46 protein-coding genes and 1 pseudogene (2 of these 47 running past the window's edge) are annotated in these 57,671 nt (G+C 43.7%); 19 read left to right on the top strand and 28 right to left on the bottom strand.

Annotated elements, in window-relative coordinates; genetic code table 11:
* The 3 genes and pseudogenes from ACHUFN_RS15305 to ACHUFN_RS15295 all read right to left on the bottom strand — a co-directional run.
* Window positions 1–654: the 5' portion of a TetR/AcrR family transcriptional regulator gene (locus ACHUFN_RS15305; protein WP_394223301.1), read on the bottom strand. Its footprint begins 3 nt before the window's first position; 654 of the gene's 657 nt are visible here — the first part of the coding sequence; its start codon is at window positions 652–654; its stop codon lies beyond the left edge, outside the window.
* A gap of 9 nt (window positions 655–663) precedes the next feature.
* Window positions 664–1,955 (bottom strand): annotated as a pseudogene (locus tag ACHUFN_RS15300) (M20 family metallopeptidase).
* Between the two features lie 413 nt (window positions 1,956–2,368).
* The gene (locus ACHUFN_RS15295) at window positions 2,369–3,607 is read right to left on the bottom strand and encodes an aspartyl protease family protein (RefSeq protein ID WP_394223300.1); all 1,239 of its coding nucleotides are present in this window, start codon (window positions 3,605–3,607) and stop codon (window positions 2,369–2,371) included.
* 144 nt (window positions 3,608–3,751) lie between these two features.
* Here ACHUFN_RS15295 and ACHUFN_RS15290 point away from each other — a divergent pair, with 144 nt between their 5' ends.
* The 5 genes from ACHUFN_RS15290 (at window position 3,752) to ACHUFN_RS15270 (ending at window position 10,132) form a co-directional block, all read left to right on the top strand.
* Entirely contained in the window at window positions 3,752–4,465 is a 714-nt protein-coding gene (locus ACHUFN_RS15290; RefSeq protein ID WP_394223299.1) for an ABC transporter ATP-binding protein, read from the top strand.
* Window positions 4,458–6,938 carry an ABC transporter permease gene (locus tag ACHUFN_RS15285; RefSeq protein ID WP_394223298.1) on the top strand — a complete coding sequence of 827 codons (2,481 nt, stop codon included), beginning with the start codon at window positions 4,458–4,460 and terminating at the stop codon, window positions 6,936–6,938. The genes ACHUFN_RS15290 and ACHUFN_RS15285 overlap by 8 nt, the downstream gene beginning before the upstream one ends.
* 68 nt (window positions 6,939–7,006) lie before the next feature.
* On the top strand, window positions 7,007–8,131 hold the full coding sequence (locus ACHUFN_RS15280) for a type 1 glutamine amidotransferase domain-containing protein (RefSeq protein ID WP_394223297.1): 1,125 nt from the start codon (window positions 7,007–7,009) through the stop codon (window positions 8,129–8,131).
* Between the two features lie 10 nt (window positions 8,132–8,141).
* A complete protein-coding gene (locus ACHUFN_RS15275) occupies window positions 8,142–8,849 on the top strand; it encodes a response regulator transcription factor (RefSeq protein WP_394223296.1) in 708 nt (235 codons plus the stop codon).
* Window positions 8,846–10,132 carry a sensor histidine kinase gene (locus tag ACHUFN_RS15270; protein WP_394223295.1) on the top strand — a complete coding sequence of 429 codons (1,287 nt, stop codon included), beginning with the start codon at window positions 8,846–8,848 and terminating at the stop codon, window positions 10,130–10,132. The genes ACHUFN_RS15275 and ACHUFN_RS15270 overlap by 4 nt, the downstream gene beginning before the upstream one ends.
* On the opposite strand, the gene ACHUFN_RS15265 is transcribed toward ACHUFN_RS15270, so the two are convergent.
* Window positions 10,110–10,835: a hypothetical protein gene (locus ACHUFN_RS15265; protein WP_394223294.1), complete on the bottom strand. Its 726-nt coding sequence runs from the start codon at window positions 10,833–10,835 to the stop codon at window positions 10,110–10,112. The genes ACHUFN_RS15270 and ACHUFN_RS15265 overlap by 23 nt on opposite strands.
* A 213-nt stretch (window positions 10,836–11,048) precedes the next feature.
* Here ACHUFN_RS15265 and ACHUFN_RS15260 point away from each other — a divergent pair, with 213 nt between their 5' ends.
* From ACHUFN_RS15260 to ACHUFN_RS15250, 3 genes are all read left to right on the top strand, one after another.
* Complete coding sequence (locus ACHUFN_RS15260; RefSeq protein ID WP_394223293.1) at window positions 11,049–11,261, top strand: oxidoreductase-like domain-containing protein; 213 nt, start codon at window positions 11,049–11,051, stop codon at window positions 11,259–11,261.
* A 348-nt stretch (window positions 11,262–11,609) separates the two neighbouring features.
* Window positions 11,610–13,106 carry a sucrose phosphorylase gene (gtfA, locus tag ACHUFN_RS15255; RefSeq protein WP_394223291.1) on the top strand — a complete coding sequence of 499 codons (1,497 nt, stop codon included), beginning with the start codon at window positions 11,610–11,612 and terminating at the stop codon, window positions 13,104–13,106.
* Window positions 13,107–13,292: 186 nt separating this feature from the next.
* On the top strand, window positions 13,293–14,288 hold the full coding sequence (locus ACHUFN_RS15250) for a YhdH/YhfP family quinone oxidoreductase (RefSeq protein ID WP_394223290.1): 996 nt from the start codon (window positions 13,293–13,295) through the stop codon (window positions 14,286–14,288).
* Window positions 14,289–14,375: 87 nt separating this feature from the next.
* Here ACHUFN_RS15250 and ACHUFN_RS15245 read toward each other — a convergent pair whose 3' ends face one another.
* The 3 genes from ACHUFN_RS15245 to ACHUFN_RS15235 form a co-directional block, all read right to left on the bottom strand.
* A complete protein-coding gene (locus tag ACHUFN_RS15245; RefSeq protein WP_394223327.1) occupies window positions 14,376–15,389 on the bottom strand; it encodes a zinc-binding alcohol dehydrogenase family protein in 1,014 nt (337 codons plus the stop codon).
* Window positions 15,390–15,562: 173 nt separating this feature from the next.
* Complete coding sequence (locus tag ACHUFN_RS15240) at window positions 15,563–17,077, bottom strand: S10 family peptidase (protein ID WP_394223326.1); 1,515 nt, start codon at window positions 17,075–17,077, stop codon at window positions 15,563–15,565.
* 315 nt (window positions 17,078–17,392) lie between these two features.
* Window positions 17,393–17,977, bottom strand: a complete 585-nt coding sequence (locus tag ACHUFN_RS15235) for an acyl carrier protein phosphodiesterase (RefSeq protein ID WP_394223288.1) — start codon at window positions 17,975–17,977, stop codon at window positions 17,393–17,395.
* A gap of 166 nt (window positions 17,978–18,143) precedes the next feature.
* On the opposite strand from ACHUFN_RS15235, the gene miaE reads away from it, so the two are divergent.
* On the top strand, window positions 18,144–18,926 hold the full coding sequence (gene miaE / locus ACHUFN_RS15230; RefSeq protein WP_394223287.1) for a tRNA isopentenyl-2-thiomethyl-A-37 hydroxylase MiaE: 783 nt from the start codon (window positions 18,144–18,146) through the stop codon (window positions 18,924–18,926).
* Between the two features lie 211 nt (window positions 18,927–19,137).
* Window positions 19,138–19,737 (top strand): Yip1 family protein, encoded by a 600-nt coding sequence (locus ACHUFN_RS15225; RefSeq protein ID WP_394223286.1) that lies wholly within the window; start codon window positions 19,138–19,140, stop codon window positions 19,735–19,737.
* Window positions 19,738–19,853: 116 nt separating this feature from the next.
* On the opposite strand, the gene purF is transcribed toward ACHUFN_RS15225, so the two are convergent.
* The 11 genes from purF to ACHUFN_RS15170 form a co-directional block, all read right to left on the bottom strand.
* Complete coding sequence (purF, locus tag ACHUFN_RS15220; protein ID WP_394223285.1) at window positions 19,854–21,377, bottom strand: amidophosphoribosyltransferase; 1,524 nt, start codon at window positions 21,375–21,377, stop codon at window positions 19,854–19,856.
* Between the two features lie 14 nt (window positions 21,378–21,391).
* Entirely contained in the window at window positions 21,392–21,880 is a 489-nt protein-coding gene (locus ACHUFN_RS15215; protein WP_394223284.1) for a CvpA family protein, read from the bottom strand.
* Window positions 21,881–22,040: 160 nt separating this feature from the next.
* A complete protein-coding gene (locus ACHUFN_RS15210) occupies window positions 22,041–22,655 on the bottom strand; it encodes an SPOR domain-containing protein (protein WP_394223283.1) in 615 nt (204 codons plus the stop codon).
* A 46-nt stretch (window positions 22,656–22,701) separates the two neighbouring features.
* Complete coding sequence (folC, locus tag ACHUFN_RS15205) at window positions 22,702–24,033, bottom strand: bifunctional tetrahydrofolate synthase/dihydrofolate synthase (protein ID WP_394223282.1); 1,332 nt, start codon at window positions 24,031–24,033, stop codon at window positions 22,702–22,704.
* A complete protein-coding gene (accD, locus tag ACHUFN_RS15200; RefSeq protein WP_394223281.1) occupies window positions 24,033–24,878 on the bottom strand; it encodes an acetyl-CoA carboxylase, carboxyltransferase subunit beta in 846 nt (281 codons plus the stop codon). Before accD ends, folC begins: the two co-directional genes overlap by 1 nt.
* A 295-nt stretch (window positions 24,879–25,173) precedes the next feature.
* Window positions 25,174–25,974, bottom strand: a complete 801-nt coding sequence (locus tag ACHUFN_RS15195; RefSeq protein ID WP_394223280.1) for a substrate-binding periplasmic protein — start codon at window positions 25,972–25,974, stop codon at window positions 25,174–25,176.
* Window positions 25,975–26,160: 186 nt separating this feature from the next.
* Window positions 26,161–26,949 (bottom strand): tRNA pseudouridine(38-40) synthase TruA, encoded by a 789-nt coding sequence (truA, locus tag ACHUFN_RS15190; RefSeq protein ID WP_394223279.1) that lies wholly within the window; start codon window positions 26,947–26,949, stop codon window positions 26,161–26,163.
* 179 nt (window positions 26,950–27,128) lie between these two features.
* Entirely contained in the window at window positions 27,129–32,105 is a 4,977-nt protein-coding gene (locus ACHUFN_RS15185) for a FimV/HubP family polar landmark protein (protein ID WP_394223278.1), read from the bottom strand.
* Between the two features lie 427 nt (window positions 32,106–32,532).
* Window positions 32,533–33,549: an aspartate-semialdehyde dehydrogenase gene (locus tag ACHUFN_RS15180; RefSeq protein WP_394223277.1), complete on the bottom strand. Its 1,017-nt coding sequence runs from the start codon at window positions 33,547–33,549 to the stop codon at window positions 32,533–32,535.
* Between the two features lie 29 nt (window positions 33,550–33,578).
* Window positions 33,579–34,787, bottom strand: coding sequence for a 4-phosphoerythronate dehydrogenase (locus ACHUFN_RS15175; protein WP_394223276.1), 1,209 nt, complete (start codon window positions 34,785–34,787; stop codon window positions 33,579–33,581).
* Between the two features lie 189 nt (window positions 34,788–34,976).
* A complete protein-coding gene (locus tag ACHUFN_RS15170; RefSeq protein WP_394223275.1) occupies window positions 34,977–35,732 on the bottom strand; it encodes a class II aldolase/adducin family protein in 756 nt (251 codons plus the stop codon).
* Window positions 35,733–35,879: 147 nt separating this feature from the next.
* On the opposite strand from ACHUFN_RS15170, the gene ACHUFN_RS15165 reads away from it, so the two are divergent.
* The 4 genes from ACHUFN_RS15165 to ACHUFN_RS15150 all read left to right on the top strand — a co-directional run bounded on the left by ACHUFN_RS15165 (window position 35,880) and on the right by ACHUFN_RS15150 (window position 38,361).
* Entirely contained in the window at window positions 35,880–36,569 is a 690-nt protein-coding gene (locus ACHUFN_RS15165) for a Crp/Fnr family transcriptional regulator (RefSeq protein ID WP_394223274.1), read from the top strand.
* A gap of 81 nt (window positions 36,570–36,650) precedes the next feature.
* Window positions 36,651–37,559: an alpha/beta fold hydrolase gene (locus ACHUFN_RS15160; protein ID WP_394223273.1), complete on the top strand. Its 909-nt coding sequence runs from the start codon at window positions 36,651–36,653 to the stop codon at window positions 37,557–37,559.
* A 311-nt stretch (window positions 37,560–37,870) separates the two neighbouring features.
* Window positions 37,871–38,155, top strand: a complete 285-nt coding sequence (locus ACHUFN_RS15155) for a type II toxin-antitoxin system TacA family antitoxin (RefSeq protein WP_394223272.1) — start codon at window positions 37,871–37,873, stop codon at window positions 38,153–38,155.
* Window positions 38,152–38,361: a type II toxin-antitoxin system RelE/ParE family toxin gene (locus tag ACHUFN_RS15150; RefSeq protein WP_394223271.1), complete on the top strand. Its 210-nt coding sequence runs from the start codon at window positions 38,152–38,154 to the stop codon at window positions 38,359–38,361. The genes ACHUFN_RS15155 and ACHUFN_RS15150 overlap by 4 nt, the downstream gene beginning before the upstream one ends.
* Before the next feature lie 1,896 nt (window positions 38,362–40,257).
* Here ACHUFN_RS15150 and ACHUFN_RS15145 read toward each other — a convergent pair.
* From ACHUFN_RS15145 to fabB, 5 genes are all read right to left on the bottom strand, one after another.
* Complete coding sequence (locus ACHUFN_RS15145) at window positions 40,258–41,268, bottom strand: type II toxin-antitoxin system HipA family toxin (protein WP_394223270.1); 1,011 nt, start codon at window positions 41,266–41,268, stop codon at window positions 40,258–40,260.
* A complete protein-coding gene (locus ACHUFN_RS15140; RefSeq protein WP_394223269.1) occupies window positions 41,261–41,581 on the bottom strand; it encodes a HipA N-terminal domain-containing protein in 321 nt (106 codons plus the stop codon). Before ACHUFN_RS15140 ends, ACHUFN_RS15145 begins: the two co-directional genes overlap by 8 nt.
* The gene (locus ACHUFN_RS15135) at window positions 41,569–41,874 is read right to left on the bottom strand and encodes a hypothetical protein (RefSeq protein WP_394223268.1); all 306 of its coding nucleotides are present in this window, start codon (window positions 41,872–41,874) and stop codon (window positions 41,569–41,571) included. The genes ACHUFN_RS15140 and ACHUFN_RS15135 overlap by 13 nt, the downstream gene beginning before the upstream one ends.
* 350 nt (window positions 41,875–42,224) lie before the next feature.
* A complete protein-coding gene (locus tag ACHUFN_RS15130) occupies window positions 42,225–43,508 on the bottom strand; it encodes a DUF1835 domain-containing protein (RefSeq protein WP_394223267.1) in 1,284 nt (427 codons plus the stop codon).
* A 381-nt stretch (window positions 43,509–43,889) separates the two neighbouring features.
* Window positions 43,890–45,104, bottom strand: a complete 1,215-nt coding sequence (gene fabB, locus ACHUFN_RS15125) for a beta-ketoacyl-ACP synthase I (protein WP_394223266.1) — start codon at window positions 45,102–45,104, stop codon at window positions 43,890–43,892.
* Between the two features lie 428 nt (window positions 45,105–45,532).
* Between fabB and ACHUFN_RS15120 the strand changes: the two genes are divergently transcribed.
* Both ACHUFN_RS15120 and mnmC1 read left to right on the top strand, forming a co-directional pair.
* Window positions 45,533–46,762 carry a Kelch repeat-containing protein gene (locus ACHUFN_RS15120; RefSeq protein WP_394223325.1) on the top strand — a complete coding sequence of 410 codons (1,230 nt, stop codon included), beginning with the start codon at window positions 45,533–45,535 and terminating at the stop codon, window positions 46,760–46,762.
* A 3-nt stretch (window positions 46,763–46,765) separates the two neighbouring features.
* On the top strand, window positions 46,766–48,922 hold the full coding sequence (mnmC1, locus tag ACHUFN_RS15115; RefSeq protein WP_394223265.1) for an FAD-dependent 5-carboxymethylaminomethyl-2-thiouridine(34) oxidoreductase MnmC1: 2,157 nt from the start codon (window positions 46,766–46,768) through the stop codon (window positions 48,920–48,922).
* Window positions 48,923–48,969: 47 nt separating this feature from the next.
* On the opposite strand, the gene ACHUFN_RS15110 is transcribed toward mnmC1, so the two are convergent.
* From ACHUFN_RS15110 to ACHUFN_RS15100, 3 genes are read right to left on the bottom strand one after another with little or no spacing between them, the layout of a single operon-like run.
* Window positions 48,970–49,725 carry a FlgO family outer membrane protein gene (locus ACHUFN_RS15110; protein ID WP_394223264.1) on the bottom strand — a complete coding sequence of 252 codons (756 nt, stop codon included), beginning with the start codon at window positions 49,723–49,725 and terminating at the stop codon, window positions 48,970–48,972.
* 10 nt (window positions 49,726–49,735) lie between these two features.
* Window positions 49,736–50,500, bottom strand: a complete 765-nt coding sequence (locus ACHUFN_RS15105; RefSeq protein WP_394223263.1) for a FlgO family outer membrane protein — start codon at window positions 50,498–50,500, stop codon at window positions 49,736–49,738.
* Window positions 50,501–50,504: 4 nt separating this feature from the next.
* Window positions 50,505–51,170: a FlgO family outer membrane protein gene (locus tag ACHUFN_RS15100; protein WP_394223262.1), complete on the bottom strand. Its 666-nt coding sequence runs from the start codon at window positions 51,168–51,170 to the stop codon at window positions 50,505–50,507.
* Between the two features lie 575 nt (window positions 51,171–51,745).
* On the opposite strand from ACHUFN_RS15100, the gene ACHUFN_RS15095 reads away from it, so the two are divergent.
* The 3 genes from ACHUFN_RS15095 (at window position 51,746) to ACHUFN_RS15085 (ending at window position 53,575) form a co-directional block, all read left to right on the top strand.
* The gene (locus tag ACHUFN_RS15095; protein ID WP_394223261.1) at window positions 51,746–52,861 is read left to right on the top strand and encodes an EAL domain-containing protein; all 1,116 of its coding nucleotides are present in this window, start codon (window positions 51,746–51,748) and stop codon (window positions 52,859–52,861) included.
* 176 nt (window positions 52,862–53,037) lie between these two features.
* Window positions 53,038–53,286 carry a transposase gene (locus ACHUFN_RS15090; protein WP_394223323.1) on the top strand — a complete coding sequence of 83 codons (249 nt, stop codon included), beginning with the start codon at window positions 53,038–53,040 and terminating at the stop codon, window positions 53,284–53,286.
* 58 nt (window positions 53,287–53,344) lie between these two features.
* Entirely contained in the window at window positions 53,345–53,575 is a 231-nt protein-coding gene (locus ACHUFN_RS15085) for an IS3 family transposase (RefSeq protein ID WP_394223260.1), read from the top strand.
* A 282-nt stretch (window positions 53,576–53,857) separates the two neighbouring features.
* Here the strand turns inward: ACHUFN_RS15085 and ACHUFN_RS15080 are convergent, their stop codons facing one another.
* Window positions 53,858–57,001, bottom strand: a complete 3,144-nt coding sequence (locus tag ACHUFN_RS15080; protein WP_394223259.1) for an efflux RND transporter permease subunit — start codon at window positions 56,999–57,001, stop codon at window positions 53,858–53,860.
* A gap of 11 nt (window positions 57,002–57,012) precedes the next feature.
* A protein-coding gene (locus tag ACHUFN_RS15075; RefSeq protein ID WP_463424084.1) for an efflux RND transporter periplasmic adaptor subunit crosses the window boundary here: on the bottom strand, window positions 57,013–57,671 show its 3' portion. 484 nt of this gene lie beyond the right edge of the window; only the last 659 of its 1,143 coding nucleotides appear in the window; its start codon lies off the right edge, out of view — the gene reads right to left on this strand; it ends in the stop codon at window positions 57,013–57,015.

Below are 57,671 nucleotides of genomic sequence, written 5' to 3'. Positions count from 1 at the left end.
CGCACTGCCTAGATAGCACAGCAGTACATGCTCGAGTTCTTGAACAAACGCTTCTCCCTCTAGCTCGGTGGCAATAGCGGGCGTAAGGTTTTTATAAACCACCTTATCAAGCAAGGCATTGATCATAATAAACACCGCCATTTCAGCTTGTGCTTGCGTTTTAGCGTTACTCGCATTTTGCGCTGGTAGACACGTTGTCGCTGAAGACATTTGAGTAGCCAAAAGGTGCGCCATACGCTGATAAATTCTACGACGATCGTTATTTTTATCAGACGTTAATAAATCACTATGCAGGCGAGAATTAAGATGCAACGTTCGAAATACGCCCTTTCTTTCGTTAAAGAAGGTATACGTTCTCGAGCACAGCTTACTAACTATGTTTTTGAGATCGCTTGTATCCTCTTGCTCTATAGCAAAAAGCCAGGCTTCTAAGTCACGGCCAAAGTCTTGATACAACAGCGGCAATAACGACTCTTTACTCTTAAACCGGCGATAAAACGTGCCCACTGACACATTAGCGTGGGCAGTGAGCTCTTTAATACTGATATGTTCAAAGAACTTATCTCTTAAATAAAACTGTAGTGCAGCAATCAGTTTATCTTGAGTCTGTTGGCTGCGTTGTTGCTTAGGTTTTATTAGTGATGGTGAATCCATTGCGAAGTGTTACTTATTCATTGCCATGTAGTCTAGCGCCAGCTGCGTTAACGTAGCGGTTCCCACAGTGAACGAAGACTCCTCAACGAAAAAGTAAGGTGAATGATTACTAGGTACCGTGCTTAAGTCTTGATCGTGCGGCGTTCCGCCTAAGAATAAAAACAGCCCCGGTACTTCCATGGCGTAAAATGAAAAATCCTCTGCGCCAGTAATCTTCGGCATCTCAACTACATTGTGTTCCCCTGCTGCCTTTTTAACGCTTGGTAACATGGTAGAGGTCAAGTCTGGGTTGTTTACCGTCACTGGATAGCCTTCAAAAATCTCGACGTCTGCTTTTGCTCCAGATGCTGCGGCAATATGTGTTGCCGTAGTGGTTAGCTTGTCAAAGATTTGTGCGCGGTTGTCCATATCAAAGTTGCGGATAGTGCCCACCATTTCTACTTTCTCTGGAATGATGTTATTGCGCACACCACCTGCAATTTTTCCAAACGACACTATTGCAGGCTCTTTAGTGATATCGATATGACGAGAAACTATGTGATTAACCCCTGTGACAATTTGCGCCGCTGCGGCGATGGGGTCTACTCCTGACCAAGGTCGAGAGCCGTGGGATTGCTTACCATGAACCGCTATCTCAAAACGGTCTGAACTTGCATAAACGGGCCACTTCTATACCCAATTTTACCTGTGTGCAAGCCTGAGGTGATGTGCAGTCCAAATGCAACCTCGGGCTGGTATTTTTCAAAAATACCTTCTTTCAACATCAGCTCTGCCCCACCCTCTTCACCAATAGGCGCGCCTTCTTCTGCTGGCTGAAAGACAAACATAACGTTACCGCTTAGTTCCTGCTGCAAGTTCGCAAGAACCTCTGCCGTTCCCATTAGCATTGCAACATGGGTATCGTGGCCGCAGGCATGCATAACGCCTACATCTACGCCGCGATAGTTCGTGGTTTTAGTCGACTTAAACGGAACATCGGTTTTTTCTGTCACTGGCAGCGCATCCATATCGGCCCGTAACATAACCGTAGGGCCGGGCTTGGCACCTTTTAAGAAGCCCACTACGCCAGTGTAGGCTATATCGGTTTCAACACTCATCCCTAGCGAGCGCAAGTGCTCAGCAACCTTTGCAGCAGTTCGCGTTTCGCGATTACCCAGCTCTGGATGTTGATGAAAATCTCGACGCCACTCGATAACCTTTGGCTCGACATTTTTAAGATGTACATCTAGCGAATTGGCCAACGCCGTTGGAGCCACTAATGCACTTAAGCTTGCAGCAAGAGTAAATATTGAAGCTTTCATAAAGGTTTCCTTAATGGTTAGTGAAGACCAACGACATTTTTGGTTTCCGCAAAAATCTTTTTAGAATCTTAGCCTACACCAGACTTGAACACGGTGTTAATAATTTAAAAACGTAATAAATATTTAGCTAAAAACCATCTAGTGGTTTACCGCTGTGTGATAGTTATAGTACAGCGAGCAATGAAATTTTGTAAATCCAGATTCACATTTTCGGCGCATGTTTACTATCACTTATCGCATTTGTACGCTTTACGGCACTTTCAGTGTAGGCGCATTGGCTTTGCTTTCTCGAAGCGGATCAACGCTATCATGGGGAAAGCTGCGTGATTAGGAATAATTTGAGAAGACATAACTAAAAAGCCCCAAGCATAAGGGGCTTTTTCTTATTAAATGCGCAATGGCAGGCTAACGGACTACTTGACTACTGAATAACCCGGTATCTCTTCGCTTTTAATTTTGTAACACGCGTCATCTCGGGAAATACAAATAAGGTGCTCGCCTTCAATTGACGCAATATCGTTGTATTCGCTTAACGAAATAGAGGTTGTGGGCGCACCATCAATTAAGGTCACAATATCGCCAGCCTTTATGTCAGTATTACTGGTAGGCAAATGGGGAAACACATAGCGCACCACAAACTCTCCGCTTCGCACTTTTCGCAATTCTAACCCCAGTAGGTTGTAATCGGTCACGAATGGGGCTTGTGGCTCTAGATAAAATGCGTCGTTTTGGTAATCAATCACCGTCTTAAACTGGTTCATAAGCGCATTACCTAATACCCACCAGTCATCTTCGTCATCGCCTGGAATTAGGTTAACTTTTACATTTTTTAAATCAATGTCACCTAGCGATAGCTGAGGAAGCGTAACTCGGTCGTGCTCTACCTTGCCGCTTAAACCAAAATCAGCCGCACGCACGCGATGAGAGCTGATATCTATATCGTTTGATTCGACATAGGCCGTACTTAACTTTACGTAGTGACGACTACCAGTGTCGATTACAAATGGCTCATTAACGGTTACTGAGTCATTAAATGTAAGCTCACCGTCTACAGAAATTTTGTTTAAAAATGAACTCATTTCAAGGCGAGTTGCATTGTCTGATGGCTTGTAAGGTTGCTGCGACAGGTAAATGGCGTTGTTATTCGCGTCAAACTCCCAAGTGAAGTGACGCATCATGTCGTGCCCAATAACACCGTCATAAATAGCTTCATCTTCGCGCAAATAATAGTGTGTTTTAGAAACGGGGATCACAGCAGCTTTCATATCATCAAAATACACGCCCCCTAAATCAATGCGCGCAATATCCGTTTGGTAAGCTTGACTGCTACCTTCTCCGCCCCAACCTCGAAGCGCTAAATCGAAGCCGCGGGGTAAATTTAGCTGCTGTACTTTAGGCGTGTCCATCAGTATGAGAAAGCGCGCGCCGGTATCAAGCAAAAATAAAAGTTTTTCACCATTCACGGTGGCGTAAATATAGGGCTTTTCGCCTTCATATTCTGCGTCGAGGGCAAAGCGTGAGTGTTCGGTAAAGACAGGCTCAACATTGTCGTTTATTTGCATCATGCGCAGTGAATTCAATACATTGCAGCCGTTCAAACTGGCGCACGCTGCCATCAAGCACATTAGCTTTAGCTTCACATTCTTAAACATAAAATATCTCTTTGTTCGTTGGTTGTGAATGCACGTTAGCAGCGAGCCTGTGAAGAAAATGTGAAACATCAGCCCCATTGGTTTCACATTCATTTCACTCCCCTACTTTTATCCTGCAAAGAAAATGCAAGAGGAGTAGAGGGTATGTCGTCGAGCAATAGTTACCATGGTGTAAAGTCAAGTATAGAGGTGCAAAACGTCGCGCAGTCATTTTCAAACGGTGAACGAGACATTGTTTTGTTTGATGACTTAAGTTTTAGCATTCATCAAGGAGAATCTTACGCAATCACAGGGCCTTCTGGGTCGGGAAAATCTAGCTTGTTAATGTTAGCTTCAGGGCTTGAATTACCGTCCAACGGCAGCGTCTTTTTCCGTAATGCAACAGGCGCCCACACCATTGACCATGTCCGCAAGGAAATTGGCTTCATTTTTCAGCAGTTTCATTTGCTGCCAGAATTAGATGCACTTAACAATGTAGCGCTGCCGCTTAAGCTACGTGGTCGTAAAGATGCGATTTCTAAGGCAATTCAGTGGCTCGACAAGGTAGGACTTGGCAATAGACTGCATCACAAACCATCTCAATTAAGTGGCGGTGAGCAGCAACGCGTTGCCATTGCTCGCGCTTTGGTGTTCTCGCCTGCGTTTATTTTTGCTGATGAACCAACCGGAAACTTAGACGCACAAAGTGCAAATGAAATAGCGAACTTGCTGTTCGCTTGCTGCGAAGAAAACGGTGCCGGCTTAGTGCTGGTCACACACTCTGAAGCGCTCGCACGTAAAGCTCGCCATCAACTGCAGTTTTCGAATGGGCAGTGCTCATTAAGCAGTATCGAAGAAAGAGGTAAATACTATGCGTAGCTCGCTCTTCCACCTAGTTTGGCGCCTATATATACAAGATATTAAGTCTTCACATTTTAAGATTCTGCAGTTTACGCAGGCTTTGTTGATTACGTTTCTTATCACGCTCACCCTTGTTGGTGAATCTGTGCAAAAACACTTAGCGCAGAACATGGCGAACTTGCTTGGTGCAGATGTGGTTGTGGCACAGTTTGGCGCACTTTCATTAGAAAATTTGGCAATACTAAAACGACATAGCAATGACTTGGCTCTTACCAAAAGCGTTAAAACAACATTAACGTATAAAGGAAAATGGCAGCAGGTAACGTTAAAAGCCGTAAGCGATAACTATCCATTGCAAGGCCAAGTACATGTCTCACGCTCCGTCAACACAGTGTCATACGCTACCAACACCTTACCTTCCAGAGGTGAAATTTGGATTGATTCACGTTTAAGCGCCAGCTTGGCTATAGATGTAGGCCACACCATTACCATAGCCAACCAATTATTTAATATCACTCGCATAGTACACCACGAACCAGACAGGCTTATGGAAGGCCACAATGTGGACATGCGGGCACTTATGCATGTAGATGATTTTGTCACGCTTAATTTTAACGATGACAATATTGAATATCGCTATCTACTCAATGCTAATAAGGCGCAGATACAAGAGATCATTGCTGCTGAGAAACAGGCGTTTCCAAGCGCTAATGTAAGGCACCGCCTCGGCGCGCACCCATTAGCGCAATTTTGGCAACGCACTGAAAACTTCATTGGCTTAGCGTTTACCTTGCTGCTGTTTATGGCGGCCATTGCTATTTATCAAATATCACGCATTCAAATTAAAAAAGAACAATACTTTGCAGCCGTTTGTATGAGCCTGGGGGCAACGCGAATTGAGGGCCTCATCGTTTCTATATATAAATGGTTTTTGCAAGTACTCGCTTTACTTCCAGTGATACTTGTCATCGCCACAGTACTGCATTGGGTAATGGTAAAGTGGCTTTCAACAACGCTCTTATCACTGCATTGGCAACCCAGTCTTCTTACTGCCTTTCTTTCATTTTGTGGGTGTGTGCTGTTACTGGCGCTTTTCCAGTTGCCCATATGGTTTTCAATAAGAGTGGCCAGCGTTAAACAACTGATATTTAATCAATCAGGCAAACAGAAACAGGTATTGACCATTTTTTGTCTTGTAACCGCATTGTTGCTTGTGGTTTTAGTCTATTCGGATAACAGCTTACTCACGGTAATGCTGCTAGGTGCAATGGCAAGTTGCATCTGTTTAATAGCATTATTCAGCTATGTAAGCCTTTGGCTTGGCGAAAAGCTTACCCAGCACTATTCTGGCCTCATTCCTTTCGCCACATTCATGATGAAGCAACGCTTGGTCAGCAAAACAACTCAAATTATGGGGGTTGGGCTTTGTGCTTTTTTGCTGCTTTTCACTTTGATGTTACTTAGGGATGTAGGTAATACTTTTCAGTCTTACAGTAGGCAGTTCGATGGCAATGTACTCATTTCCCAAGCTGATGAAGCGCAAATGCAGACTGTTGCTCACTGGGTTCATCAGCACCGCGCACAAATACGCCAGCAAAAACCCTTTATGTATGCCAAGTTACTTAAGGTAAATGGTCAGTTTATTGAGGAATTTGCCCATGGCCCCAGTGAGAGCTTAGCAACGCTTCAGCGTGCCATCAGGCTTCATTGGACTAATAGCGTGCCCAAAAACAATCGCGTTATTGAAGGTCAATTTTGGCCAGACGCACCTTCAAACTGGCAACAAGTTTCAGTTGAACAGGAAGTCATGACCGACATTGGTCTTAATATAGGAGACACACTTACTTTTGCGATTGCAGGTAACGCAATCGATTTCACTATTGCGGCAAGCCATGCTTATGCGCCGGGTGCAGGTAGCATTACTTTTTGGGTACAAATGCCAGCAACTGCTACAGCACATATTCAGGCTGCTCACTTTACAATGGCAAGTATTGAAGCTGATAGGACAGCGCTGCCCGCACTTAGCGAGCTGTGGCAACAGCATCCATCGTTACGCATGGTTTCGTTACAAGAAATGACGAAGCGATTTGACGATACCCTTGCACTGGTTACCCAAATAATAAGTGGTTTTGCCGCTGTCATCTTAAGCTTAGCATGCGTTGTGATTGTATCGTCGGTACTCACCTACGAACAGAACGAGCGAAAGAAAAACAGCGTTATTATGAGCTTTGGGTTGCCACGAAAAATGTGTTTGAACATCAGTCTTATTGAATGGGTGCTGACGGGCGCAATTGCCGCGGTAGGCGCAATGTTTAGCACATGGATTGCTGGCATGCTTATCTACCAGTCTCAGTTTGCTATGACCTATCAGCCTAATTTAATGTGGATGACAGCGACACTTTGCATAATCATTCTTACGGTTGTAACCATAGGGTATGTCGCAAGTAGACGTACACTATCCTGCTCTATTCGCGAATTGCTCACAGAATAGTAAGCATTTCACAATTGTTTCACGTCACGTTGCATAAGGTGTTGGTGTACTTTCAAAGGAGACATTTTATGCAACGTTTATTTACTCAAATTATTGCGACTGTTTTTCTCTTTGCTGTTGTCATGTCAACGCATGGGAAACCTAATACCCCTTCCCCAAGGGTGTTAATGGTTGTCAGTGGATACGGGCAAGCACAAGGTAACGAAAAACCCGGCTACGAGTTCGATGAATTCGCCAAAGCTTACTTGGTGTTTAAAGCCCATGATATCGACGTGGATATAGCAAGCCCTCAAGGCGGCGCTGTAGAAGCAGACGAATATGATCCAGGTAAGGCATACAACGCTGAGGTATTGGCTGATAAATCTCTTATGGAAAAGCTCAGCAATACGCTTGCGATGAGTGGTTTAGGCGCAGACAACTATGACGCTGTGTTCGTGGTGGGTGGTAAAGGAGCAATGTTCGATTTGCCAAACGATAAAGCGCTGCAGCAATTTATTGCAAACCTTTACGAAAAACAAGGCGTTATCGCTGCTGTTTGTCACGGGCCTGCGGCACTGGTTAATGTAAAACTATCTAACGGAGAATACTTAGTTGCAGGCAAATCAGTAAACGGATTTACTAACGATGAAGAGCTTCTTTTTGGTAAGAAATGGGCAAAACAGTTTGATTTTATGCTTGAAGATAAACTGGCTGAGATTGGCGGCAAGTTTCAATCATCAGACATTATGCTGGCGCATGTTGCCGTGGACGGCCGGTTAATCACAGGGCAAAATCCATCGTCGACAGTAGGTGTTGCAACCGCCATGCTTGACGCACTGGACGTAACGGTTAAGCCAACGCCCACTTACAAAGATGATCGCACCCTTGCTAGTATTGCGGCATTTCTTGAAGGTGACAGCAAGGCATTGCAGCCCATTTCTAACTCACCTCAGAAGCATCATCTTGCACTTGCCGGCATGTATGGTTATTACTATCTTAAGCTAGCCACGAGCGAGCTTAAAAAGCAGCAGGCACTTGCCTTGATGATGTTGGCACAAGCAGAAATCGACAATCCGGCCTTAGATGTTCAAATTGCTAAAACACAACATCAACTGGGTGATACTATGGCAAGTAAAAAAACATTGAAACGCACGCTATCGAAGCACCCAGATTTTGAACCGGCACAGGCTTTGATGGCTACGATTACGCAATAAAGGAAGATTGATGACAACGTCAAAAGGGTTGCACATACTGTTGATTGAAGATGAAACCAGTATTGCGAAAAACATTGCACAATACATGGAACATAAGGGGCATGTATTAGATTTTGCAGTGAGAGGCGATCAAGGTCTTGAACTTGCGCTTAACACTTATTATGACGTTGTCATTCTTGACCTAAACTTGCCCCATTTAGACGGGCTATCGGTGTGCCAAGCCCTCAGAGAAAAAGCAGACCGGCATATACCAATTCTCATGCTAACAGCGCGCGACAGTATTGAAGATAAAGTCTCAGGGTTTAACAAAGGTACAGACGATTACTTAACGAAACCTTTTTCACTGCAAGAGCTAGAAGTGCGTTGTTTCGCTTTATCCAAACGCCACCTATTACAAACCCATGACAAACTTGAACTTGGCCCTTTAGTGGTTGACCGCAGAGGCAAAACTGCAAGCCGAGAAGGTGAACCACTGGCATTAAGCTCAATGGGGTTTAAAATTCTTACTATTTTAGCTGAAGCGCACCCACAAATAGTCAGTCGCTCGCAGTTAACGCAGCAGTTATGGGGCGATGCGCCCACTGAGTCAGATGCACTGCGCTCACATATTTACCAGCTACGAGCCGTTGTAGACAAGCCATTTGACACTCCCCTCATCAAAACCGTGTTTGGCGCAGGTTTTTCCCTGGCCATCGACGATAGTAATAAGAAATTATGAAAACCTCTTCCCCATCGTTTCATAGCTTAAGCAGTCGCATTATTTGGCGTTTTTGCATTTTTACACTGGTGATTTCGTCAATTTATGGCCTTATTACTCTGTCGTTTATGTACACCATTGAAGACAGTTTCATTGAGCGCAGTGTAGCGCAAGAAGCCAAGTATCTTCAGAGTACTTTTGCTTCAACAGGTACGTGGCCTGCGCCAAGGGCGTCTGGAATGCAACTGGCTTTTTCAGTGAATGAGCTGCCACACGATATAAAATCGCTTGCCGTTGAGGAGCCACAAAGAAAAGAGTTCTTCGGTCAAAACGGGCGCCACTATCATCTTTATCGGTTTGAAGACATTTCCGAAACATTCCTAGTCGCTGAGGTAAGCGAGCAGTTATTAGTACGGCCTATCCGAAGCGGTGTTATTCAGTTTTTAGTAATGAGCGCGGCAACGGTAACGATCATCGCGTGTTTGATAGCATGGTTTATTGGTCGGCGCACCACTCGCCCATTAAAAGAGCTGGCAAACGCCGTAGACGGGGTTGATATTGCAACATTGTCAGAGCAGTTTTCTTCTAAAGGATTTACTTACAATAAGCACTACCCCAACAATGAAGTGGGAATACTAGCCCATACGCTAGACAAAACACTAAAACGAATTGCATCAGCGATAGAGCGCGAGCGACGTTTTACACAAGATGTTAGCCATGAGTTACGAACGCCGCTTGCGGTCATAAAAAATGCCGTTGAAGTCGCAGAGCTTAACGCAAGCAGTGACGAAGCGGTTTTACAACGTATTGCCCACGCTGTTGATCAAATGAATAGGACTGTAGAGACTTTGCTCATGCTTGCTCGAGAAGAGCACAGTGCAGTGCGGTCTCAAACGGTTTCACTGATGCCAATTTTAGAAGCCGCAATTATAGACAACCGCCTATTGTTAGAGGGGAAATCCGTAGAGGTTGATATTAGCGATAGCTGTGACATACAGGTGTTAGCTGAACCCAATGTGCTGAAAGTCATTTTAGACAACATTGTAAGTAACGCATTTAAATACACGCTGCAAGGAAGCGTGACCTTCGCAATGCGCGATGGTGCATTACACGTCAAAGACACTGGCCCCGGGCTTCAAGAAGACATTGCTCAGTCGATAACCCAGCGTGGCGTTAAGGGCAAGCAAAGTACCGGGTTAGGTTTTGGCTTATCAATTGTTAGCCGACTTTGTGAACATCAGGGCTTCACATTAGACATATCAAGCCCTTCTGGCACGGAAGTTACTTTGCACTTTCTCGCGTAGTGCTATGCGAGTCAGCAGGACCAACATAGCGAAAATTGGAATAGCTGTCAGATGAGGTTTCGTTAATCTTGCTAAGAAATGCGAAGCGCCCTTGCATTGACATATTAATGTTTAAGGGCAGGATTATCTCCTGCTGTTTGGTAAACGACATAGTTACTTCCAGTTTGTCGATGGTCGCAGCAAAAACAGGAGAAAAACTTTCTGTGTTTGTTATATCTATTGTTGTGATGAACTTATTATTTACGTCGTAAACAAGAGTTCCCTTGAGATAAGATGAAGTGTTCGCACCTAACCGCTCAAACTGTACATCAAAGTCTGCATGAACCGCACTGTCAGTCACCACTTTTGTCGTTAAGCTATCAAAAACAATAAGTTCACTAAGCTTTACTACGGTATGTGAATGCTGGTTTTGTTTTTGACTGGCAAACGCTTGTTGTTCTTCAAACGTAGGAGCTCTTTGATTTTTTTGTAGTAGCGACCACTGATTCGCTTCACTCGTTTGAGGCGAAAACGCTTCTACACTGCTGGTTTCAGTCCCCTCTTCATTTTCATAGCGAGTAACGCGATACGAAAACTCATTCATGGGAGTTTTCTCAAAATCGGCTACAGCCTGTTCAATGGCTAATTTTAAACGTTTAAAGTCAGCCATTGTATTGTCGGCGCTCACATCGCTTTTAGCCGAAACGGTCAAAGGTGAAAGCAAAATTAATCCTGTGCTACAAAGCGCACAAACAGAACGTCTCAACGGCATTTTCATCAGCATTTACTACCTTATTAAACAATATTGGTAGAGTGCCTGAGGCTATGTGAAACCCACGTGAAATTGCTCTATAAAGAACATTTTTACCAACTATTTGAATAGCACTCCATCAATCGTTAAACTGGCTCTGTGTATTAATGAAATTACGTAGTAACCATGAGTAACCGTAAAGAGGACTTGCACAAGGCACTTCCTCCTGAGCCAGAAAAACCATTGCGTGACGACTGTTGCGGCGGTGGTGCGTGTTGCCCATGTATTTGGGATGTGTACTACGATAAGCTGGCTAAATGGAAAGAAGCTAAGCAAAAGCTTGAGTCTGAAAACGAGAACCAAGCACCCAATAACAACACAAACGAACCTGCTAAATAAATGGAAAGGCGCTAATTAGTAAGCGCATGAGCTAATAGCGTTTACCACTTCTTACTTTATATTCCACACTCACATAAAGCTCACAGCCAAACTCAGCATTTACAAACCTTCTATCTACTGCTATTTTGCTTAATCGATTAAGACAAGCCTTCCCAAAAGGATTTCAAAACGGCTTTCAAAGGTGCACTGTACCTTGTCTGGGCTATCTAACGAACGGTAATGAATTAAGCTCCCCCTTTCACACATTATAATGGACACGTTGAACTGGTAACGCTTACTTCACAGAAATGCTTGCTCGTAGTGCGCAAGAAAAACAAGCAAGCATATATAGAATTTTGGAGAGTTATCATGTCTATACGCAACGGCGTCCAACTAATCACTTATGCAGACCGTTTAGGCGATGGAAACATTGAAAGCCTGACCAACTTGTTGCAAGGGCCACTAAATGGGCTATTCACCGGTGTTCACGTGCTACCGTTTTATTATCCGTTTGATGGCGAAGATGCAGGCTTCGATCCTATCGACCATACATCGGTAGATAAGCGCCTAGGCAATTGGAGCAACATCAAAAAACTGGGTGAGTCGGTAGATATCATGGCCGACCTTATCGTTAACCATATGTCAGGGCAAAGCGAAGCTTTCGAAGACGTGCTGAAAAATGGCCGCGAATCTGAATATTGGCCACTATTTTTAACCAAAGAAGACGTATTCAAGGGCAACGACCAAGCGAAAATTGACGAACACATTGCCCAAGTATTTCGCCCTCGGCCAACGCCGTTTTTCAGTGACTATACTGTAGGCACACAAACTGCTAACCCAGAAACCGTGCCGTTTTGGACGACGTTTACCGCTAACCAAATTGATATTGATGTGGAGTCGAAACTAGGGAAAGAGTACCTTTCTTCTATTCTACAGTCGTTCACAGAAAGCAACGTGGATCTTATTCGATTAGATGCCGCAGGCTATGCGATTAAGCGCGCTGGTACAAACTGCTTTATGCTTGAAGAAACCTTTTCATTTATCGAAGCGCTATCAAACCGCGCTCGCGATATGGGTATGCAGTGCTTGGTAGAAATTCACAGCCACTATCAAACGCAAATAGAAATTGCGGCGCGCTGCGACAGTGTTTACGACTTTGCCTTGCCTCCGCTTGTACTGCATACGTTGTTTACTAAAAGCGCAGATGCCTTAGCACACTGGCTTTCTATCTCGCCGCGAAACTGCTTTACCGTTTTGGATACGCACGACGGTATCGGCATTGTTGATGTAGGTGCAAGTGGCGATAAACCTGGCCTTTTAGATGTCGCCGCAATAGACGCTTTAGTAGAGCAGATACATGAAAACTCGAACGGCGAATCTAAAAAAGCCACTGGCGCGGCAGCAAATAATGTCGACCTGTATCAGGTCAACTGCACCTACTACGATGCATTAGGTAAAGATGACTTTGCTTACTTAGTTGCTCGCGCTATTCAATTTTTCAGCCCGGGTATTCCACAAGTTTATTACGGTGGCCTATTTGCCGCCCATAATGACATGGCGCTTTTGGCGAAAACTAACGTAGGACGCGACATCAATCGCCCTTATTTGACTACCGCATTAATTGAAAATGCCGTTCAAAAACCTGTGGTTGAAGGCCTAATGCGGTTAATTAGGTTACGAAACGAATGCGATGCTTTTAATGGCGAATTCGACGTAAAATACACTAATGATGTTTTAGTGCTTTCATGGGAAAATAACAATGATACAGCGTCGTTAAATATAGACTTCAGCACAATGGAAGCAACCATCAATACTGTAACGGGCGGTGAAGAAAGTGCATTGCCTGTTCGCTCGTTACTTGGCTAGTGTAGGCTTTGGGCCAGACTTACATTTACTTCACAAGCGCTTTTATCTAAAGCGCTTATGTTCAATTAATACTATTTACATAACCTGTCTTAAAAACATAATTGGCATAAAGAAAATATGCATACTTGCGTAATGCTTATATATCGTCACAATGGATAGCGCATTTTTCGACCAATGGAGACAGGTATGACATCGTTTAACGCTTTGCTTGTAGAGAAACAGGAAGATAAATCATTCACTCGCAGTGTAACCCAGCGTTCGCTAAGCGACCTGCCAGAGGGCACCTTGCTCATTAAGGTGTACTACTCTTCGCTAAACTATAAAGATGCGCTGTCAGCAACTGGAAACCCAGGTGTAAGCAGAAACTTCCCCCACACTCCAGGAATTGATGCAGCTGGCACCGTAGTATCGTGTGACGACAACCGCTTCAAAGAGGGAGATGAAGTGATTGTGACTGGCTATGACTTAGGCATGAATACCGCTGGCGGATTCGGGGAGTACATACGCATTCCAAGCGAATGGGCAGTTGCTAAGCCAGATGGTCTAACGTTGAGGGAGTCGATGGTCATTGGAACCGCTGGCTTTACCGCTGGGCTTTCGGTACAAGGTTTGGTTGAGCATGGCGTTACACCAGACAAGGGAGAAATTTTAGTGACAGGTGCAACCGGAGGGGTGGGCTCTGTCGCCGTTGCACTACTAGCTAAAGCGGGTTACGACGTGGTTGCATGCACAGGAAAAGAAGCCCATGAGTCATTCTTAAAGACACTGGGCGCAAGTAAAGTGATTACGCGCGACGAACTATTAGAAAACAAAGAACGCCCTATGTTGAAAGAGCTGTACGCTGGCGCTGTCGACACCGTTGGTGGTGAATACTTGGCGCAGGCAATTAAAGCGACACAGTACGACGGCACGGTCACGTGCTGTGGCCTAACGGCCTCTGCTGAGCTTAACGTGAGTGTATTTCCGTTTATTCTACGTGGTGTGTCATTGTTGGGTATCGACTCTGTGCAGTGCCCTATGCCTCCAAGATTGAGATTGTGGGACAAGCTGGCCAGCGAATGGAAGCTAGACTCTCTTGATCACCTCACAGAAGAAATCACCCTGAACGGGGTAAGTGAAAAAATAGACGCAATTTTAAAGGGTCAGATTTCTGGCCGTACCTTAGTGAATTTAAAGGGCTAGTTCCTGGGCCAAGACAAATAACTACGCTGTAGACAACTAGATAAGCAGGCACTGCTATATCGTGCCTGCTTACGCTTTTATACTTTTTTAGAAGCCTTCTAAGACCAATTTACCAATGGCGCGACCTTCTTCTAAAACTTTATGCGCCTCGATTAAATTAGCCGCATTAATTTTGCCTAGGTGCTTGCCAACGGTAGTTTTGATTTTACCTTCATCAATTAAAGATGATACGTGATCGAGCAAGCGACTTTGCTCTGCCATATCGTCGGTTTCAAACATTGAACGCGTAAACATAAACTCCCAATGAAGTGACAAACTCTTTTGTTTAAGCTTCGAGATATCCAAACTGTCCGGGTCGTCAATTAGTGCCAACTTACCCTTTGGTTTCAACACTCCAACAAAAGCATCAACGTATTGGTGGGTGTTATTTAAGCTTGCAACGTGGGTAACTTCACCCACATTTAGCGCCTTTATTTGCTCGGCCATGGGTTTACTGTGATCGACAATGTGATCTGCACCAAGTTCTTTTACCCAATTTTTTGAGCTTTCTCGCGATGCCGTAGCAATGACTGTTGCACCCGTTAATGTTTTTAGTAACTGCACCATAATTGAGCCAACACCACCTGCGGCACCCACAACTAAAACAACTTCATCGCTCTTTTCGCTTTGCTGTTTTAGCGCTAGGTGATCGAACAGTAATTCATAAGCCGTGATCGTCGTTAACGGTAGTGCGGCAGCCTCGCTGTCAGACAGTGTTCGCGGCGCCTTACCAACAATACGTTCGTCAACTAGCTGATACTCAGCATTTGAACCTGAACGGGTTAAGTCGCCGGCGTAATAAACTCTATCGCCTACCGCAAACTCAGTGACATCAGCACCAATTTCAACCACTTCACCCACGGCGTCCCAACCGAGAACCTTAGGCTCACCGCCTTCTGGGTTTACACGGTGACGAATTTTGTAATCAACAGGGTTTACCGCAATGGCATTAATTTTAACCAGCAAGTCTCGCCCTGAGGCGCTCGGCTTTTTCGCCTCTAAATCCATCAATGCATTTGGTTCATTGATATCAAGTGAGTGGGTGTAGCCAATTACTTTCATCATTCATCTCTCCTTTGCGTAATAGCGTCATCATACCCCTGAGACAACATCGATAAACAGGGCAATAAAAGAAACACTATCAATTAACTTTTGATAATCGAGTTTTCATGGCCGTAAAAAAAGTGCTGAATTAAACAGCACTTTTTATTTAGCTTAGTGAAAAAACGTCGTGTCTATCGTTGTCGCTTGTACATTGCAGGTGCACCTTCACTTGGTGTGCTTGCTTTAATAAATTCACGTAGGTCTTGGTTCGATTGCTTTAAGTCGTCACGACGCAGATACATCATGTGACCACTGCGATACCCTTTAAAGCTTAGACGGTCTTTTAAGTTACCGCTCTGATCGAGCTGCCACATGGTATATTTAGCATCAAAGTAATTCGTTGCACCGTCGTAGTAACCCGCCTGAATCATGACATTCAAATACGGGTTTTGTGCCATTGCCAGTCGCAAATTCTCGCCTGTTTTATTGTTGCTTCTATCCCACGGGTGAACATTTCCAAACATGTTATATTTGGTGTCGGTTTTGTAGTTAAGTTCTTCTCGCAAGTAGTAGTTGATAGCAGGCGTGAACGAGTGAAGCCAAGAAGTTAGCTCTGCCCAGTAATCTGGGCGGTCGCCACTTTGTTTAGCATCAACACCAAGGTAACGACTGTCTAGGCGGCCCAGAGTTTTTCCTTCATCGCGAAGCAAATCTTTCCAGAAAAAGGCTGTGCTTACATCTAGGTTGTTTTGCGAAATTGACGCTTCACTTAATCCAGAGTAGCGCGCCATCGTTTTTAACACATCACGCTTTTCTGAATCACTAATAAAACCACCTTTTGCCAGCGCTGGAATAAGCGTGTTAATGGTAAAGTCTTCAACTTCTGGTAAAAGCTCGGTGAGATCTTTATTTTGTAGTTCAGGTTCCAGCTTGTTGTGAAACCAGGCTGCTGCCGCGAAATAAGGCAAACGATTAGCCGCTTTTACCGGGCCATTACGCTCAATGCCAATGTCGGTTGGCGATACTAGCACAACACCGTTTAAATACATCCACTGACGATTTTGAAGTTCAAGTGCTAAGCCTGAAACCCGCGTTGTTCCATAGCTTTCACCAATAAGGTATTTTGGAGAGCGCCAGCGATTATTACGTGTTACGAAGGTGTTTACCCAGTCTGCTAAGTAGCTTATGTCTGCATTTACCCCAAAGAACATTTTTTGCTGTTCATCTTGCGATGGCATGCTGCCATCGGCTTTGGGTAAAACTCGGCTATAACCTGTGTTTACGGGGTTAACAAACACAATGTCGGCTACGTCTAAAATTGAATAAGGATTGGTTTGAATACCGTAGGGTTGAACTGGGTACCCCTCTTCATCAATATTAAGAATGCGAGGGCCGGTGTACGCCACATGCATCCAAACAGACGCGGAGCCTGGCCCACCGTTAAATGAAATGATGAGCGGGCGCTTAGTATTTTCTTTGACGTCAGTTCGCTGATAGTAGGTATAAAACAGCGTTGCAACCGCTTCGTCTTTACTGTTCCATACAGGCTGGGTACCTGTTGTAGCGCTGTATTTTACGCGTTTACCTAGAATTTTTGTTTCGTGTTCTGTTACCACACTACTGTCAATCTCGATTGAGCGAGAGTGGGCTACCGCGCTTTGCTCTTTTTCAGCAGCAAAAGCGGTTATACTTACAAAGGCTAACATAGCAGCAGTTAGCCATGTCACGGCGGTACGTTTTTTGTGGCCTCGGCATAAGGGCGTCATATACGGTGTTGAAGAGTGTTTATTCATCATTATTTTTGTCTTTGGTTTGTGAAGAATTATTTGTTGTTCCCTAGTTGCTCAAGCCAATAGTTACTACTCAATAACCAACTACATTTTTGACCGATAGCACTACAGAGATACACTATATAGTGGTTAACAACTCAGCTTAACAATCAGCGATAAAACGGCCAATTTCTTCGATACTTTCCAAGTTATAAAGCCAAGAAAGGTTTTGCGAACCGGAACGCATGGCGTTTACTTTTCAGGGCTATACTTTTTAACGTGCGTAATGAGGTCTGGAAAAAACGCTAGAAAACTCTTTTCTATTTCTTGTTTATGATCACGTATATCGTCTACCGCCCTATGAAAAGTATTGGTGAACCGAATGCGCTTAGCTACCACAGAAATAGCCTTGGCAATGCCCTCCTCTTTGGCATAATCTTCAAACCAATCGTGGGTTATCATGTGACCTACGCTGTGCTGCATGGTTCTTGGCATGGTTGGCAATCGTTGTTCAAGTAGCGAAAAGCTTTGCTCCCTAAAGTCACCAAAGTCTTGTGTTGTAAACTTGTCCCAGTGCTTAATCAACAAGTGGTCGAAATAGATATCAAGCGCGACAGGTGCGAAGCGTCTGCGGCTTTTATCAAATAACGTTTTCGCTTCACGCACACTCTCATGGCTATCGGTAAATTTATCGACTTCGTAATGATTTTTTAAGCCCAGCAGTACTGCGCTACTATACGAGTTAACATCCACCCCTCGCCTAAAATCCCCCAACAAATTACCGAAATGAGAATCGGCGGTTGGACGGGCTAGGAAAAGGTGGGCAAGATAATTCATATATGTAACTCAGTGGCCTCGATTTTAAGTTGTAACGGGTTGTTCGTGTCAGGTAAAATTGCCGCTGAATTTCCAGTCGACAGAAAATGTGGCTAAATCAATATTAGTCAGTATGCCAAATTCAACCGTCACTGAAAAACTGTAGCACCTAAAACTGAGTTTCAACATGTCTGTAATTTCCACCTCTGAAGTCACGTCTTTACTTTCACCCATTAATGCGTTTTTACATTGCGAGACCCCGCAGTCGTGGATTGACGAAGCACAAAAAGAAGAAAACCTTCGGGTGATTCTTACCGATCACTTAATTTGTGAACTTAAAGCAGCTCAGTCTGCTATGTACCTCCTTCGCCGTTATGTGGCCGATGCAGAAACTAGTCAAGTGTTGTTAGGCTGGTTGAAGCCCTACGAGGACTTCACTTACCGTCATGAAGGCGATTGGCAATCACTCAATACCAAACACCTTTCAAAGAATGTGTTTAATGTTGAAGGTTTAGACCCGTTTAAAAAAGACATGCTAGACAAAATGGTGATGTTGATAAAAGAAGAACTTCATCACTTCTATCAGGTGCTCGAAATAATGCACGAGCTGGGTTTTGAATATAAATCAGTCACATCAAGTCGTTATGCCAATGGCTTACTACGCCATGTTCGCACTTATGAACCAGAAAAGCTTGTCGACAAACTCATTTGTGGTGCCTATATTGAAGCCCGTTCGTGCGAGCGCTTTGCAAAACTGGCCCCCTACGTTTCAGAAGATTTGGGTAAATTTTATGTATCATTGCTTCGCTCAGAAGCGAGACATTTTGAAGACTATCTTACCCTTGCAAAACAAATTGCCAAAAACGATATTTCAGAGCGCGTTGCCCATTTTGGAAGTGTTGAAAAGTCGCTTATTGAGAGTAATGATAATGAGCTTCGCTTTCACTCTGGAACGCCAAACTTTTATTAATCTGACTAGGCCGTTTATTTATCAAACAATTTATATTGACGGCCTTTAATTTCTGCTGCACACTCAAATTGTAAATATATTGTTAACGGCAGTGTTTGGCGCTTAGCGCCGCGTTCGTGTTTAGTTGGTTTTACGGTCTTTCCGTGTGTTCTCCCTGCCTCACAACAATATTTTCTTAAAATAAAAACGTTTGTGAACAAGGCAGGACTTTATGATTTTAAATCATCTTATTGGTATATACACTCACCCTAAGGAAGAGTGGCAAACCATTGACACAAAACACGAAACCTATTTTTACGCGCTTACGCATATTGCTTTCATTGCACTTATCCCTTCACTTGTGGCTTATTTCTCCAGCGCCCATACCGGTTGGAGTATTGGAGCTGGTGACGTAATCCGATTAAGTGAGAATACAGCCATTATGATGAGTATTGGCATGTACTTTGGGTTGATTGCAGGTGTGGTAGCACTCGCGGTGTTGACCCATGAATTAGCGAAAGCCTTTGAAGCTGCGCCAACATACACGCAATCGTTAGAACTCGCCGCTTACACAGCCACACCTTTATTTATGGTGGGCTTCGCTGGCTTGTACCCGGAACTGTGGGTACTGATGACAGCGCTGCTAGTGGGCATCAGCTACTCGGTTTACCTACTTTATTCTGGCGTACCTATTTTAATGCATATGCCTGAAGATAAGGGCTTTATCTACTCAAGCTCGGTAGTAACGTGCGGGTTGGTGTTACTAGTTATTCTAATGGCAGGCACGGTGTTGGTTTGGGGGTTATCCGGTGGACCTGTATTCGTTCACTAGCGCCTATTAAACTAACAACTCAAAACTTACCAAAAAGCGTTTATCAGAAAATATTCAAAGAACGTATTAAAAAGCCGCTTTAAAAGCGGCTTTTCTGTCTAGCATTTCATTTGCCATTAATCGGCTGAGTCGATGTTATGAACATCAAGATTGCTAAGTTCAGCTTGAACTACTGGGGCTTTTCTTGATTTCTCACCACGCGACAAATCAATGCGCTCAAGGTATTCCTGATCGATATCTGCAGTAATGTAGTTACCATCAAAAACTGACGTTTCAAAACGTTGGATCGATTCATTCTCTTCGCGAACGGCATCAACCAAATCAGAAATATCTTGGAAAATAAGTCCATCGGCTTGAATAAGCTCTGCAATTTGGTCTATTTCACGGCCATAAGCAATCAGTTCGTTGGCTGACGGCATATCGATACCGTACACATTAGGGAAGCGAATCTCTGGCGCAGCTGACGCAAAGTAAACTTTCTTCGCACCCGACTCGCGGGCCATCTCAATAATTTGACCAGAGGTAGTACCGCGAACAATGGAGTCATCGACAAGTAGTACGCTCTTGCCTTTGAACTCAGATGAAATTGCGTTTAGCTTACGGCGCACTGATTTCTTACGCATAGTTTGGCCTGGCATAATAAACGTGCGGCCAATGTAGCGATTTTTAACGAAGCCTTGTCGATAAGGTAAGTCAAGGGTGTTGGCGATTTGAAGCGCCACATCCATCGACGTTTCTGGAATAGGTATAACCACGTCGATATCAAGATCTGCCCACTCGCGCTTAATTTTCTCACCTAGCTTACGGCCCATATTCACGCGTGACGCGTAAACTGAAATGCCGTCAATAAAACTGTCTGGACGAGCAAAGTAAACAAACTCGAAAATACACGGCGAAGTCACTGGGTTTTCAGCACACTGTCTAGTGTGCAGCTGACCTTCTTCGGTTATAAATACCGCTTCGCCCGGCATAACATCGCGCACAAACTGGAAGCCTACAGCGTCAATTGCAACACTTTCAGACGCTACCATCCACTCTTCGCCTAGCTCACTCATACGCTTACCTAGCGCTAGAGGGCGGATGCCGTGTGGGTCGCGAAACGCTACAATACCTTGACCAATGATGGCCGCTACAACGGCGTAAGCACCGCGGATTTTTTTGTGAACCTTCGTTACCACTTCAAAAATGTGTTCTGCACTAACACTTAAACCCGCTACTTGCTGAAGTTCATGAGCAAGAATATTAAGCAGTAACTCTGAGTCTGAGGTGGTGTTAATGTGACGGCGTGCAATGCGGAACACTTCTTCTTGTAACTCATGCGCGTTGGTTAAGTTACCGTTATGCGCAAAGGCAATGCCAAATGGTGAGTTAACATAAAAAGGCTGCGCTTCAGCGGAACTAGACGTACCTGCGGTCGGGTAGCGAACATGACCGATCCCCATGTTGCCAGACAACCTTTTCATATGACGTGTGTGGAAAACATCTCGAACCAGACCATTTGCCTTACGCAAATTAAACATATTTTGGTCGATAGTCATTATGCCTGCGGCATCCTGTCCACGGTGTTGAATAACCGTTAGACCGTCGTACAGAGACTGAGCTACGGGCGTTTTACCAACTATTCCGACTATACCACACATGTGCGTTACCTATATCAAGCGGGATTTAAGAAACTGGAGGAGTCTTTCACATAGCTGAAAAACCACTCAATGATGACACCAAACTCGGGTAAGAGTACAGACGCTTGCCACCATGTTGATGAGGCTGCGCTTGTAAAAGTGTCCATGAAAAAGAGCAATGCGCTAACTATAAGCACGCCACGCAATGCACCAAAAACTATACCGAGGGCTCTGTCTGTACCTGACAACCCCGTTGCCTGAACCAGCTGGCTAATCGCGTAATTGATCATGCCGCCTAGAATGAGCGTTGTGACAAATAGCGCAGCAATCGCAGCACCATTTTTTAAATAGAAATCGTCAATGGCTGTAAAGTAAACGGCGAGGTCAGCGTAGAAGTTGCTTGAAATAAAGAGTGCAGCAAACCATACCACTAACGAGATGGCTTCTTTAACAAACCCTCTAATAAGGCTTATTAAGGTAGATACCGCAATGATACCCAGTATGGAAAAGTCTACCCAGTTCATCGTCTCTTTATTGCGTTGATGTTGCCTTTTATCGTTAAGCAACGAGCCTTTGGCGAGATGGCGCGCATTCTAACAGAAGATAGAAATATTACTAGTCTGTAATACCGGTTACTGTTATTCCACTTGTCGTATATCTGAGTATAAGAAGAGAGAATGCGCACTACTCAACTTTGAACGTAGTAACTTTGCCTTTAAGGCTTGTTAGCTCTTTTAAGTGTGGTAAGGCCGACTCAAGTTTCTTTTTATCTAAATCAGGGCCCACAAACACTTTATTTAGCGGGCCAGAACTTGTCTGAATTTTACGGCTAAATGCCCGGTACCCTGCTTTTTCCAGCTTCCCTAACAGCGCTTTTACATTTTTCTCGTGACGAAAGCTTCCAAGTTGAATCACCCAGCCCGCGTCATCATCAGCCCCTGCACTTTTTGTTTCAATAACCGTTTGGCTAGCAAGCCTGTCTTCTTCTTCAAATGCTTTTGACTTAGCCGCTTTCGCAACAATAGTACTGCCGTTAACACTGCCTTGATCAGAGGTGGGCTTGTCATCTAAAGCCACCTCATCTTCAATTTCAACAGTAGGTACTGCTGCTTTGGCTACTCGCTCTGAGGGGAAAGATTCAGGCTCTACAATGGGCTTTTTAGGAGGATTAGCAGGTACAGAGACAAAAGGCTCTCTGTTAGTTTGCTTTTTGCCATCAAGGAAGTCTGGTAAGAAGATGACTGCCAAGGCGACAATAATAATCGTTCCCACCAGTCTATTCTTTAATGCCGATGTCACTGTGCTCTCCTGCTTGAATACACGTTTTACTTTTACAATGCGCGTGTTAGTTTTGCCCAGCAAGCACGTCTGCTACGGTAACAAAAGAACCAAAAACGAGAATAAGTTCACCAGTTTGATAATCTGCAAGCGCGCGCTGATATGCTGAGGTTACGCTATGAAACGAGTCTATATTCTCTATGGTTGTGCCAGCATTAACAAGTGCATTTTCAAGTACTTCTGCTTTACAACCTCGCGGGCCGTTCGTTGAGGCTGCGTACCATTTTGCATCAAGCTCAGCCAGTGGAGCCAAAGTTTCGGCGATAGATTTGTCTTTCAGCATACCAACCACAATACGCATTTTGCTCACGTCAAAGCGGTTTAGCCAGCTTTTCATGGCTGAAGTAGCTTGCGGATTATGAGCTACATCAACAACCACAAGTGGTGATTCGCTAATGGTTTGTTGACGGCCTGGCATGGTGGTGTTTTCAATAATATCTTTAAGTACCTGTTCTTGCGGCAGTAAATCAAGCACCTCAAGAGCAGCCAATGCTGTGCTGGCATTTTGCAGAGGAATATTAGGATAAGGCAGCGATTTAAAGCTGTTGTCTTTCCCTTTCCAGCTCCATTCGCTGTAATCACTTGCCACTACCGTTACAAAATCTTGTGTAGCCCAGCGAACGTTTGCCTGTAACTCATTAGCCACATCGTAAAGCGATGATGGTGGGAACAATTCACCCACCACTGCATTGCCATTTTGGCGCATTATGCCCGCTTTCTCTCGAGCAATTTTTTCGCGGGTATTGCCCAGCCAATCTTGGTGATCAAGATCGATAGTGGTAATAACGGCAAGGTCTGGGTCGATAATATTGGTAGCATCTAGTCGACCACCCAGCCCGACTTCAAGAATAACTACATCAACAGCCCACGACTGCATCATTTTCATTGCGGCCAAGGTGCCAAATTCAAAGTAGGTTAACGTGATTGGATCGCCGTCTGTGTCTTTTCGCGCTTTTTCAACAAACTCAAAAGCGTCAACGAATTCACTTGCTGGCGGCAATTCGCCGTTGTAACGCACGCGTTCACGGTAGTCTGTTAAGTGCGGAGAGCTGTATACCGCAACACTTTTACCTTGCGACAGCATGGCTTGTTCGAGTAAGCGACACGTTGTGCCTTTACCGTTTGTGCCTGCAACAGTAATAACCAAAGACTGGCTGAGCGATAACGCCATGGCAGTAGCCACCGCTTTCACTCTGTCTAGCCCCATGTCAATGGCGCTAGGATGAATAGATTCTAGGTAGGATAACCACTGGCTCAGGCTTTTTTGCGAAGCTGAAGACGCTGAGGCGTTTTCTGCGTGTGGCGCTGAGCCAGTATTTAGATTGTTTTCGTTATTCACTAATTCTTATAATGCAACTTAACCAACAGGCTGTGTAATCTATCACGCATATCTCTGCGGTCAACAATCATATCAATTGCACCTTTCTCAACAAGGAACTCACTGCGCTGGAAACCTTCCGGTAGCTTTTCTCTAACTGTTTGTTCAATAACACGAGGACCCGCGAAACCGATTAGTGCTTTTGGCTCTGCCACGTTAACGTCGCCAAGCATAGCCAAGCTAGCAGAAACACCACCCATTGTAGGGTCAGTAAGTACGCTAATATAAGGTAGGCCTTTTTTGCTCATTTTGGCAAGCGCTGCTGAGGTTTTAGCCATTTGCATTAATGACATCAGTGCTTCTTGCATACGCGCACCACCACTTGCACTAAAGCAAATAAGTGGCATGTCGTTTTCTAAACACGCGTTAACAGCTGCAACGAAACGTGCGCCCACCACTGAAGCCATTGAACCGCCCATGAATGCAAACTCAAAACAAGCTACAACAACAGGCATGCCTTTTAGCTTGCCCTGCATAACCACTAATGCGTCTTTCTCGTTTGTTGCTTTTTGTGCAGCAACAATGCGGTCTTTGTAACGCTTAGAGTCTTTAAATTTAAGTACGTCTTGTGGCTCGTGCTCTGCGCCTAATTCAACGCGATCGCCTTCGTCTAGGAACGCGTCTACGCGTCGACGGGCCGTAATACGCATGTGGTGGTCACATTTAGGACATACTTCCTGAAGTTTTTCCAGTTCGCTTTTATATAACACAGCTTGGCATGAACCACATTTTGTCCAAATACCTTCTGGTACATTGCCTTTGGTTGATGTTTGTGTGCGCGGAAGAATTTTTTGAATCCAGCTCATGGAAATTGAATCCTATGTTTTTTGATTGCCGGCCATGACGATTGATGATTGTTCATTCTTGTGGCCGACAACTCATTAAATTTTTAAGTTTCATACTGTATTACAAAGAAAAAATGCGTAACACAATAGAACAGCTACCTAATATAGCGCGCTATTAGACCACAATACAACGAAATGGAAAAAACAAAACTGGTCTTAGAAGTTGACTGCTATCAATAGCCTCGCCGTTGCCGCTCCCTAAGCAACTCACAAGAATGTTGAAAAACCTTCGCAGGTTCGAAGCTAATAGCGAGGTTTAGCACTCCACTTTGGGGAATTGGTTTACGCCCGAGTGGCGCTCAATAGACCGTTGCCTTTCGCCGCTTTCAACAAAATGTTTAAGTGCGGTATCAATCTCATGCTTTAAAGAATCTAAGCCCGAGCGAATTATAAACACTAAATTTACGCCACTTATAACATTCGGTGATTGATAAAACGTTGTAGAACAAAATTTTTCGTCAAACATCACTGAACGCGCGTTATATTCATTCATTATCGCGAAGTCGCAGCGCCCTTTTGACAACATCATCGCCATTGTAAATTGGCTGCTTGAATTCACTCTCGTAATATAACGCTTGTCGTCATCAAAAAAGCGTTGCAAAACAGGATAAGTAAATCCGTAACGAGTACAAATACTAGTGGCGAAATTTTCTGCGGGGATAAACGGACTATTAAAGTTTGATGTCGCGTACATGTAGCTATTGTGCTGCATAAGAACATCGCTAATGAGAAAGTCATTGGGCGTATCTATCCAGCGTTCAGACGATAAAAATACATCAACGGCTCTCGATTCAAGAAGGCTCTCGCTTCTAGCACGATTAGAGTCTAAGTATTTAACAGAAAACTGGCTTGATAACTTTTGTGAGGCAAAAAAGTCGACTACAACACCTTGATAGGCCTGTGAATCGGTATCGAAATATAAATAAGGTGGCGAGCCTGGTGTATTGACCGCGAACCTTATGCTGGAAACTTTCCCTTGGGCGTAAGCAAAACAAAAAAGTGAGGTAAAGCACGCTGCGGGGCCAAGCATTTTTAATAAGCACTTTAAAAGGGACATGCCCAATTCCTTTGTATTTCTATTCACAGCAAGAAATAATTCGTGATTAATATGCTAATTTAATTTCGTTCCACGCCACATACAATATTTTACTCTTTAAAAAACGTTGAATGCTACAGATAGTCAGATTTTCGATATCTGAGCATTGCAAAGTTCCTTTTGAGTTACTACAAGCGCCTAGCCTAACTAGTCTGGAAGGAAAACTGGTCCTAGCGGCCCTTTAGGCAAGTCGTGCTCGTTTGGATAAGTAACATCAACCAAATATAAGCCATTCGGTTTGGCCGTTGCCGCAGATTTACTTCTGTCTTTCAAGCTTAATAGGTGCGCAATCCAATTAACGTCTTGCTCCCCTGCCCCGATTTCGACAAGCGCCCCCGTTATATTACGAACCATGTGATGTAAAAATGCGTTTGCGCGAATATCAATTATCACATAGCGCCCTTGGCGAGAAACGCTTACGTCTGTCACGTTTCGAAATGGAGTATTGCTTTGGCAAAGTGCAGCACGAAAAGATGTAAAGTCTTGCTCTCCCAAAAGGGCTTGAGCAGCTTGATGCATTTTGTTTTCGTCTAGCTCGCGATGTATATGAGTGACACCAGAATGCAAAATAGCCGGACGCATTTTTGCGTTGTGAATAACATAGCGGTAGCGGCGGTGGGTGGCAGAAAAGCGAGCGTGAAAATCGTCACTTACGTTTTTTGCCCAAGTAACAGCAACAGAGTTTGGCAGATTCGCATTTACGCCCAGTGTCCATGCACGCACTGAGCGCGGCGCATCACAATTGAAGTGAACAACTTGTCCGGTAGCGTGCACGCCTGCGTCGGTGCGCCCGGCGCACTGCACTTCTATGGGTTCATTGGCTACTGTCGATAGCGCCTTTTCAAGATGCTCTTGAACACTTGGTACTTCGCGCTGGCGTTGCCAACCGAAAACAGCAGCACCGTCGTACTCAATTCCTAAGGCAATTCGCCCCATATCTGTTTTACCCTGTAACTTAAAAAGGCGCTAAGTGTAGTCATCTCGCAGGCAACATGCAACGGTGCTAGTGAGCAAAGCTCCTCTAGCGGCGAACAATTGATGTTATAAATAAAAACGGCCTGAACACATAACAGTATTCAAGCCGTAATTCCATTCTCGCATGCGCGAATTAATAGCTATACGATGTTCGCAAGTATCGATTCAGCTTCTTGCTTCTGCTCTTCGCTACCTTCTTTCATGACCTCATCAAGTAGCTCCTTTGCTGCATCCACGTCATCCATTTCAATGTAGGCGCGAGCTAAATCTAAATTAGCGTTTTGCCCCGCATCTTTATCAATATCAATGACAGTGTCTTCATCGGAAACGCCAGTGAAATCAGATAAACTCACGTCGAGGTCGAGCGCTTGGCTGTCAGGGTCAACGGTATCTGTATCGTCACCATCATCCATCAGAGCTTCCACATCAAGAAAGTCCTCGGGAGGAGTCTGAGAGTCACTGTCTCCATCAACGTCGCTTAATAACGCAGCTAGATCTAAATCTGGATTGTCGAGTTTAAACTCTTCTTGATCTTTATTTGATTCATTGGCTTTAACATCCTCTGATGCTTGTTCGTCAGCGCCGATATCATTGGGGTTAGCAATATCAAGTTCTAAGTCATCTGGAATATCGAGCTCGTCTAACTCTTGTGACTTCTCATCTTCTTCAAGCTCAAAGGTGTCTTCAATTTCGTCGTCTTGCTCTAGCTCAAAGGTTTCATCATCTTCTTCACTGTCTTCAAGCTCAAATGTCGCCTCTTCATCGTCATCAAGTTCTAGCTCGAAAGTGTCGTCAGCTTCTGTATCACCCTCTTGCTGTAACTCAGAAGACGCATCCTCGTTGTCTTTTTCAAACTCACTGGTATCAACAACCTCGTCAGACTCAAGGCTTTGCAGCAACTCATCAAACTCAGCACTGTCTAAATCATCTAAAATTTCATTATCATCAACAGCACTATCTTCTGAAGCAGACAGCCAATCATCAAGACCAGGCACGTCATCCAGTTCGTCAAAGTCTTTGTCTTTACTGTCAGTCTTATTATTTTCTTCTAACTGACTGTCGTCCTCTTTTTCATCGCTTTGTTGTGGTGTTTGGTTTTCGTCAACAACACCATCAACTTCTTGTTCCAGTTCAAAGCTTTCAATTTCGTCGAAGGCAGCGTTTAAAAGACTATCGTCGTATTCATCATCTGCTGACGTTTCTTGTTCATCATCAGGTGCCTCGTCGGTAGACAATGCATCTGCACTTTCAACATTGTCTTGCGCTTCTTCGGTATGCTCTGTTGTAGGCTCTTCATCAGCATCCATCTGACTAAATGATGGAATGTCGTCCATCATTTGTTTTTCAAACGCTTCAATTGCGTCATCTAACGGGTCATCTGAAACTGAGTCAGCGTTTAGTTCATCTGCGCTATCAAACGCAGGCTCTGCTTCAAATTCGGGTTCGTTTTCAGAATCGACTTCTAACTCTTCTTCGCTATTAAGCGCTGGTTCATCGCTGCTTGGCTGCGCTTCATCGGCCTCGAATTCTAATTCAGACTCTGGTTCTGGTTCAGATGCCAGCTCTGCTTCAAGTTCAGGCTCGTCAATTTCTAGCTCATCATTAGACTCAGGCTCTGACTCAATTTCAGTGCCAAATTCTGGTTCGTCGCCAGTGTTTAATGCTGGCTCTTCGCTAGCGTCTTCCTCTGGTGCTTCATCGGTTTCAAGCTCAGTATCTCCATTAGATTCTGTCTCGGGTTCTGAAGACTGTTCTGCTTTAGGCTCTGGTTCGTCTTCAGAATCAACCTCCGCTTCTTCGCTTTCAAGCGCTGATTCAGCGGTGTCTGCCTGCTCTGGCGTTTCATCAATTTCAAGTTCAGCGTCTACATCAGTTTCTGTCTCGGGTTCTGAAGACTGTTCTGCTACAGGTTCTAATTCGTCTTTAGAATCGACATCAGCCTCTTCTTCGCCATCAAGCGCTGATTCAGCGGTGTCTGCCTGCTCTGGCGTTTCATCAGTTTCAAGTTCAGCGTCTACATCAGTTTCAGTCTCGGCCTCAGTGTCTACCTCTGGTTCAGCGGTAGCCGCTTGCTCTTCATCGGCCTCGAACTCTAATTCAGATTCTGGTTCTGGTTCAGATGCCAGTTCTGCTGCAAGTTCAGGCTCGTCAATTTCTGGCTCATCATTAGACTCCAGCTCTGACTCAATTTCAGTGCCAAATTCTGGTTCGTCGCCAGTGTTTAGCGCGGGCTCTTCGCTAGCTTCTTGCTCTGGTGCTTCATCGGTTTCAAGCTCTGCGTCTTCATCAGTTTCTGTCTCGAGTTCTGAAGACTGTTCTGCTTTAGGCTCTGCTTCGTCTTCAGAATCAACATCAGCCTCTTCTTCGCCATCAAGCGCCGATTCAGCGGTGTCTGCCTGCTCTGGCATTTCATCAGTTTCAAGTTCAGCGTCTACATCAGTATCTGTCTCGGCCTCAGTGTCTACCTCTGGTTCAGCGGTGACCGCTTGCTCTTCATCGGTCTCGAATTCTAATTCAGATTCCGGTTCTGGTTCAGATGCCAGTTCTGCTTCAAGTTCAGGCTCGTCAATTTTTAGCTCATCATTAGACTCAGGCTCTGCTGTTTCAATTTCAGTGCCAAATTCTGGCTCGTCGCCAGTGTTTTGTGCGGGCTCTTCGCTAGCTTCTTGCTCTGGTGCTTCATCGATTTCAAGCTCAGCGTCTTCTTCAGTTTCTAGCTCGGAGTCTATATCCGACTCAAGCTCTGACAATAATTCATCTGTTAGTTGGTCAACATCATCACTATTATTCGACTCTTCTGCTTCTAACTCAGCAAGCAACTCGTCAGTTAGTGGATCACTAAAGTCACCTTCTTCACTTTCTGACTCACTAAACTCTGCATCCTCATCGATAGGGTCTGGGCTAACTTCCGGCTCATCCTCTAGCTCGGCCTCCAGCTCAGCAAGTAATTCGTCGGTAAATGGGTCTTCAAAGTCGCCTTCATTATCTTGCGATGGTAAATCTGTCGGTGAGTTTTCATCAGCTAATGTATCTTCACTCGCTGAAGGGTCTTTATCCGCTGAAGGCTCTTCACCCGCTGAAGGCTCTCTATCCGCTGAAGGCTCTTCATCAAGTTCATCTTCCGCCTGTAGCTCTGCAATCAGATCATCCGAAAGCGGGTCACTAAAGTCTGCGCTGGTCTCGATTTCGTCTGTGACAACCTCGTCTAAATCATCGGTAATAGCATCAAGGCTTTGAATAGATTGTGGAGATGGAGAAGACGTGATGATCTCTTCGTCAAGCGTTCCTTCTTCTTCGGTGTCGTCTTCATCACCCAAACCGCCCATCATTTCAATCTGCTCTATTTCGTTAAGCAAATCGTCGGCAATTTTATCTATTTCTTTGTTTTGCTGATTTATCTCATCATCTAGCTTGCTCAGCATATCCTCGTTAATGAGGTCATCATTGCTATCTAGCTCGTCTGTCAGGCCTGCATCAACACCGTGCTCTTCTAATAGGTCATCAATACTGATTTCGGGCTTGTCATCTTCATCTTCAACACTAGGAAGTGTAGCAACGTCTTCAGCTTCCTCATTGCCATCTGTGTCAGAGAGTTCATCAACAGAGCTTTCAAGCAACGCATCAATGTCATCTTCGGCCACATCTTCAGACTCAGATGTACCGTTAACCTCATTTAGAATGTCATCTGGGTCAACGTCGCTTGTGTCATCGTCTTCAGTTGCGTCTTGGCTTTGCACATTGTCGAGTAGATCATCAATATCAAAGTCATCATCATCTGCGCTAGCTGATTCGTCATCAGCTGAGGCAGGTTCCGCTTCGTCGCTTTGATCGCTCTCTTGTTCAAAGATGTCTTCATCACCTGAAAGGTCGAACCCCTCTAGGTCGTCAGCGTCATTTTCACTAAGCACTTTGTCTGACAAATCATCGTCATCAAACAGGCTGTCTAACTCATTTTGATCAAGCTCTTCATCCCCAGCTTCAAACAAGTCGTCACTGCCCTCGTCTGGCACCAGCATGTCGTCTTCAAGGTCGGCAAAGGTTTCAAGCTCATCGTCTAAACTTTCTTCCAAGTCAGAGGTAAGCACATCATCAAGCAAGTCATCATCATTAAATAAATCATCATCAGACAGCTCGGCTTTATCATCGAGGTCTGGCGCTAATGCACTTGAAAGGTCGCCGATATCAGCATCAGGCACCGGCACTTCGTCATTGTCAGCGGTGATAGTAGGGCTAGGCGCAGGCACTTCTTCTGGTTTGCTGTTGCGTTTTAACAGCCACATGATTAGACCACCAACAAGCAGAAGCGATACAAACGCTGTGCTGATGATTAACGCTAACGGGCTTGTAAGCGTAGAGAGGATTGACGACTGTTTTTCTGCTTCGCGCTGCGCTTGTTCGGCCTTAATCATTTCGAGCAATTCTTGCTGAAGCGCAACTTGCATGTCTAGTTGACTTTTAACGTCACCTTCAACTTGACCGCGCAAGGTTTCAATCTCACCGTTGACCGCTTCAACACGTTCATATAAGCGTCTATTTTCGTTAAGAATTGCTTCCACGTTTTCTAACGAGGCCGCAAACTGCATCCGCAGCTCATCAAACTGGCGGGTTTGCTCTTGATCTAGACGCGTTATCTTTTGTTCAATGTCAGTTTGAGTTTGCGTTAAATCTTGTTGATTAACTAAGGGGGACGCGGGCTTTATATTTCTTACGCTACTGCCTGGCTCGTTAAGCATTTGTGCAAATGCTCTGTCATCTTGCTCGGCGCGCATTTGCGCTTTCTGCTTATCAATTCGTGCAATGTAGCGTTCCGACGGCAGCTTTAATATTGCACCATCAACTAGCAAGTTTAGGTTGCCATTCTCAAAGGCATTAGGATTAAGCTCGTAGATAGCAGTCATAACCTGATAAACGCTCAGGTTGTTGTTTTGGCGGTAGCGTTCAGCTATACGCCAGAGGGTGTCGCTGGCGTCAATTGGGCCATACTCCAACCCTGAAAACTGGTTGGTAGCGTCTTTTGGACCTTTTAAGAAGGTAGCGCGTTCTTGTGCATCTACAGTGATAATAGGGCCAGACAAACAGAGTGTGAGTAAAAGTAAGCCCGTCAAATGCAATTTCATAGCAGTCCTATATGCCCTTAAGCGTCTTTACCACCCGTGACGTTTGGGCGGATTTTCGAGCCAATCTGTACTGAAGAAAACATTGGCTTTTATTTTTATTCTTAAGCCACCTTGAAACCATTCCGTCAAGTTGGCGTTTTACAGTCTTTATTAACTTGGCAGTAAGATATATTCGCGCTTTTGAGAATTCTTACTCTTCACCTAAGTGTCTGACTGACTATTGTTTTTAACGTTGTTTTTTTCTTAACGTTACAAACTATAAACCAGTTATCAAGGGTGATCTAGTTAGACAGAAGTATTGTCTTGTTCTATCACTTATATTTTAGCAAATCACTTCCCTTAAATTACGTATCGGCAAGCGCAGAAAAAAATTTATCTTTTCCTGCGCTCACCCATTTACATAGAGGCGATGCTCGCTATTTATTGGTTACAGATAATCGCGAATAAGCGTTTCAGCAATTTGAATACTGTTGGTTGCCGCGCCCTTGCGAATATTATCCGACACTACCCAAAGGTTTAAACCGCAAGGGTGTGTGATGTCGTTTCTAATGCGGCCTACATGAACAATGTCATTACCGCTGGCGCTGCTAACTTGCGTTGGAAACTGCTCATTACCGTCGTATACCGTTATACCGGGTGCATCAGCCAAAAGCTCTTTCACATGCTGAGCATCAATCGGTGAGCGAGTTTCTAGATGGATGGCTTCTGCGTGCCCGTAAAATACTGGCACACGCACGGCGGTAGCATTAACCAAAATACTCTGATCACCCATGATTTTCTGCGTTTCCCACAGCATCTTCATTTCTTCTTTGGTGTAGTCGTTGTCTTGGAAAACGTCGATTTGAGGAATAACGTTAAACGCTATTTGACGACTAAACGACTCAGACTTTACTTCGCGCGCATTTAATAAGCCTGCGGTTTGCTTGGCCAATTCTTCCATGGCTTCTTTACCTGCGCCAGAGACCGATTGATAAGTACATACGTTGATACGATCAATGCCTACGGCATCTTGTATTGGCTTGAGCGCAACCAGCATTTGAATAGTTGAGCAGTTAGGGTTTGCGATAATGTTTCTATTGCGAAACTCAGCTAATGCGTGAGGGTTTACTTCTGGCACAACAAGTGGGATATCTGGCTCGTAACGAAACTCTGAAGTATTGTCGATAACAATACAGCCCTCTTCTGCAGCTAATGGAGCGAATTTTGCTGAAATACTGCCACCTGCTGAGAAAAAGCCAAACTGCACTAATGACCAGTCGAAATCATCAGCATCCAATACTTCAATGTCTTCGCCTTTAAACGATACGGTACTACCTGCTGAACGTTTACTGGCAAGAGGGTACAAACGGTTTACCGGAAAATCTCGCTCTTCTAATAGTTCAATCATGGTTTGGCCCACTAAACCTGTGGCGCCAAGAACCGCTACGTCAAACACTTGCGACATAATGCTTTATGCTCCTAATTTGTTAATTACTAAACCAGACTAACGTGAAAGCCCAGCTTGTTGAATGTGTCTTGAATTTGTTTACTTGTGTTTTTTGGCAATTGTAGCGCATAGGCACTGCACTCGCGACGGACGCGATATTGCTTGCGCAATGAAGAGAAAGTATCTGCTACTTTTTTAGCTGGCTGCTCGTCACCTGTTGCCGCCTTTACAAATGCATTACGCGTTATATCATCGTCAATAGACACATCATAAACGGTGTGAAAAACTTCAATGAGATCATCGACAGACAATCGCGGTGCTTCAGGTGCGCTCAAGTCAACCTTTATTGGCTTGGTTTTATCTAAAAAGTCACTGAGGACTTTGTCAGCCTTAACGTTTACAACGTCACAGATTTGCTCGTAAATCATCTGCGTACCGCGCACTTTACCTTCTATAGAATGGCCTGCAATATGTGGAGTTACAAACCAAGCATAGTCAAACATTGTAGTGTCTATGAATGGCTCATTATCAAATACATCTAGCACTACCGTAGGTGCATGCTTACGCTCAAGTAAGTTGAAAAGCGCCTTTTCATCAATCACCTCTCCTCTGCAAGCGTTAACTAACAGTTGGCTTGACGAAAGTGCATCAAGGAAAGTGCTATCTATCATTTGATAGGTCGGATAATCGCCCCCTTTAACAAAGGGAACATGAAGCGAAATAACGTCGCACTTTGCAATTTGCGCTAAATCTACAAATGACTGTTCGTTGTGACGCTGTTTACCGGCCTTAGTTAGCATTTGTTCTAGAGGTGGGTCATACAAATGATACTCGACGCCAATCGCGGTCAAAATACGGGATAACGCACTTCCCACGTTTCCCGCCCCCACTATACCTACGGTAGCATTATACAAATCGAGCTTTTGCGATTTATGTGCATGTAACAACACACTAAGCACATACTCAGCAACGGCCACGGCATTGCAACCTGCGGCGCTGCTGTGGGCAATCCCTTTTTTATCCAAATGTACTTTATCAAGGTGGTTAGTACCTGCGGTTGCTGTAGTGACGAACTTAAGCCTATTGGCTTTCGCTAGCAATTCAGGCGTGACCTTTGTTGTTGAGCGCAATGCAAGAATGTCAATATTGCGCAGCATTTCGGGCACAAGAGACTGCCAAGAGTAAGTTTTAACTTCACCCACACTGCTCAAGTAATCTGTGCCAAATGGAATGGTATCTTCTAGAAGTATTTTCATGGCGCTAAGTGTACCTTAAGTTACGCTTTTAGTAACCCAGCGCCCATGATTTATCTTGCTAGTGAAAAGCTTTAGAACGTATTTTCTAAAATGTTGAAAGGTGGACGTTTCAATGCCGTACAAGCACGTTAACCTCTATACGTCGCCACCTTCGAAACACTGAGCGAACAAGGTGGCTGATTAAGAAGGCTATTGCTCGAAGCCGGGAAAACGGCGCTCAACGCGTCGCTTAATACCTGGCCATGCTAGTGAACCGCCTGCTTGCCTCGTAACTTGGTCTGCTTGCTCACGAATACCCTCTAAAATGGCCGAGTGAATTGGGATAAGCGGCTTTCCTGTTGCTTGTGCTTTTAGCTGAATTTCACAAGCGCGTTGCATGATAAACATGAATAAAAACGCATCTGGAATGTTATCCGCGCAAGTTAACAGCCCGTGATTGCGCAAAATCATAAACTGCGTGTCACCTAAGTCGCGCACCAAACGTGCTTTCTCGTCCGGATTTAAGGCCACGCCTTCATAAGCGTGATATGAAAGCGAGGCTAGAGGAAACAACGACTGCTGTGAATAAGGTTGCAACCCATCTTCTAAAATAGAAACTGCTACGCCTTCAGCTGTGTGTAAATGCAAAACACATTTTGCATCGTCACGTGCTTCATGCACAGCACTGTGAATGGTGAAGCCAGCAGGATTAATGTCGTAATCGCTCTCCATTACTTTATTACCTTGCAGGTCAACTTTAACCAAGTTCGAAGCAGTAACTTCATCAAAAAATAACCCATAGGGGTTTATCAGAAAGTGATGCTCTGGCCCAGGTACACGGGCTGAAATATGAGTAAAAATTAAATCGTCCCAACCGTACATGGCCACTGCACGATAACACGCAGCAAGATCGACACGCGCTTCCCACTCTTCACTACTTACTTTCGATTTTACTGAATCTGTCATAGCTCTTCTCTTCGTTCAATTAGGGTGATTTCGCTCTAGGGCCTATCAGCACCAATATTTTATATACTTACTTTTTAGTACCATCTACATTACGCGCAGTATTTGCTATACACTGTCGGATATACGACAGTGTAAGAAATATGTTAAATGGAAAAATTTAAACCTGTGCTGGCGAGCTCAACGTGGTTTGGTGCACTCCCCTCTTATTTACAAGAGGTCATGTTTGATAAAATGCGCTTAAAGCATTTAAAAGCGGGGCAGCAGTTACATGCCAAAGGCGAAGACGGCGTTGGCTTTTACGGTGTTTGCGAAGGGCGCTTGAGAGTAGTAAGCGTGGGGGTTGATGGCAGAGAAATGCTATTCGCCCTTCTCGGACCCGGCACTTGGTTTGGTGAAATATCTATGTTTGACGATCTCCCCCGAACCCACGATAATTTCTGTGAAACCAACTGCACCGTTGCCATTATTCCAAAAAACCTATTTAAAACGTTACTTGAACAATTCCCCGAGCTATATCCTCATTTTACGCGGCTTTTATGCACTCGCGTAAGAAGCGCTTTTCAGTTTATTGACTCAAGCGCTGGGCTTAGCCTTAAACATCAGCTGGTAAAACGGCTGTTAATGCTTACCACCAGCTACGGTCAGCATTTACCCAAACACAATGCGATAACCCTAACGCTCTCTCAAGAGTCTTTGGCACAAATGATAAACAGCAGCAGACAAACCGTTAATCAGTTATTAGGCGAGCTGCAAAAGGAAGGCTTGGTCAAACTGCACTATGGGAAAATCACCATACCCGAACCCGATACCTTGTTTAGTCGTTATCAGTTTATTTGACTGAGATAGTTAGCTGAATTACTAAAGAGTTTGTGGAATATTAATATAGCCGTGGAAACGCTAAGAAAAGGAAAGTTCGAAATGAAAATTTTATCTGCCAGCCTACTCGTTTTTCTATTATTTGGTTTTGTCTATCAGTCATATTCAAGTTATGTCGATTCCGACTCTTTTGAGAAGACAGGAGAAATGATAGACGTCGGTGGTTATAGCCTTTATATCGAGGACCGTGGAACCGAAAGAGTAACCGTAGTCTTTGACTCTGGTATGGGTGATGACTTGTCAGTCTGGAATAAAGTTGCAGGGGAAGTTTCAAAGTTTTCTAGGGTCATAACCTATGATAGAGCTGGCCTTGGATGGAGTGACGAAAGCCCAAAGGAAAGAGACAGTAAAATTATTGTTGCTGAGCTTCACTCGGTTCTAGAAGAAAAAGACATAACAGGACCAATTATCCTTGTAGGCCATTCATTTGGAGGGGTAAACATGCAACGCTTTGCCCTCACTTATCCCGAAGATGTAGCGGCTTTGGTATTGATAGACTCTGCACATGAAGATCAGATAAATAAAATGCCTAAAGCGAATTTTCTTCAAAAATACCTATTCAAACTTGGAATGTGGGCTGCCCCTTTCGGAATACCGAGGTTATATCTTTCCAGCACCAATCCAGAAGAAAAAGCCAAAAAAAGTACAACCAAACATCAATATACCAGCTTAGACGAAGCAGAGTACTTTCCAAAAAGTCTTAGTGAATTAAGCGAGTTAACGCCTAACTATGGCGATTTGCCTTTGGTGGTTATTGCGCGAAATAAAGCGTCTTCAGAAATCAAAAATACGAAAACTAGAGATTTAGTATGGGCGACGTTGCAAGAAAACATTGCCGCTCGCTCTACCAATAGCACAATAATTTTTTCAGGAGAACGTCAGTATTCTATTCACAAAACGCAGCCTGACATTGTTATTGAAGCAATCCAAACGTTAGTTGGAAGCCTTTAGCTTTTCGAAAGTTACCCTGCGAATTTCCATGTAGTATCTTTTGAAAACGTCTTAACTACGCGTATAACATGCATGAGCTTAGACCGGCGCTTTCGATCCTAGCGTAAGGTATGAATCTACCCCTGACTGGCGGTAATTGTACCCTGCTTTTTATTGGTGAATGGAGCGCTGAGCTTTAAGCTACCTATAAAGAAGTCGGGGGCTAAAGAAAAAGAGCGTAAAAATAAGGTTGACGCTCTAGTCGTGTGTTAATTGCCGAACACTCAACACACGCGCTAACATTTGTGAGTACGCCGCATAAGGAGTCTACCGTGGATACTCGCATACAATTTAGAGTCGATGAAGAAACAAAGCATTTGGCCCAGGCAATGGCTGAAAGCCAAGGCCGCACTTTAAGTGACGCTTGTCGAGAGCTGACTGAAGAATTAGCTGAGCAGCAACGCAAAGCAATGACTCATGACCAATGGCTTACCAAACAGGTCAACGCCGCGTTCAGCAAATTAGATAATGGGAAGAGTGAATTTGTCGCCCATGATAAAGCTTCTTTAGACATGGAAGCGAGAAAGCTAAAAATTCGGAATAGAACCCAAAAATGATCGTTTGGGAAAAACAGTTATTGGACGTCCGAGAAGTTATCTTCGAGTTCTTATACGAATTTAATCCATTAGCAGCAGAAAAAACTGACACAATTATCGTAACTAAAGTTGAAAACTTGGAAAAGCAGCCGATGATGGGCGTTGAAAGAGAAGGAATACCTGGACGGTTTTTAATTATTCCAGAAATATCAATGATTGTTTCGTAGTTTTTAACAGATGATGTGATTCATATTCTAAGAGTTTTACATCAGAAGCAAAAGTTTCCTAGAGGCAGCTTTTAGATAGGGCCAATAACCTGAAAGGTATAACAGCACATTTGTACGTAAACGGGCGTCTACAACGGAGTTATGCAGGTGGAAAAACTTAATAAAGTTATATACAGCAAAGAAAGTAAAACTGGGGTTGCCATTCAAGTTTTTGGCGTAATTTGTTTCTTTGCTGCAATGACGCTTCTATACACAGCAACTACATCAAACTCGCCTGATCTGTACTTATTTTTTGCCGGCTTTTTTTCGTTCTCAATACTTTTATAGGGGATTGGCGCTTATCAGAAGCGGAAATTTTCTAAACTGGGCAGAACTCCATTAACGCTCACTCCGTCAGTTTGCACGATCGGCGAGGAATTTAAAGGCTCTATTGAAATTGAAAAGCCTGACTTTAATAGAGTTAAAAAAATATCAATTACTCTATGGCACCGCAAAATGAGGGGGGACGACAGCCGAGAAGATATAGTTTGGGAATCAAGTACAACAACAAAAATAAATTATGTAGGCGGTAAAACAATCTTAGCATTCAGTTTTGTTATCCCGCATGGTAAGCAGCCGACAAACAAAGCGTTCTTTTCAGAAAACAAATATTTTTGGGAGGCTAGTTTCGAGTTCGTTGAATCAATGCAAAGTATTAAAAGAACTTGGGAAATCCCAGTAAAAATATAACATGCAAATCAATAGGCCTAAAACACTGGGAGCTGAGCGCGTGCCTAGATGGTGCACCTATTTTGAAGCCTGTTATTTAGGTAGTGAATGTCAATAGGCTACTGTGAGGAATAAGCGCATATTGACATAACATTCTTAGGTAAAGAAACCAGTATTAGAAGCTCACGCTAAGTGGCGCAAATTTTGATTTGGTCGATTTTGCTTTGTTCGCCCAAAGCTTTTTAACACATTTTGAGTAGGTAATGGTTAAGTATAAAAAACTCTATACAGCGTGCTTGTTCCTTAATTTGTTTCTTTTACCATTATCTTCATATGGGATGTTGGTAAGTATAACTTCCTACTTTTGGAACGAAACTAATGGGATAGTTGTTTCGGCTAATAGAGTTAAAGTAAGGCTTGGAAATAGTTACATTGAAGAAGCAATAATAGAGTTCACTTACAGTGTTAATCACCTTGAGTACGTTTCAGATATAGTTTCACTCGGTCCGAGTATTAGGTTTAAAAATAGAACGTTTGGTTTGGATAACCTCAAACAATATTGGACTGGGAAAGAAGTTCGCGTTTTTTACCCAGTTGTTTTTCCGAGTTATGGAACGTTAGAAAGAGGTATAAAGTTAAGCACATTTCTTATGTTTTTTATTGCACTGGTATTGCTATTTTCTGGAAGAGTTTTTAAAAGCAAAATTATTACAGTAAATAAAGTTTCGTAAATTGAAAGTGATTTTGATCAGTCTCACTCCTTGACCACTTTTTCGTCTGAGTTAAGTCTGCCTTGAGTATAACGAAACTTGCCACTAGTGATAGAAGTATCAAACCTGATTATCGCTTGTGTGCCAAAAGATGCCGCTCACGAGTAGGTATCATAACAGCAGATTTGGTCTAAAGCGGACAAGCGCAAGGGTTATATCTTATGTCCACTTCACGCTCCTTTAGGTCATTCAACTAATTGCTTTGGCGCAGAATGCGCTTACTTCAATTTTCGCTTTGTGGAAATATAGAGCTTCAACTGTGTATTCGAATGAACTCAGCGACTCCCGTATAGCCCTTAAAAAACTACTTAAACCATTTAATCAGAAGTATTCTTGCTCCATTAATCTAAATACGACAGGTATAAAAAACTTCGCAAAATCAAAGTTTTTATAATTCCCCTATTAGGTTAATACCTTGTTATAGTGCGGTATTTTCATCTCTTAGGATCATAACACGGTGCCTAATTAACTGTTCTATACCTTGTTTGTGACTCTCATTCACAAATGAGTTTGATACCGTTGATACTGCTTTTTCAATAGACTTTAATAGGTCATCAAGTAACTTGACTGCTGCTTGCTTTTTAAGGCCAATCTCTTCACCAAGTTTAATGAAATCTAGTCTATCGTATTGACCATATTTACGGTCAAATCCTGTCTCAATATCCAATACACTCTCATGCACTTCTGTCGTCAAAAGTGGAAGTGCCATATAAGAACCACGGAAGTACTCACCATAAGGTTGTACAGAAACGACATCGTAAACGGGTGATAACGTCGGTATTGCACCTTTATTCGAATACAAAAGCGAAAAATTTCTTAAATGGTGGTCATTATTGCCAACGACATAACTGAATATTACACGTCGATAGAATTCTGCATAATGTTGCACTGCCTTTAGGTTTTGCGCTATGAAACCACCTGCTTTAGCGTAACTTATCGTTTGAAAACCGTTTACTTTGCCGAACTTATCGTTGACTCCCATGGCGCTATCAAGTTGCTCTTGGTGCAGCTTAGTACCACCTTCGCGATCATAGCGCTGTATAATAAATGCCAACTCTCCATTTTGTAGTTGAATAAGACCAAAGGGGGGCACTTGAAACTTACAGGTGCTCGCTATCGTCATGATAGCGTGTTCATTTTCTGCCAAGTTTGGAAATTGCGCTGGTGATGGCTTAATGATGAACGTACCATTTTCTTTGACCAAGACCAGTTCTTCGTCAATGACCGCCGCAGACATTTTAGGCTGATACCCAGAAATGCTCATTTTACCATTGTGTGACGTTGGATAGGATTCCAAATCCTGCCTATCGAAACTTACCATTGGAGATACTTTCAATGTACCAAACAAATGGCGCACTCCGACATCAGAAAAACCCTCGTACTTTGTTCTCTTAGGTAATGTTTTAAGCGTAATTCTACAGTTATTCATTTTTTATAATTGGTTTAATAGCAACCGCTCCGAGCAAATCTTCACCATTGTTAACAAGTAGGCCAAATTCATCTCGCTCATCTATTTTTTGTGCGCGTGCGTACTGCTTTAGTAGCCATCCCTCGGGTAACAGAGACTTAAAGAATGGAAAGAGTGTTTCAGAATTGTACGGAAATTCACTCAAAGGAAGTGACATTGATAAGGCAGGTCCAAAATAGTCTCTCCGATAGCAAAACGTATACCCTTGTACGTGCTTTTCTAACACACCTACGCGCTTGTCGTACAAAAAGACATCTGCTTTTAGCTTGCCCACAGCGACATCCCCAACGTATCTAGAAAGCTCTCAATGGTGGATAATTTAGCATTAAAAAATGCATCTCTATCTTTGAAAAGTTTGCGTACTGTGTTGGTATGTAGGCCGCTCTGCATAGCTATGAGTTCTACATCTATGGTATTTGTATAAAGAGCATTTACGCGAGTAAATGTCTCTTCAATAGAAAGATATTTCTGACTTTCTGGTTCGGAAGCTTTGCTTAGCTGACGCAATTCATCTGATATTTGAACTAAACGTTCTGATACACGACTTGCTCTGGTTTGCTCACTCATTTCACACCCTAGTGTTATTTTGCACACCCCTATAGGTAGCATATAACACCAGACTGTTACTGTAAAGCAGTTAAAACATTACAGCGTTAAAAACAGCCAATAAAAACCCACTATTAACTCTACAGTGTCATTTTATTCATGTATTTATGTAGGCTAGAAACTTCACGGGTCCGCTAAACACTTATCGGTGTCATTAAGCTCTGAATGAGCCAATGTTTGCAATAAGTTCCCCAAGGATATATGGTCAACCTCTATGCGTACCCCACCCTCAGCAGAACGATTACAACACATACAATGTTGACCGTATCTATCAAGCGCATTAAAACGGAGCGTTAACCAACGTTTGGTTATTATGGACAAATACGCGCTGGTTGGTAAGGCGACAATACTGCAATTTGACGTTTGCTATCATACTGCCAATACCTATTCCCGCTAATGTCTAAAGCCCCCCAGTGTCTGTCACACCCATTTAAGTCTAAATTAGAAATTTCTGCCTTGAGAACTTTTCTACCATTTTCTGTTAATGATAACCTCTGGTTATCAAACCCTTCTGATATATCTACAGGAGGATATAAAAATGGTTTTTTATCTCTAGTTTCTATTAGTGGGTGTTTCGCATTAACCATTTCAGCAATAACGTGCCAAAGTGACCAATCGCCAGCGATGAAATACCTCTCTCCCTTATGAACATGTTTATAAATTGAACGTGGGCTTTGGTTTTTAGACTGAATAGATTCAAGCACTCTATACTGTTGAAGTGACAATCCTGTTTTTCTGTCGGGTAACTCATGAACATATCTCCATAGCGCATCGTTAAGATAAGGAAAATGTCCAATGTCTTCCTTTAAAATCGAGAGCAGTGTTTCTGGGGTATTCTGTCTAAGTGCATCCCATATACGGTTCGCATAAATAAGCTGCTCTGCAGAAAAATGCTTTTCGCTGTTAATAAGTGAGCCAACATATTCTTCGTCATTTCGTTCAGGGTTACCACTAGCATCAACCCAAGTTAATTCTCCCTCGTAGTTATTTTTCTTATACCAGTCGAGAAGAAAAAGTAATAACAACTGATTCGACAGGTGAGGCCAAACCCAAAACACAATAGCGTTCGCAGATAAAGTATTTCGTAATAACTGATGTTCATTTCGCGCCATTTTTTCTGGTGTAGGTAGCCCTTCTAGTTTCGTCCAGTCTTTAATAAATGCAGAACGCTTGATGAGGAAATTATAGTAATCATTAGTATTTGGCAAAGGACCAATACAAAGTAAGTCTTTCCAAGGCAGCCGCTGCCCTTTCACACCGCAATTTTTTAATGTTGCGCTAGCAATATCACCGCAAGTTATATTCACTCGCTCAAATTCTAGCTTTGTATCAGTAACATCCAAAGAACATTGTCTCTGGTTGTCAGGGTTGTTTAATGACCCTTTCAATTTGGACCAGCTAGAAAAACCATATTCTTGGGCAATGACAAATTGCGCATCACTCAGGGTTAAGGGGTCACCCATTTGATAAGTAGAGAGATGTTCAGAAATACGATAACTAACAGACAAGTTTTTATTATCAACGTTTCTCTTGAGCGCTTTGGCTTCTTTTTTGAGATAGTTAAGGCTCGAATTCGCTGGAAGTGATTTACGCATGTTTGATCTCCTTATAAGCTTAGTTTTCTAAGCTGAATCCCAACTTCCGCAGGCAGGGAAAAAGAGGATCAAATAGATGATCGCAATTAAAGTGATGACGAAGGTTGAAACTGAGTTTCTTTCCGCGAAATGGTGGCTCACCCAAAAAGCCTAAATGTAGTGTAGCCTCATTAAGCAAAGGCAATCAAGCTTACAAGTTTAGAAGTCTCTATCGAAGTTAACGATTATTTCTGATAACCGCAGAAAGCATGTAATTAGCAACTCATCCACTTTTTATAAAAAAAGGCGCACCCCAACACTTTTCATATTTAAGTATGCGCCCGTTTTTTGTCAGCTACTGAAAAGCAGCTTGCAAAGACTAAAGTCTTTTAGCCACTGTATCTAACCGTTGTAACGCTGCATCACTAGCGTTGCGTTGGTGCCGCCAAAGCCAAAGCTATTAGACATAATGGTGTTTAGCGTAGCTTCACGCGCTTCGGTAACTATATCTAGCCCTTGCGCTGCGTCATCTAGCGTGTCGATATTAATTGATGGCGCAATAAAGTTGTTTTCCATCATCAGTAAGCTATAGATAGCTTCGTTAACACCCGCAGCACCTAGTGCGTGGCCTGTAAGCGATTTGGTTGCGCTAATTGGCACACCCGCTTGGCCAAACACTTCTTGAATAGCGGCAAGTTCTTTCACATCACCGACAGGCGTAGACGTGCCGTGGGTGTTCAAATAGTCGATTGGCGCATCGATATTTTGCATTGCCATCTTCATGCAGCGAATTGCGCCTTCGCCTGATGGTGCAACCATGTCAAAACCGTCAGATGTAGCGCCGTAACCCACTACTTCACCGTAAATTTTTGCCCCGCGTGCAAGTGCGTGTTCAAGCTCTTCTACAACCACCATACCGCCGCCACCAGAGCTAACGAAGCCGTCGCGCGCTGCATCGTAAGTACGAGAAGCCACTGCTGGGTTGTCATTATATTTCGAGCTTAATGCACCCATAGCATCGAACTGGCTTGATAGAGACCAATGTAGCTCTTCACCACCACCTGCAAACACTACGTCTTGTTTACCAAGTTGAATAAGCTCTAGTGCATTACCAATACAGTGAGCGCTGGTTGCACATGCAGAGGCAATCGAATAGTTAACGCCGCGAATTTTAAACGGTGTGGCCAAACAAGCAGATACTGTAGACGCCATACAACGAGGCACCATGTAAGGGCCAACGCGCTTAACGCCTTTTTCGCGAAGAATATCTGCAGAAAGTACTTGGTTTTCAGAAGATGCGCCACCTGAGCCCGCAATAATCCCTGTGCGCTCGTTTGAAATGTCTCTCTCTTCTAGTCCAGAGTCTGCGATAGCTTGCTGCATTGCTACGTATGCATAGCCTGCCGCATCGCCCATAAAACGCATTGCTTTTCGGTCGATGTGCTCTTTTAAATCGATATCGATGTTGCCCCAAACTTGGCTGCGAAGGCCCATTTCGGCGAACTGTTCTGAAAATGTAATACCAGACTTACCTGCTTTTAGTGATGCAAGTACGTCTTCTTTATTTACGCCGATACTTGATACGATACCAAGACCGGTGATCACTGCTCTTTTCATAGTTTACCCTTTGCGTTGATGCGGCTTATGGTAACGATTTTGAACGGCAAAGTGGTCTGCTTTGCCAGCCTCCCACTAATAAATGACTTTTACACAAGAGATTGTCATTCATATGACAATTTATGACTTACATCAGAAATCATTAAAAAAATACGCCACCTGAATTTATAGCGACTTAGCTGTCATTCCAATCATAAACATCAATGTAGCACGAATAAGAGTACTGTTGACCACTGGAATCTAAGGAATTAGAAAAGCAATTTTTCCGTTTTATAATGTCGGTGTCGTCCTTTTGAACTAGCAATATGGTCTTGCTTAACATTCTTTTGCAGAAAAACGTAGTCGCGGCAGGTAGAATACGCGCCAAAGTCTTTATGAGCATAAAGTGAAAATTGGAAAATACTGTGTTATTTGAGAAACTGAAACACATGGCCGTGATAGCCCTACTCTTTGTTTATGCAACTTTAAGTGTTTCTTCGGTAACCGCTGCAACTATGAGTTTTCCTTCGCTTCCAGAACCCGTAGCAAACAACGCCGTTGCATCTGTCACTATCGATAACACACAGTATGTTTTCAGTTTTATGGGGCTTGGCAAAAACAAAACCTATAAAGATGTGCATAACCGAGCTTGGCAGTTGGCCATCGATACAAATAGCTTTAATGAACACAACATTAAAACGCAATGGCAGAAGATCCCTTCCGTTCCTTCAAGCCTAGCGCTTAAAGGCCGTTTAGCGTCAGTGGCGGTAGGTGTTGATGACAGCATATACATTTTTGGCGGCTACACGGATGATAAAAATCACAACGAGATAAGCACGCCTGATGTTTATAAATACTCACCTATTGAGGCGAAGTACACACTGCTTGCACCTATGCCAGTGCCCGTTGACGACGCTTCAGCACTCGTTTATCGAAGTAGGTATGTTTACTTGGTTTCAGGCTGGCACAACGATGGGAATGTAAACCTAGTACAAGTGTACGATACGCACACCAACACATGGCAGCAGGCTAGCCCGTTTTTAGGCAACCCTGTGTTTGGTCAAGCTGGCGGTATTATAAAGAATGTCATAGTTATTTGTGATGGCGTATCAGTTACTCCACATAGTGACAAACGCCGTAGCTTTGCACCCGAAACGGCTTGTTATAAAGGCACCATTGATGAACAAAACCCATTTAAAATTGATTGGCGCACGCTAGAGCACCCTACGGGTATTGCTCGCTATCGCATGGCTGCGGCAGGCGATAAAGCTACGAATAATATCTATTTTGTAGGCGGCTCTGCTAACCCCTATAACTACAATGGCATTGGCTACAACGGCGAGCCTTCAAGTGCCGATAGCGCTATTTGGGTATACGACGTTGCCGCAGAAACGTGGGACGTTTTTAAATCAGAAGCTGAAGCGCCCACCATGGATCACCGCGGATTAATTGGCATTAACGGTACTTGGATCACTGTGGGTGGTATGCTTGGTGCACAGCGCGTATCAAATAAAGTAACCTCGCATTTTTCAACGCTAGCAGATGCTTTATGTTCACCGAATAGACCACGTAGCGCTGATTCACAAGGCCAATCACCGAATCAATTAGCTGATGCACCAGCAAAAACTGCGCTGAATATAAAGTGCCAAAGCAAGAACAACCGAAAGGGAGAAAAATAAACAGTGAAATCTAAGCATGCACAGGTTCATTTTAATGAGAGCGGTACACCTGTCGCCGACCATTTTGACGACGTTTATTTTTCCAATGATAGTGGAATTGATGAAACCCAACACGTTTTCATAGCGGGAAATGACCTGCTAGAACGCTGGCAGCACTGGACAAACCCTACCTTTGTAATTGCTGAAACCGGCTTTGGTACAGGCCTTAACTTTTTGGTTGCCATGCGTACCTTTAACGAATTTAAAGCAGCGAACCCTGACCACCCGTTAGAACGCCTATACTTCATCACCACGGAAAAGTTTCCACTGCCTCAGCATGATATGCAACGTGCGCTTGAAGCATTTCCTGCCCTTAACGCCGAAGCGAATGCACTCTCTTCGCTTTATCCTATGGGCCTTGAAGGTTGCCATCGCTTAAATTTTGATAGTTTTTCAACAACCTTAGACTTGTGGATTGGCGATGTTCACGAACTTTTACCTCAATGGCATGCGCCAACAAGTGGACTCGTAGATGCGTGGTTTTTAGATGGTTTTGCACCAAGCAAAAACCCAGACATGTGGACTGATGTCCTTTTTAGTCAAATGGCACGACTGTCGAAAACAGGCACTACATTTGGTACCTTCACCGCCGCAGGCATAGTAAAACGAGGCCTTGCTAGCGTTGGTTTTACTATACAAAAACGCAATGGTTTTGGCCGTAAACGAGATATGTTAACTGGCGTTTTTGACGTTGAAAATGAAAATGTTCAGCATAAACTTCGCCTACCAAGTGGCCCTTACTATCGATACTCTGAAAATGCTCTAGATGAAAAAAGTAACGTGGCAGTGGTAGGTTCGGGCCTTGCCGCCGCCACGACATGCCTTGCCTTAGTGAAACGAGGCATCAACACTACTTTATATTTTGATGGCGACACCCTTGCAAGCGGCGCTTCTGGTAACCCACAAGGCGGTTTTTATCCTCAACTTCACAGCGAGGCAAGCATTGCTAGTAGAATTCAAGCGCACAGTTTTTTGTACGCTCGCCAAGCTTATGACCGAACGATAGACCTTGCTAAAGCTAGCCGGCGCAGCGACATAGCCCACGACTTCTGTGGTGTTATCCAGCTTAGTTTTAACGATAAGGTAAAAGAACGTCAAGAAAAGCTCGCCGCAGCAGATGTTTGGCCTGAGGCATTGGTTAAAGCAATAGATAGCAAAACGGTAAGCGATATTGCTAACTTACCCCTTCCCTATTCAGGCTTATACATTGGGTTAGGCGGGTGGCTATCTCCACCACAGTTGGTAAATGCTATGATTGAAGAGGCCCTCTCGAGCGGTAAGCTTACGCTGAAGCCCTACCATACGTATGTCTCCCATGATGTTGTTGAGCCACTTCGTGAAAGTAGAAAAGATGCTAACTCGAGCAACCAACAACTGAATGAAGCCACACAGAGGCAGCAAGTGGTTATTCGCTTCAACGTTGGAAGTCTAAATTCAAACAGTACAGATTCTGTCGAAGGTAGCGCAAATGAAAGCGAGCAAACCGTTATTGCCGACCATTTGATTTTAGCGCTTGGAGCAGGAGCAGTAAGTTCAAAAGATTTTGACAGTCTTTCGCTTCGCCCTGTTCGCGGTCAGGTTGAAGCAATTCCTACACAAATGCCTATTGAACCGTTAAGTACGGTATTGTGCCACAAAGGCTATATGACGCCTTCACTAGAAGGCAGGCATGCGCTGGGCTCGACTTATGTGAAAAATGACTTAAACACCGACGTTCGAGATGATGAGACCTTAACTAACCTTGCCACCCACGAACAAGCGCTCGCGAACACAACTATTGTGCAGGCGCTTAAGCACGATGGCGAAGCAAGAGCTGCAATTCGCTTAGGCTCGCCAGACCATCAACCTGTTGTTGGCGCTTTGCACAACTTTGATTTACTAAAAGAGAGTTATTCAATGTTAAGCGTGGGCAAGCCATTAACAAGTGCGCCTGTGATGCCGGGCTCTGTGGTATCTACGCTGACTTGTTTAGGCTCAAGAGGGCTAACCACAGCGCCATTAATGGCAGAAGTGTTAGTGAGTTCGTTGTGTAAAGAGCCGCTACCACTTAGCAACGACTTGCTTAACGCGGTAAACACCAGCCGCTTTATGACGCGCGAAGCGATTAGAATGCAAAGCTAGCTTTTTAAGGTCTATGCAAAGCCACTGAGTAGGCGCGACTTGAGGCGCTACTCGTTGGTTTGGGATGGCGAGTTTACGCTCGCCATTTTATTTAAATCCATCACGATAAACGCCGGAATATAAACGTTAGCACTTGCTACAACTTGTTTATTTTCGAGCGACACGATACGCGCATTTATCCGCACCCCACGATCATCTTCGATGATTGTGCCTGTCACCACATGATCCATTTCAATCTGTTTTGCTAACAAGGCTCCATCTCGCGTTAAAACGAAATCGCCTACAGGCGTCACAGTAATTCCCCCTGCCAGCTTAAAATCGACCACGGCCAGACCAAAATCCTGCAGTTCAGAAATAAGGTACTCAGAAAGTTGATTGCCAAGAACAGTACTATCGCTTAACGAGTGGTTCAGCCTTACAAAACTTGTCACCCCCACCATATCTTCATGCGTTAAGCGTGTCGCGTTATCCATAAGCTCCATCGCAAGCTGCGAAGCATAATCATTTAAGCGTTTGTGTGTTTGTATGGGTGAGTACCCATGATGGAGCGGGTCTTTGTAGCCTGGGTCGACTGCAACGTGCTGTTGATATTGTCTATCTCGCGAGTCTGGCGTGTACTGTAAACCTGAACGTTTAGGTACGGGCACAGGTTCAGCGTGGTGCGTAATTTCGCCATCTTCACCCAGCCAGTACGATCCTATCGACTCCGTACTCGTGCAGCCTGCCATACACAAGCTCAGCACTGCCCCAATTGCCATCCAGGTGCTTGCGATAAACTTTTTAAGGTTAGAGTTGAACACCATGCTAAAACTCCTAACCGCGACTTAGTTTAACGCCATCGCGCATGCCATTTTGCTGACTGCCGTCACTTGGAATGAGTGCGTCAACCACGTAAAACGGCACTAACATCTGTGCTGTTGCCACCACGGCACGCGATTCCATACCCAAAATACGCGCATTTACTAAAACGCCACCTTGGTGTTTAGTCATTGTTCCGGTAAGTACGTATTCTATGGGAAGGCTACTGCTTAATTCTAAGTAGTCTCGACTAAGTACAAAATCGCCATCTTCGGTTATTCGAATATATTCGGTGGCTTTAAAATCGATTACTGGCACGCGGAACTTATGTAACTCGTGAACAAACGACTCAGCCATTTGACGCCCAAGCAAATCAGTTTTTTGAAGGTCGGTATCTAGTAGCGCAAAATGTGTTACGCCAATGGGCGTTTTATTATTTACGTACTCCATATTCGCAATAAGATCTTGCGCCATGTTTTTCACGTAATCGCCAATATGCTTTGTTAACGGTCGCCCTTTATAAGCACCTTGAACACTTGAATAAAGCGGTGGTTGGCCAATGGCACCAAAGGCATCCATACCCTGAGACTGGGTATCACTAGTAGATTCAACTGGCTTAACCGGAGCGCGGTCGGCCGCAGTAATATCAATAACATTCATCGCTGGGCGCTGAGGCGCTTGTTCGGCAACCTCTTCTTCCCCCATCATCATAGAGCATCCACTCACGCTAAGCAGTGAAGCACATAGCGTAAGCGCCGCGTATTGATTATGTCTTTTCATGGGGTTACCTCGTACCTTCGGTTCTGTATAGCTTGCCGTTTCTGGTTGTTACTTGTTCTTCTTGCCAAAACAATTCAGCTGGGAAAAAGCGCGTTGCGGCGGCGACAATGTTTTTATTTCTAGCATTAATTATTCGGGCATTCACCACTGCGCCAGACTCTTGATAAACCATAGTGCCAGTAATGTAGAAGTCAACGCGCTCAATACTGGATAGCTGCTCGATATTGCGAGTTAACACTCTGTCGCTTTCGTCACTAACAATTATATCGTTCGAAAGCTTGAATTCTTGAGTGGAAAAGCCTCTTTTAGTGGCTTCGGTTATCATACCTTGTTCTAATTGGTGGCCAAGCAGCATTAACGGGTGTTGGTGGTCTGCGCTGTACTTCATGGTATCTGCTGGCACAAAGCCTACCACTGCATAGCGAGACTGGCGTGCGGGGCCTACGTTAGCGAAAAGTTCATTTGCCAGCATATAAGTATGATATTCAACATTTCCTAGCGCCGAAACATCAGTAGCATTGGTTTGCTCGAATTGACTTTTAGGTTTGTCAGATGAGGAGCAACCTGAGAGTACCGCTAGGCAGAGTGCGGTGTACGCTAAGGCTTTTGCCAACCGACAACTATTTTTTGTCAGTAAAACGTTATTGACATCATTTGTCATACTTTTCATTACACGTGTCCGGTAAAAAACGTCAAATTTTTATCGGTAAGCAAGCGAATTCCATCACAAAGTGTGACAAAGTGGCTCACAAACCGACATTATGACTAGTTTTTTGCAATATTCGCACCAAACAGAGAGAGCGTGCCGCATTAAATAGCGAGTAACGCTAGGTACCAGCTAACTGGCGGTATTTCGTTTTTGAGGGTTGAAAAGTTGTAATTTAAATCTTTGAACCTTTTCTAAAAAGCGGAGGAGACTTGCCGCTTTAGGACAGTACACTGCCAGCTTTGAAAGTATACCACTCCAATTCGCTTCTTAAATAAGCTCCTAGTATGTGAATCACAGTCAAAAAGGGTCTTTCTCGAGTATTACCATTATGTTCAACGTTCGTGATTTCAGCATGTTTACTAATAAACTTGTAAGAAAAGCCTCTCGCCTACAATGCGTTATAATCTTCTTATTTGGACTTTGCCAACGCAATTTAGCTCTTCTTAAATAAAAAATATATATAACGATGCATATATTTTAGAACTATCTGTCACCAATACGCGTACCTACCGAAAACCAAAATTTAAGAGGCTTGAATGTACTGTGCAGACTGCGAATCTATCGATGATTATTTCTTCGAAACCACTTATTTTTGGATCTTTGTTCCTACTGTAGAAACATTTGGTAAGCTCGCTAGTCTGTTTGGGTCAATGCAGCTTCAAGCTAATCAAGAATCAACTCACTGCATTACAAGTACAATTGGCAATGAGCAACTACCCAAGTTTATGGTGGCTTTAAGTGGTGCGTTAGAACCCAAAGAGTTAGAAAACACCAAAGTAACAACGACCAAGACGTCCTCTATACCTGGTATTGACGATATGGGGCGTATGACAACAATGTCTATACTGATAAATCGTTATCAAGCGAAGTGGTTAATAGAAAGTGTAGAAAAAGAACGGTTCGAGACGTGGTATCAACCTATTGTTAACGCCAAAGACAAAACACATTTTGCTAACGAAGGTTTATTTCGGATTAGAGACAACCAAGGTAGCATTGTCCCTCCTGCCCTTGCGTTTCAACTTGCGGAACAGTCTGACCTTCTCTTTTCTTTAGACCTTGTTGCCCGTCGTTCTGCGGTAGAGTGCGCTGCAAAGGCCAAACTTCCGGGTAAATTGTTTATTAATTTCAATCCTTCAAGCATTTATGACCCTTCCTATTGCTTGCGAGCTACGGCGGCAAGTATCAACGAAATAGGTTTGTTGCCGGAAGATGTAGTTTTTGAAGTAACAGAGACTCATCGTGCGACAGATATAAATCAACTAAAAGGCATTTTAGCGTTTTACAGAAATGCAGGATTTAAGGTTGCATTAGACGATATTGGCTCTGGCTGGTCTGGTTTAAATTTGCTTCAGTCGTTGCGTCCAGATTACGTAAAGCTAGATATGGATCTTGTGAGAGACGTACACAAAGACCAGTTTAAGCAAAACATTGTCACCAACCTTATTCGCATCGCTAAAGCAAACAATATTGAGGTAATTGCAGAGGGTATCGAAGTAGAAGAGGAAGCAGATTGGCTTACCGACGCCCAGGCCGACTTTTTACAAGGGTACTTTTTTGGAAAACCTGCCCCTGTAGAAACAAAGATTACTGAAGAAGAAGAGCGCAAAGTAGAATCTTCACTGAAGCCTCTTGATAACGCTGCACAGCTATAGGCTGATTACTTAGCCTCGTTAAAACACTGATAGAAAAAAGCGCTATCACAAGGGAAACAAAATTGCAGTGATAGCGCAAAAGTGAAAGGCGAAGAATCGTTTTATTAAATTTAAATCTACATTGGGTCTAGGGTAAGCAATATGCGCTTTTCACCTGGCTCAAGTTTGCATGACCGATAGTAAAAAAAGGAAACTCCAACCAATCGGTAGCCGCAGAGCTGGGTATTTCCGAGCAACTAATCTACAATTGGCGTCGACAGTTCAAGCGCTGTGGGGGCAATCAATTCTCAACAATTCAAGGTGTGAAGTTTCATCAAGAAGACTCTGACGAGGTGCAAGTTCTCAAGCGCCAGCTGGCCGTTCTCAAAGAAGAGAATGCGTTTTCAAAAAAGGCTGCCGCGTACTTTGCGAGCGACCAAGAGTAAAGTACGCACTCATTAAAGTGTATGCGGGGCAATTCAGAGCATCGGTGCTGTGTCTAGCATGAGTAGAAGAAGCAACTGCTGGAACAATGCCGTATTGGAGTCATTCTTCAGTCGTATGAAAGTCGAACTCATATACGGGGAGAAATTCAACTCGCTTCAGGAAATCAAATCTTGTATCTTCGAATACATCGAAATTTTTTATAACCGCGTGCGTCAGCATTCGACATTGGGCTACGTAAGCCCATATGAATACGAAGCGACAAAATGGATGTCCACTTTTAGTGGGTAAGACCATACTCTAACGCCTTACAGCCTGCTACCAATAATTTATATTAACATCCGTTTCCCCCGGAAAACCATAAACAGTGTTTTCAATGGAAAAAATATGTAATGCCAACTTCACTTACTGAGGTGCCAAAAAGAGCGGCGTTGGATATCAATGAACAAAAAGCGATTGTTCAACCTCATGTATTGCTAATTCTAGCATCAAGAATTAAGAGGCCTTTATTCAATTAGCAGACAGGGATACTCGAAAGCCCCACACAATAAATATATGGGGCCGAATAGAGAGCTATAGCCCAGATTCTTTTGATATTTCTTTAGAAAAGAATTGATATAAGCTTGGTACAACAAATAACGTGAGTAATGTTGCTGTAACTAAGCCTCCAACTATTACACTTGCGAGAGGTCTCTGAATTTCAGATCCAACACCATTTGACATTAACATAGGTATTAGACCTAACGCTGAAGTAATAGCAGTCATCAGAACAGGACGTAGTCTTGATGTAGCACCGTCAAATATCGCCTCTGCTGTCGCAAGCCCATCTTTGATTCGTTGATTAATACTTTCCACCATAACAACACCATTGAGTACCGCCACGCCAAACAAGGTAATAAAGCCAACAGAGCTTGGAACTGATAGGTACTGCCCAGAAATATACAGTGAAAATATACCGCCAATAACAGCTAATGGAATATTAAGTAAGATCAGCAATGCTTGTCCTACTGAACCAAATGCGAAATAAAGGAGCAAGGCTATCAAAGCTAATGACAACGGTACGACAATAGAAAGACGCTGTTGCGCTCGTTGCTGACTTTCGAATTGCCCACCTATCGACACCGAATAACCTGCGGGCAATTGTACATCAGAGGCTATCTTTGTCTGGATATCATCAACCACACTTCCCATGTCTCGGCCTTGAACATTGGCTTGAATAACCACCCTACGCTGAACATCATCACGTCTAACCTGTGGAGGGCCAGACTCAAAAGACACAGAAGCTACATCACCAATGCGCACCCAAGCTCCTGTAGGAGATTGCAGTCTAATATCGGCTATTGCTTCACTATTGGCTCTGAACTCCTTATCTAGGCGCACGTAAATATCATAACGTTCGTTACCATTGATAATTTGTCCAGCCCTAACACCACCAATACCGTCTTGCACCACCTCCATAACATCACCAACAGACAACCCATATCGGGAAAGCTCAATCCTATTAGGAGCAATAATAAGTTGAGCTTCACCGGCAATCTGCTCAAGTGCAACGTCCTTTGCACCATCAATCGACTTAATCGCACTTTCAATTTCTTGGCCTTTATTTGCTAGCACCTGTAAGTCAGAGCCAAATAATTTAATCGCAAGTTGCGCTTTAACTCCTGATAACAGCTCATTTACACGAGTAGCAATAGGCTGAGAGAAATTTAGTAACAGCCCAGGAAATTCCTCCAATGAGCGTTCCATTTTATCTTGCAGCTCGTAACGATTAGAGGCGCTTGTCCATTCTGAAACAGGCTTAAGACCAATATAAATTTCAATGTTGTTCACTGGCTCTGGGTCGCCGCCAATCTCTGCTCGGCCAATTCGACTCAATGCGTAAGTTACTTCAGGGAAAGCCATTAGCTTTTCTTCTAATATAGGGGCAACAGATAGCGCTGCTTCTAAACTTGAAGAAGGGGCGAGAGTCACTCTGAGGTTAATGGTTCCTTCTTCTAGCTCTGGCACGAACTCTGTCCCAATTTGTGGAAAGATTGCCGCTGCCGAAACGACGAATGCTAATGATACAAAAACAACCAATTTGGTTCGCTCTAATGCGATTCTCAACAATTTTCGATACACAATATCGATAGGTTTTAAAATTAAGCTTTCCCTTTCTTTCACGCCTCTCTTAAACATAAAAGTGGCAAGTGCTGGAACAACAAACAAAGCAACGACAATAGCTGATACCACAGCTAACATAATGCTGATGGCCATTGGCTGAAATAGCTTTGCTTCAACACCTTCGAAACTAAACAGTGGCGCAAAAACAACGAGAATAATTGAAGCTGCAAAAAAGATAGGGCGAGCAACTTTTTTGCCTGCCAATTTTAACTTTTGTTTAGCTTCAAGACTTGCACCATCGCTCTCTAGTTGTCTGTTTAGGTGTTTAAACATGTTTTCAACCATAACAACTGAACCATCGACTAACATACCAATAGCTACCGCTAATCCGCCAAGCGACATCAGGTTAGCTGAAATACCTAACCATGCCATCACCATTAATGCAATGCCAATGGAAATTGGAATTGAGACAAGGACTAGAAATGTAGCTCTTAAATTCACTAAAAATAGAGCAAGTACAATAGTGATAAAAACAAAAGCCAAAGTAAGAGCTTCAACCACGGTTGCCACGGCTTTTTCAATTAAATCAGCTTGATCATAAAAAGGCTCAAATCGCACACCATCTGGTAATGCCTGATTGATAAGCTTTGCTCTGGTATTAATACCATCTATTGTCGCTTTGGTATTTGACCCCATGCGTTTTAATACAATGCCAGAGACCACTTCACCTAAGTTCTCAACAGTGCCATTATCTGTTTTGCGGGTCATAGTGACAGCGCCTTGTCTGATCTCGGCACCAAGACCTACATTGGCGACATCAGAAACAGTAACAACTACACCATTAAGCGTTTTCACAGGCACATGCTTAATGCTTTCAATACCTTTTTCACCACTTTCGAACCAACCAGTACCACGAATAACAAGCTGTTCTTGACCACGATTCATGTACCAGCCACCGACGTTGGCGTTGTTATTTTTAAGCGCGGATACCACATCCTCTTGGGTTAACTCGTAGGATAACAATTTAGAAGGGTCGACATTAACTTGATATTGACGGACGTTTCCACCGAATGACAGTACATCTGTTACGCCGTCTACAGGCATTATTAGAAGCTTGATGACCCAGTCATTCAGACTTCTAAGCGCCATTGAGTCATAGCTGATTGAGTCGTCTGATATCAGCAAATATTGAAATACTTGCCCTAAACCAGAAGTGTTTGGACCCATCTCTGGTGTCCCAACCCCAGCAGGTATAAGCTCTTTCGCAGCTTGTAAGCGTTCAAATACCAATTGCCTTGCAAAATATATATCCGTACCTTCTTTGAAGACTACAGTAACACCCGACAGACCTGTTTTTGAAATAGAGCGCACTTGTTCTACATCTGGTAATGCGTACATCACAGCTTCTATTGGATATGTGATAAGTTGCTCTACTTCTTCCGCGGCTAAACCTGGCGCTTCGGTATTAACAGCAACTTGTACGTTTGTAACGTCTGGGAACGCATCTAAATTCAATTTAGGGATGGTGATCACAGCATTTACGATTAATGCAACTAGCAGCATTAACACAAGCAGTCTGTTGTTAATAGACCAATCTATAATTCGATTAAACATAGTTGGCCTCCTTAATGATTGTGCGGGTCGAAGCCGCCCTTAGCGATTTCAGAGGCGACAAAGAAAGCACCATGAGTAACGACTTTTGTTCCAGATTCAATGCCAATAATTTCTCGATATTCTCCGAAAGACCGACCTCTTGTTACTTTTACTGCTTTAAACTCATTTGGATGGTTTTCAACAAATACCGTCCAATCTCCGTCACTGCTTCTAATCAACGCTTCTTCTGGTATGGCAATTACTTCATCGTTTGTTTCGAACTGAAAATAAACCTTCACAAACATACCTGAATGAAGCTTATGCCCAGCATTCGTCACAGAAAGTCTTACTGTTCGGGTTCGTATAATTGGATCGATAGTATGAGCTTCTTGAATTACGTTAGCTCGGTATTCAATACCATTTAAATCAATTAAGGCAGGACTGCCCAAGGCTAAATTTAACTCTTTGTTAGGGGAAACATTTGCTTCTACCCAAAGGTCACTCTCATCGGCGAGTAACATGATGGTTTCACCCGCTCCGATGCGCTGACCTTGCATGAAGTCATCTTGTAACACAACGCCATCCCGTTCAGCAATAAGCACATATTGCCCAAACGTACCGCTATCTTGCTGGGCTATTTTTTCAATGCCCTGTCTTGTTAAACCAAAAGCTACCAACTTGCCATAAACGC

The organism is Alteromonas gracilis, assembly GCF_043642145.1.
GTDB lineage: Bacteria > Pseudomonadota > Gammaproteobacteria > Enterobacterales > Alteromonadaceae > Alteromonas > Alteromonas gracilis_B.
This window is presented reverse-complemented; position numbering and strand designations above follow the sequence as displayed.

Bases quoted from the DNA above. Each gene is read 5' to 3' on its own strand.
- ACHUFN_RS15100 (WP_394223262.1), bottom strand. From the start codon at position 51,170: ATGAAAAGTATGACAAATGATGTCAATAACGTTTTACTGACAAAAAAT.
- ACHUFN_RS15095 (WP_394223261.1), top strand. From the start codon at position 51,746: ATGTACTGTGCAGACTGCGAATCTATCGATGATTATTTCTTCGAAACC.
- ACHUFN_RS15110 (WP_394223264.1), bottom strand. From the start codon at position 49,725: ATGGTGTTCAACTCTAACCTTAAAAAGTTTATCGCAAGCACCTGGATG.
- ACHUFN_RS15105 (WP_394223263.1), bottom strand. From the start codon at position 50,500: ATGAAAAGACATAATCAATACGCGGCGCTTACGCTATGTGCTTCACTG.
- ACHUFN_RS15170 (WP_394223275.1), bottom strand. From the start codon at position 35,732: ATGACAGATTCAGTAAAATCGAAAGTAAGTAGTGAAGAGTGGGAAGCG.
- truA (WP_394223279.1), bottom strand. From the start codon at position 26,949: ATGGGGCGAATTGCCTTAGGAATTGAGTACGACGGTGCTGCTGTTTTC.
- ACHUFN_RS15080 (WP_394223259.1), bottom strand. From the start codon at position 57,001: ATGTTTAATCGAATTATAGATTGGTCTATTAACAACAGACTGCTTGTG.
- ACHUFN_RS15085 (WP_394223260.1), top strand. From the start codon at position 53,345: ATGAGTAGAAGAAGCAACTGCTGGAACAATGCCGTATTGGAGTCATTC.
- accD (WP_394223281.1), bottom strand. From the start codon at position 24,878: ATGAGCTGGATTCAAAAAATTCTTCCGCGCACACAAACATCAACCAAA.
- ACHUFN_RS15250 (WP_394223290.1), top strand. From the start codon at position 13,293: ATGACATCGTTTAACGCTTTGCTTGTAGAGAAACAGGAAGATAAATCA.
- ACHUFN_RS15295 (WP_394223300.1), bottom strand. From the start codon at position 3,607: ATGTTTAAGAATGTGAAGCTAAAGCTAATGTGCTTGATGGCAGCGTGC.
- ACHUFN_RS15260 (WP_394223293.1), top strand. From the start codon at position 11,049: ATGAGTAACCGTAAAGAGGACTTGCACAAGGCACTTCCTCCTGAGCCA.
- ACHUFN_RS15240 (WP_394223326.1), bottom strand. From the start codon at position 17,077: ATGTTAGCCTTTGTAAGTATAACCGCTTTTGCTGCTGAAAAAGAGCAA.
- ACHUFN_RS15290 (WP_394223299.1), top strand. From the start codon at position 3,752: ATGTCGTCGAGCAATAGTTACCATGGTGTAAAGTCAAGTATAGAGGTG.
- ACHUFN_RS15235 (WP_394223288.1), bottom strand. From the start codon at position 17,977: ATGAATTATCTTGCCCACCTTTTCCTAGCCCGTCCAACCGCCGATTCT.
- ACHUFN_RS15165 (WP_394223274.1), top strand. From the start codon at position 35,880: ATGGAAAAATTTAAACCTGTGCTGGCGAGCTCAACGTGGTTTGGTGCA.
- ACHUFN_RS15160 (WP_394223273.1), top strand. From the start codon at position 36,651: ATGAAAATTTTATCTGCCAGCCTACTCGTTTTTCTATTATTTGGTTTT.
- ACHUFN_RS15175 (WP_394223276.1), bottom strand. From the start codon at position 34,787: ATGAAAATACTTCTAGAAGATACCATTCCATTTGGCACAGATTACTTG.
- ACHUFN_RS15215 (WP_394223284.1), bottom strand. From the start codon at position 21,880: ATGAACTGGGTAGACTTTTCCATACTGGGTATCATTGCGGTATCTACC.
- ACHUFN_RS15150 (WP_394223271.1), top strand. From the start codon at position 38,152: ATGATCGTTTGGGAAAAACAGTTATTGGACGTCCGAGAAGTTATCTTC.
- gtfA (WP_394223291.1), top strand. From the start codon at position 11,610: ATGTCTATACGCAACGGCGTCCAACTAATCACTTATGCAGACCGTTTA.
- ACHUFN_RS15185 (WP_394223278.1), bottom strand. From the start codon at position 32,105: ATGAAATTGCATTTGACGGGCTTACTTTTACTCACACTCTGTTTGTCT.
- fabB (WP_394223266.1), bottom strand. From the start codon at position 45,104: ATGAAAAGAGCAGTGATCACCGGTCTTGGTATCGTATCAAGTATCGGC.
- ACHUFN_RS15270 (WP_394223295.1), top strand. From the start codon at position 8,846: ATGAAAACCTCTTCCCCATCGTTTCATAGCTTAAGCAGTCGCATTATT.
- ACHUFN_RS15135 (WP_394223268.1), bottom strand. From the start codon at position 41,874: ATGAGTGAGCAAACCAGAGCAAGTCGTGTATCAGAACGTTTAGTTCAA.
- ACHUFN_RS15275 (WP_394223296.1), top strand. From the start codon at position 8,142: ATGACAACGTCAAAAGGGTTGCACATACTGTTGATTGAAGATGAAACC.
- ACHUFN_RS15280 (WP_394223297.1), top strand. From the start codon at position 7,007: ATGCAACGTTTATTTACTCAAATTATTGCGACTGTTTTTCTCTTTGCT.
- ACHUFN_RS15285 (WP_394223298.1), top strand. From the start codon at position 4,458: ATGCGTAGCTCGCTCTTCCACCTAGTTTGGCGCCTATATATACAAGAT.
- ACHUFN_RS15180 (WP_394223277.1), bottom strand. From the start codon at position 33,549: ATGTCGCAAGTGTTTGACGTAGCGGTTCTTGGCGCCACAGGTTTAGTG.
- ACHUFN_RS15245 (WP_394223327.1), bottom strand. From the start codon at position 15,389: ATGAAAGTAATTGGCTACACCCACTCACTTGATATCAATGAACCAAAT.
- purF (WP_394223285.1), bottom strand. From the start codon at position 21,377: ATGTGTGGTATAGTCGGAATAGTTGGTAAAACGCCCGTAGCTCAGTCT.
- ACHUFN_RS15130 (WP_394223267.1), bottom strand. From the start codon at position 43,508: ATGCGTAAATCACTTCCAGCGAATTCGAGCCTTAACTATCTCAAAAAA.
- ACHUFN_RS15120 (WP_394223325.1), top strand. From the start codon at position 45,533: ATGGCCGTGATAGCCCTACTCTTTGTTTATGCAACTTTAAGTGTTTCT.
- ACHUFN_RS15195 (WP_394223280.1), bottom strand. From the start codon at position 25,974: ATGTCCCTTTTAAAGTGCTTATTAAAAATGCTTGGCCCCGCAGCGTGC.
- miaE (WP_394223287.1), top strand. From the start codon at position 18,144: ATGTCTGTAATTTCCACCTCTGAAGTCACGTCTTTACTTTCACCCATT.
- ACHUFN_RS15145 (WP_394223270.1), bottom strand. From the start codon at position 41,268: ATGAATAACTGTAGAATTACGCTTAAAACATTACCTAAGAGAACAAAG.
- ACHUFN_RS15225 (WP_394223286.1), top strand. From the start codon at position 19,138: ATGATTTTAAATCATCTTATTGGTATATACACTCACCCTAAGGAAGAG.